The sequence below is a fragment of the Mycobacterium sp. 852002-51613_SCH5001154 genome (assembly GCF_001667425.1).
Taxonomy (GTDB): Bacteria; Actinomycetota; Actinomycetes; order Mycobacteriales; family Mycobacteriaceae; genus Mycobacterium.
In genome coordinates, this window is the sequence record NZ_LZII01000042.1 from 1 (window position 1) to 56,652 (window position 56,652).

Here is a 56,652-nt window from a genome sequence, read left to right on the forward strand (position 1 = left end):
CGTCGGAGAAGACGTTGGGGTCGGGCACCTGAGGGCTGGCCACCCGGCTGCCCGGGGGCGGGCGGCTGCGGCTGCTGTCCGGGCTGTCCGGGTGCGGGGCGGCCGGGCACCGGGCCGGGGCGTGCCGGCGCTTCCGCCGGGGCGGCCGGGGCCGCTTGGGCGGCGGCGGTCGTCGTCCCGCCTGCGGCTTCGCCGTTGGCCTCGCCATTGCCGATGGCCTTGTCGAGTGCCTGGTCAAGCGAGTTGTCCGGACCCTTGGCCGGAGCCTTGGCGGCCGCCTTGGCCGCCGTTTTCTGGGGAGCCGGCTTGCCGCCCCCGAAGGATTCGCGCAGTCGACGAGCGACCGGCGCTTCCACCGTTGACGATGCGGATTTTACGAATTCGCCCTGTTCATTCAGCCGGGCGAGAACTTCCTTGCTGGTAACACCGAGTTCCTTGGCCAACTCGTGTACGCGGGCCTTACCTGCCACTACATCTCCTGTCTAAGAGGCGACAGTCGTGGGGCCGCGCCTCGGGTTTAGCTATGACGCATGGTCATCGGGACTTCACGGTGTGCTCATGTTCTTTGCTACCTGTTCTGTTGCCGTGCTGGTTGAGCGTTTCCACGTGCTCGACCAGCGCGGATGTGTCCGGTGGACGGTCGATGCGCAGCGCTCTGGTGAGAGCCCGCCGCCGAATCGCCTGTTGCACGCACTGCGGTACGGGATGCAACCATGCACCCCGCCCCGGCCGGTTGGCCCTGGCGTCAACGATCACGGCATGTTCGCCGTTCCCGTCCGACACAGCCACCACGCGAAGCAGTTCGACGGCCAGCTCTCGCTTTCGGCACCCGACACACGTCCGGACAGGTCCGTCCACACGTCTGTGCGCCCGGGCCGAAGGCTCACGCTGGATCACGGCTCAGTCTAGCGTCACTTATCCGATGGTCAGAACCGCCCAATGGTGGGCGCGGGATCCGCTAGCGGTCGTGCGCCATCCCGTGGGTGGCGCCGTGTTCGGGGCGGCTCTCCGAATGCGACTCCGATCCCCCCGGCGTATCGCCGCGGATGTCGATCCGCCACCCGGTGAGGCGCGCGGCCAACCGCGCGTTCTGGCCCTCCTTGCCGATGGCCAGGGACAGCTGGAAGTCGGGCACCACCACGCGGGCGGCGCGGGCGTTCGGGTCGATGATCGACACGGAAACCACCTTGGCCGGCGACAGCGCGTTGGCGACGAAGCGCGACGGGTCCTCGTCGTAGTCGATGATGTCGATCTTCTCCCCGGAAAGCTCGCTCATCACGTTGCGGACCCGCTGGCCCATCGGGCCGATGCAGGCCCCTTTCGCGTTTAGCCCGGGAACGTTGGACTTCACCGCGATCTTGGAGCGGTGGCCGGCCTCCCGAGCCACCGCCACGATTTCCACCGACCCGTCGGCGATCTCGGGAACTTCCAGGGAGAACAGCTTGCGGACCAGGTTGGGATGCGTTCGGGACAGGGTGATCAGCGGCTCCCGGGACCCGCGGGTCACGCCGATGACGTAGCAGCGGACCCGGTTGCCATGTTCGTAGCTTTCGCCGGGCACCTGTTCGGCCGCCGGGATCACGCCCTCGGAGGCCTTGGTCTCGGTGCCCATCCGGACGACGACCAGGCCGCGGGCGTTGGCGCGGTTGTCCCGCTGAATGACGCCCGCGACGATCTCGCCCTCGCGGGTGGAGAACTCACCGTAGGTGCGCTCGTTCTCCGCGTCCCGAAACCGCTGCAGCATGACCTGACGGGCGGTGGTGGCGGCGATCCGGCCGAAACCCTCGGGGGTGTCGTCCCATTCGCTGATGACGTTGCCGTCCTCGTCGGTCTCTCGGGCGACGACCTTGACGACGCCGGTCTTGCGGTCGATCTCGATGCGCGCGTCGTTCTGGTGGCCCTCGGTGTGCCGGTAGGCCGTGAGCAGCGCCGACTTGATCGTCTCGAGCAGCTCGTTGACCGAGATGCCGCGATCCACCTCGATGGCGTGCAGCGCGCCCATGTCGATGTTCATCAGCGCCGCTCCTTTCCCCCGCAAGCGGGAGGTGCCCCCACATCGCTACGTCCCCCTGGCCGCTTCGCGGCTGGGGGCGCCCCCACTGCATCGTCGCCGGCGCGGTTCATGCTCCGGCCTCCGTCCTGTCGGCACGGCCCGCCAGGTCCAACTCCGCCTGGGCGGGGGGCGAAAACTCCACCTGGACAACGGCTTTGGCGATATCGGCGAGCGGCAATTCGCGCAGCCGGTAGTCCCGTCCCGCGCGGACCACCAGCGCGACGGAATCGCCGCGCGTCTCGCCGACGCGACCGGTCAGTCGCGCACCGTCCGCGAGGACGACGTCGACCTTGCGGCCGCGGGCGCGACGGAAATGTTTTGCAGTGGTCAGCGGGCGGTCCACGCCGGGCGAACTCACCTCGAGCACATAGCGGTCCGCGACGTCGTCGAGGCCGTCCAGCAAAGCCGACGCCGAGCGCGACAGCGTCGCGATGGTGTCCAGGTCGAGGGCTTTGTCACCGTCGGCGACCACCATGATCCGCGGCGGGCGCGTCCGGGCGTCGATGACCACGTCTTCGATCTCGTATCCGGCGCGCGCGAACTCGTCACCGAGTAGCTCGATCACCTGCGTCTGCGAAGGTAGCCCGGTGGTCACGGCGAGCTCCTCATCTTGAGTTGTCCGGTCAGCTGGAGGGCGTCGCCACCCTATTGCCCTGCGGGCGGCTCCAGTGTCCTGGCGGAACGCGAAGGCTGCCGTTCCGCGAGAGCAGCTATCAACGATACGCCAGGAATCGCGTCTGACGGCCGGATCGCGTCCTGGCTTCGTACCCACCCCCGAACCGATGGCAGGATGTGTTTGTGTCTAGCGCATTTCCGGTCGTCAACCGGCGGGGTGTGCTCGCCGGCGGCGCGGCTCTGGCTGCGCTCGGGGTGGTGACCTCCGCCTGCGGCGAGTCCCCGCCCAAGGCCCCGTCCGTCGAAGAGCTGCTGGGGCCGCTGGACCAGGCCCGCAAGGACAGCGCGCTGGCCGGCGCCGCCGCGGCCGCCGTCGGCAACCCACCGCAGATCGCCGCCGCGCTGACGGTCGTCGCGAGTCAGCGCGCCGCGCACGCCCGCGCCCTGTCCACGGAGATCTCGCGGGCGGCCGGCAAGATCACCGCCTCCTCGACCAGCGAGACGACGGGCCCCAGCCCGAGCCCCGCCGAGCCGGCGGGGCCGCCGCCGCCTCCCCCGCCGGTGTCCGACGTGATCAACGCCCTGCGGGCCTCGGCGGACAGCGCCAGCCGACTGGTGGCGGGCGAATCCGGCTACCGCGCGGGGTTGCTCGCCTCGATCATCGCGTCCTGCACCGCGTCGTACACCGTCGCCCTGGTGCCAGGGGGCCCGTCGATATGAGTTCCGGCAAGGACGCGGACAACGCGGCGCTCTGCGACGCGCTGGCCATCGAACACTCGACGATCTACGGCTACGGCATGGTCTCGGCGTTGTCGCCGCCCAGCGTCAACGGCCTGGTGGTGGAAGCGCTCTCCCAGCACCGCCAGCGCCGCGACGACGTGATCGCGATGCTGACCGCCCGCAAGGTCAACGCGCCGGTCGCGGCCCCCGGCTACCAGTTGCCGATCCTGGTGGGCAGCGCGGCGGACGCGGCGCGGCTGGCGGCGCGGATGGAAAACGATGGCGCGTCGGCCTGGCGCGTGGTGATCGAGCACGCCGAGACGGCCGACGACCGCGCGTTCGCCGCCACGGCACTGACGCAAAGCGCGGTGATGGCCGCCCGGTGGAACCGGGTGCTGGGTGCCTGGCCCATTACGACGAGCTTTCCCGGCGGAAATGACTAGCGGCGCGAGGGTTTTCAGCGCTACCCGGTCAGGGCGGCCACGACGTCGGTGGCCAGCGACGGCCCGGTGGCCAGCTCGCGCGTCTGTCCGCTGAAGCGGTCGCGCAGCTCCACCACGCCGTTGCCCCAGCCGCGCCCGACCACCAGGATCCATGGAACGCCCAGCAACTCGGCGTCCTTGAACTTGACCCCGGGCGACGCCTGCCGGTCGTCCAGTAGCACCTCGATGCCCAACCGGTCCAGGTCGGCGGCCAGCGCGGTGGCCCCGGTGCGGGCGTCCGCGTCTTTATTGGCGATCACCAGGTGGACGTCGAACGGCGCGACCGAAGACGGCCAGCGCAGGCCCAGCTCGTCGTGGTGCTGCTCGGCGATAACCGCCACCATCCGCGACACCCCGAGGCCGTAGGACCCCATGGTCAGCCGCACCGGCTTGCCGTCCTCACCGAGCACGTCGGCGGTGAAGGCATCGGTGTATTTGCGGCCGAGCTGGAAGATGTGCGCGACCTCGATGCCGCGGGCCGACACCAGCGGGCCGGCGCCGTCGGGCGATGGATCGCCGTCGCGCACCTCGGCGGCCTCGATGGTGCCGTCGGCGGTGAAATCCCGGCCGGCCACCAGGCCGACGGCGTGCCGGCCGGGCTCGTCCGCCCCGGTGATCCAGCTGGTGCCGTCCACCACCCGCGGGTCGACGAGGTAACGAACACCGTTGTCCCGCAGCGCCTTCGGACCGATGTAGCCCTTCACCAGGAATGGGTATTTGGCGAAGTCGGAGTCGTCGAGCAACGCGTAGTCGGCCGGTTCCAGCGCGGCGCCGAGCCTCTTGTCGTCGACGTCGCGGTCGCCCGGCAGGCCGATGGCCAGCAGCTCCCACTCCCCGCCGGGCTGTCGCACCTTGAGCAGCACGTTCTTCAGCGTGTCCGCGGCGGCGACGGTGCGACCGAGGTCGGCCGTGTTGGCCCAGTCCACCAGGGTGGCGATGGTCGGGGTGTCACCGGTGTCGTGGACCACCGCCTCGGGCAGCCCGTCGATCGGCTTGGCCTGCGGGCGGGCGGTGATGACGGCCTCGACGTTGGCCGCATACCCCGATTCCAGGCAGCGCACGAAGGTGTCTTCGCCGACCGGGCTTTCGGCCAGGAACTCCTCCGACGCACTGCCGCCCATCGCCCCCGATACCGCGGACACGATCACGTAGCGCACCTGGAGCCGGTTGAAGATGCGCTGGTAGGCCTCGCGGTGCGCGTGATAGGCGGCCTTGAGTCCGGCGTCGTCGATGTCGAACGAGTAGGAGTCCTTCATCAGGAACTCGCGCACCCGCAGGATCCCCGCGCGCGGACGCGCCTCGTCGCGGTATTTGTTCTGGATTTGATAGAGCAGCACCGGAAAGTCTTTGTACGAGCTGTATTCACCCTTGACGGTCAGGGTGAACACCTCCTCGTGCGTGGGCCCCAGCAGGTAGTCATTGCCGCGGCGGTCCTTCAGGCGGAAGACGCCGTCGCCGTATTCGGTCCACCGGTTCGTGGTCTCGTATGGCGCGCGCGGCAGCAGGGCGGGAAACAGGATCTCCTGGCCGCCGATCGCGTTCATCTCCTCGCGGACGACGGCCTCGATCTTGCGCAGCACCCGCAGGCCGAGCGGCAGCCAGCTGTAGAGCCCGGGCGCGATCGGCCGGATGTAGCCGGCGCGGATCAGAAGTTTGTGGCTGGGCACTTCGGCGTCAGCGGGGTCGTCGCGCAACGTGCGCAAGAACAGCTCGGACATCCGGGTGATCACAGCGGGCCAGCCTAGCGTGGCCGGTACCTGCGACGAGCGTCACGCCAGCGCAACGCCCGCATGCCAACGCCACTCTGTCGCGACGGTCGGCAACCCGTTGAGCTACAGCTCGCCGGCGTCGATCGCTTCCTTGACCTCTTGCGCGTGGGCCACCTGCGCGGGCGTGTAGCCGATCAACAGCGCCGCGGCGCCGACGACGACGGCCACGCCGGCCACCCACAGCAGGCCGTAGGTGTAGCCCTGGTCGAGCGCGTGCAATTGGAGGTCGTTCATGATCTTGACCGGGCCGGTGGTGCCGCCCATGTACAGCGTGCGGGAGGTGATCACGGCCTGGATGACGGCCAGCACGAGCGGACCGCCGAGGCTCTGCAGCATCAACGCGATCGCCGACACCGGGCCGATCTGGTCGAAGCCGACACCGGCGATGGCCGCCAGCGTCAGCGGGACGACGCAGATGCCGATGCCGATCCCGCCCACGATGATGGGGAGCACCAGGTTGGGGAAATAGGGCACGCCGCGGTGCATGAACGCCCAGCCGTAGAGCATCGCCCAGAACAGCAGGATTCCGCCGCCGATCGTCAACACCCGGGGCGAGAACCGCGACACCAGTTGCGAGGAGACGCCCAGGCCGATCCCCATCGCGATGACGAACGGGATGAAGCCGACGCCGGCGCGCAGCGCGCTGTAGCCGAGGATGTCCTGCACGTACAGGCCGATGCACACCGTCAGGCTGAACATGAGGCCGCCGGCCAGGAAGATCGCGGCGAACGTGACCAGCCGGTTGCGGTCGCGGAACAGATCGAATGGGACGACCGGGTTTTCGGCGGTTCGCTCGACGATGATGAAGGCGAGAGCGGCGGCCATCGCGACCACGCCCGAGCCGACGGTGGTGATCGAGACCCAACCCTTTTCCGGCCCCATCGAGAAGGCGAAGACGGCGGCGGTGCACGCCAGCGTCGCCAGCATGGCGCCGGTGGCGTCGAGCTTCATCCGCTCGCGGTTGGTCTCGCGCAGCGCGGTGCGCGCGAGGTAGATCATCACCAGGCCGATCGGCACGTTCACCAGGAACGCCAGTCGCCAGGACACCTCGGTCAGCGCCCCGCCGACGACGAGGCCCATCACCGAGCCGACGGCCGTCATCGCGGCGAACACCGCCGTCGCGAAGTTACGCGCGGGCCCCTTGGGGAAGGTGGTCGCGACCAGCGCCAGCCCCGTCGGGGAGGCGATGGCGGAACCGACCCCCTGCGAGAGCCGCGCGATGACCATGGTCACCTCGTCCCACGCGACCGCGCACAGCACCGAGGAGATGGTGAACAACGCGACGCCCACGATGAAGGTGCGCTTGCGTCCGATGGTGTCGCCGAGTCGGCCGCCCAGCAGCATCAGCCCGCCGAACGTGAGCACATATGCGGTGATCACCCAGCTACGGCCGGCGTCGGACAGGCTGAGCTCGTTCTGGATCCGGGGAAGCGCGACGATGGCGACGGTGCTGTCCATGGTCGCCAGCAACTGCATACCGCCGATGGCGATCACGGCCGCGATGAAGCGGCTGGAAGGCAGCCAGGCCGGGTAGTACTTGCTGAGGCGAGTGGAGGCGGTCTCCGCCGGGCGCGTGGAGCGCGCCGGGGCCGGACGATCGGGGCGCGCGGACGTGAAGTTCCGCACCGCGCGCTCTGTGTCGTTGAGGGCCGTCATAAAGGGTTACCTTACAGTAATCTTAAGATCCGTTTAAAGCCCGAAAGCCGCCACTGGCCCGATCACGATGATCGCGGGAGGTCGGATGCCTTCGGCTCGGATCTTTTCCGGCGTGTCGGCGAGAGTGGCCCGCAAAGTGTGCTGAGCCGCTGTCGTTCCATGTTGAACCACCAGGACCGGCGTTTCCGCAGGTCGGCCGCCCGCTATGAGTGCGTCGGCGAAAAGCTCGATGCGTTCGACGGCCATCAGCAAAACGATGGTGCCGGACAGCGCGGCCAGCGCATTCCAATTCACTAACGATTCGGGGTGACCGGGCGCCAGATGTCCGCTGACCACGACGAATTCGTGATTTATGGCCCGATGCGTGACCGGAACGCCGGCCAGGGCGGGCACTCCTATGGCGCTCGTCACACCCGGCACGACGGTGACCGGGATCCCGGCGTCGACGCACGCCTGCACTTCCTCGTAGCCGCGGGCGAAGACGAACGGGTCCCCGCCCTTGAGCCGGACGACGAACTTCCCGGACCGGGCGCGTTCGATCATGACGTCGTTGATCGCGTCCTGCGCCATCGCCCGCCCGTAGGGGATCTTGGCGGCGTCGATGACCTCCACGTGTGGCGGCAGCTCGGCCAAGAGTTCCGGCGGCGCCAGCCGGTCGGCGACCACCACGTCCGCGTGAGCCAGCAGCCGGCGCCCGCGCACGGTGATCAGTTCGGGGTCGCCGGGCCCGCCGCCGACGAGGGCCACCCCACCGCGTACGACGTCGGGGCTCACCGCGCTGTCCGGGGCGATGACCCCGGTCTGCAGCGCCTCCCGGATCGCCGAGCGGATGGCCGCGGACCGGCGGTGCTCGCCGCCCGCGAGCACCCCGACCGATAACCCTTCGTAGCTGAAGGACGCCGGGGTCACCGCGGTCCCTTCGACGGCGACGTCGGCGCGGACGCAGAAGAGGTGGCGGCGCTCGGCTTCCGCGACGATGGCCGCGTTCACCTGCGCGTCGTTGGTGGCGGCGATCGCGTACCAGGCCCCGTCGAGGTCACCGTCGCGGTATTCGCGCAGCGACAACGTGATTCCGGTCATCGCCTCGACCGACCTGGTGGCGCTGCGGGAGATGACGTGTACCTCCGCGCCGCTGGCGATGAGCAAGGGCAGCCGGCGCTGGGCAACCGAGCCACCGCCGACCACGACGACCTTCTTGCCGGCCAGGCGCAGTCCGGCGAGGTAGGCGTTCTCGGTCACCGGGCAAGCCTAGTGGCGACCGCGAGCGCGGCGGAAAACGCCGGGCGCTGCGGGTCGCCACCATCGGCCTAGTGGCGACCGCGAGCGCCTAGACGGAGGGCATGTTGGCGCCGCCCAGCCGGCGGGCGGCGTGCGCGACGAACCGCGCGACGGCTTGTGGCGCGGCAGCCGGATGGGTGTGCAGATACGAGGCGTGCACTCCGGCGTGCACGACGCCTTCGCGCACGGGATCCGCGTCGTTGCCCCGATAGGCCCAGGCCGGCTGGTAGCCGTCGCTGAATGCGATTGCGGTCCGGTGGAATTCATGCCCCACCACCCGTTGCCCGGCGGAATAGAGCGGCGAATCGGCCACTGCGACGGCGTCGCGATAGGCCAACGTCAAATTCGGCGTGAACCGCGCCGACCCGGCCAGCACTCCGCACATCGGGTAGCCGTCGAGTTCGGTGGCCAGATAAATCAGGCCCGCGCATTCGGCGTGTATCGGCGCGCCGGCGGCCGCCAGCTCGTTGATCTGCCGGCGCACGGCGTCGTTGGCCGAGAGCTCCGCAGTGAACTGTTCCGGGAAGCCGCCGGGCAGCAACACCGCGTCCGTGCCATCCGGCAACTCCTCAGCCAGCGGGTCGAATTCGACCACGTCGGCGCCGGCGGCCCGCAGCAGCTCGGCGTGCTCGGCATAGCCGAAGCTGAACGCCTTACCCGCCGCCATCGCCACTGTGGCGTGCCCTCCGGGCGTCTCCCCCACCGCGGACGCCGGGTCCCACGCCGTGCCGGTCCGGCTCGCGGCGACAGCGGCCACGGCCGCCACCGCCGCAAGGTCGACGTGACGGGCGACCAGGTCGGTCATCGCCTCGACCGCCAGCCGCGCCCGCCGCCCGTACTCCACCGCGGTGACCAGACCCAGATACCTTGTCGGGAGCTCTAATTCGGCGGTTCGTGGAATGGACCCCAGCACCGCGACACCGGCCTGCTCGCAGGCCTGCCGCAGCACGTGTTCGTGCCGGGCCGAACCGACCCGGTTGAGGATCACACCGCGGACCCGGGTCGCGGCATCGAACGTCGAAAAGCCATGCAGCAGTGCGGCGATGCTGTGGCTCTGGCCGCGCGCGTCGACCACCAGAATCACGGGCGCACCCAGCAGGCCGGCCACGTGCGCGGTGGAGCCTTCCGCGGGACCAGCCGCGGCGGGCCCGATCCGCCCGTCGAAGAGCCCCATCACCCCCTCGATCACCGCGATGTCCGCACCGCCCGAGCCGTGCGCGTACAGCGGGCCGACGAGGTTCTCGCCGACCAGAACCGGGTCCAGGTTGCGGCCGGGACGCCCGGCGGCCAGGCCGTGATAACCGGGGTCGATGAAGTCCGGGCCCACCTTGAACGGAGCGACGGCATGGCCCGCCCGTCGCAGCGCGCCGATCAAACCCGTTGCGACGGTTGTCTTTCCGCTGCCCGACGTCGGCGCGGCGACGACGACCGCGGGAACACTCACCACTCGATGCCCTTCTGCCCCTTGCGGCCCGCATCCATCGGGTGCTTGACCTTGGTCATCTCGGTGACCAGATCGGCGGCCTCGATCAACCGCCGCGGGGCATCGCGACCGGTGATGACCACGTGCTGGTGGCCCGGGCGTGCCAACAGCACGTCGACCACCTCGTCGACGTCCACCCACCCCCATTTCAGCGGGTAGGTGAACTCGTCGAGCACATAGAAGTCGTGGCGCTGATCGGCCAGCCGGCGCGAGATCTCCGCCCACCCGTCGGCCGCGGCCGCGGCGTGATCGAGTTCGCTGCCCGCCTTTCGCGACCACGACCAGCCCGCGCCCATCTTGTGCCATTCCACCGGCCCACCGATGTTGTGCTGTTGGTGCACCTGACCGAGTTGAGCGAAGGCGCTCTCCTCGCCCACCCTCCATTTGGCGCTCTTGACGAACTGGAAGACCGCTACGGAGAGCCCGACATTCCAGGCCCGCAACGCCATTCCGAATGCGGCGGTGGACTTCCCCTTGCCGGGGCCGGTGTGCACCGCCAGCACCGGGGTGTTGCGCCGGGCCCTGGTGCTGAGTCCATCCTCGGGGACCTGCAGTGGGCGGCCTTGTGGCATCGGCGGTTACCTTTCTCAGGCCGCGTTGCGCACGGCGCGCGTCAGAGAGTCCGCGTGTAGCTGCTCCAGGCGCACGGCCGGCGCGCCGAGGTGGCGGGCCAGTTGCTCGGCCAAACCCAGCCGCACATAGGAGGTTTCGCAGTCGACGACCACGGCGGCCACGCCCTCGGCCACCAACCGGGCGGCCGCGGCGCGACTGCGGCGCAACGGGTCGGTTCCGGCGGTGGCCCGGCCGTCGGTCAGCACCACCACCAGGGAACGCCGGGCCCGGTCGCGAGCCTTCTCCCGGACGATCAGTTCACGCGCGGCGAGCAGGCCCTCGGCGAGCGGAGTCTTGCCGCCGGTATCGAACCGGGCCAGCCGCCGGCCGGCGATGTGCGCCGACGATGTCGGCGGCAACAGCAGCCGTGCCTCCTGCTGGCGGAACGTGATCACGGCGACCTTGTCGCGGCGCTGGTAGGCGTCGCGCAGCAGCGACAGCGTCGCACCGCTCACCGCGGCCATCCGGTCGCGCGCGGCCATCGAGCCCGACGCGTCCACGACGAAGATGACCAGGTTGCCTTCACGCCCCTCCCGGATCGCCCGTCGCACGTCATCCGGCCCCGGGCGCAGCGGGCCCGACCCGGCGCGCTCGGCGGCCGACAGCAGGGTGGCGAACAGGTGCAGCCCGTGTGCGCCGGAACTCGTGTCGTTTCCGTCGGTCGCCGCGATCACGCTGCCGCTGGAGTTGCGGGCGCGCGATCGCCGCCCCGGCGCGCCCGCGCCGACCCCGGGCACCGTCAGCGCTCGGGCGCGGAAGGTCTTCGCTGGCGGCGCGCTGGGACGCGGTGGCCGCGGCTTCGACGGCGCCGATGAGTTCGGCTGCGTTGCAGGGTCTTCCGCGGCCCGACCGCCGCCCGGAGGGTCGGGCTCCGGCTCGCGGTCGTCATCGTCGGCTTGCGCCAGCGCCTCGTCGAGCTGGTCGCGGTCGATGCCGGGGTCGTCGAACGGGTCGCGGCGGCGCCGATGCGGCAGCGCCAGCTCGGCGGCCACCCGGACGTCTTGCCCTTCGACCGACTTGGCCCCACGCCACGCGGCGTGCGCGGCGGCGGTGCGGGCCACCACCAGATCGGCCCGCATCCCATCGACGTCGAACGCCGCGCATACCGCAGCGATGCGCCGTAACTCGTTGTCCGGCAATACCACTTCGCCGACGAGCGCACGCGCGGCGGCGATGCGCCGGGCCAGTTCGGCCTCGGCGTCGACGTAGCGCTCGGCGAATGCGTCCGGGTCGGCCTCGTAGGCCATCCGCTGTCGGACGACCTCCACCCGCACGTCGACGTCACGAGACGCGTGCACGTCGACGGTGAGGCCGAACCGGTCCAGCAGCTGCGGACGCAGTTCGCCCTCCTCGGGATTCATGGTGCCGATCAGCACGAACCGGGCCTCGTGCGAATGCGAGATGCCGTCGCGTTCGATGTGCACCCGGCCCATCGCCGCGGCGTCGAGCAGCACGTCCACCAGATGGTCGTGCAGCAGGTTGACTTCGTCGACGTACAGCACGCCGCCGTGCGCGCGCGCCAACAGTCCCGGCGAGAACGCGTGCTCGCCGTCGCGCAGCACCCGCTGTAGGTCCAGCGAGCCGATCACCCGGTCTTCGGTTGCGCCGAGCGGCATTTCGACAAGGCCGGCGCCCGCGTCACCGGTCGCCTCGGACAGCAACGCCGCCAGGCCGCGCACCGCCGTCGACTTGGCCGTGCCCTTCTCGCCTCGGATGAGCGCACCGCCGATCTCCGGCCGCACGGCGCACAGCAGCAGCGCCAGGCGCAGCTGGTCATGCCCGACGATCGCGCTGAACGGATACGGCTTCACGGTAGCTCCGTCAGGCCCGCGCCCGGCCCGCCCTGCGACGATGCGGTCGGGGTCTCCGCCTGAGGGGGCGGGCGTGGCGGCTTCAGCATCGGCACGTGCGGCACGCCGTCGTCGACGAAATCGTCACCGGCTCGGACGAACCCGTGCTGGGCGTACATGTCGGACAAGTAGGTCTGCGCGTCGATCCGGCACGGGTAGTCGCCGACCTCGGCCAGGGCGGCGCGCAGCAACCGGGTGGTGTGGCCCTGCCCGCGCGCGCTGCGTTTGGTGCACAACCGGCCGATCCGGAATGTCTTTCGGCCGCCGGCGTGCTCCTCCATCAACCGCAACGTGCAGATCACCTCGCCGTCGGGCGTCTCCAGCCAGAAGTGCCGCGTCTCGGCGAGCAGGTCGCGGCCGTCCAGCTCCGGGTACGGGCAGGCCTGCTCCACCACGAACACCTCCACCCGCAACTTGAGCAGCTCGTAAAGGGTCCGGGCGTCAAGGTCTTTCGCCCACGACCGACGCAACGCTTCACTCATGACCGAACCCCCGAATCGGACTTCAACCCCAACACCTCGGTACCCCAGGACCACACCTCGTCGTACAACGCCGGCTCACGGGACAGCTCCACCCCCAGCGACGGCACCATCTCTTTGAGCGTGGGCAGCCAGGATTGATAGCGGCCGGCGAAGCACCGCTGCAACACCTCGAGCATGGCCGACACTGCCGTCGATGCTCCCGGCGATGCTCCCAGCAGCCCGGCGATGCTGCCGTCGGCGGCGGCCAGCACGGTGGTGCTGAAGTCCAGCACGCCTCCCTTGCGCCCGTCCCGCCTGATCACCTGCACGCGCTGACCGGCCACGGTCAGCTCCCAGTCGGAACCCATTGCGCTGGGGGCGAATTCGCGCAGCGCGTGGATGCGATCCGGATCGGACAACCGCAGCTGGTGAATCAAGTAGTTGAGCAGTGTCAGCTGGGTGAGGCCAACCCCGAGCATGGACAGTGCGTTGTCCGGCTTCACCGAGCGGGGCAGGTCGCTGAGGCGGCCGTGTTTCAAGAACTTGGGTGACCAGCCGGCGTACGGCCCGAACACGAGCCAGGATTTGCCGTTGACGAATCGGAGGTCCAGATGCAGCGCGCCGAGCGGCGGGGCCCCCGGTGCCGGGACCCCGTACACCTTGGCCCGGTGCGCGGCGGTGAGCGCGGGATTGTCGGTGCGCAGAAACCGTCCGCCGATGGGGAACCCGGCGAAGCCCCTGACCTCGTGAATGCCGGCCTTCTGCAGCAACGGCAGCGCGCCGCCGCCGGCCCCGACGAAGACGAATTTGGCATTCAGCCGGCGTTTTTCACCGGTGCGCCGATTGCGGATCAGCAGCGTCCAGCTGCCGTCCGATTGCCGGGTCAGGTCGCGGACCTCGTGGCCGAACAACGCGGTGGCACCGCCCTGCACGCAGTGGCCGATGAGCTGTCTGGCCAGCGCACCGAAGTCGACGTCGGTGCCGTGGGGGGCCCAGTTGAGCGCGGTCGGTTCGGAGAAGTCGCGCCTGGCGCCCATGAACGGCAGCCGGCGGGCGAACTCCTGCGGGTCGTCGATGAATTCGGTGCCGGCGAACAGCGGGTTGGGAGCCAGGGCCCGCTGCCGTCGGCGCAAGAACTCGACGCGCTGCGCCCCGCGCACAAAGCTCACGTGCGGGAGCGGGTTGAGGAAACCGGTGTCGGTCAGGATCCCGTTCTCGGCGGCGTAGGCCCAGAATTGGCGGGTCACCTGGAACTGCTCGTTGATGCGCACCGCTTTGGTGATGTCGATCGAGCCGTCCGGATTCTGCGGGGTGTAGTTGAGCTCGCACAGCGCGGAGTGCCCGGTGCCGGCGTTGTTCCACGGACTGCTGCTTTCGGCGGCGACGGCGTCCAGGCGTTCGACGATGGTCATGGACCAGTCGGGTTGCAGCCGCCGCAGCAACGCACCCAGGGTTGCGCTCATGATGCCCGCGCCCACCAGCACGACGTCCGTCCGTGCGGTTCGGGCTAGCGATGACACCTGCTCCTGGTCCTTCCGTCGACTGTGCCGGTTCCCAGGCTATCCCGAGGCAAACCCGGCCCGGACGGCGTGCGCCTCCCTGTGGCCAGCAAAACCTCTAAGCTTGCCTCGTGACTGGCTGGGTGCCCGATGTCCTGCCCGGTTATTGGCAGCGCACCATCCCCCTTGGGCCCGACCCGGTCGGCGAGGGCGAGATTGTCGCGACGCTGATCCGGCGCGGTGAGCCCGCCGGACCCTCCGGTGCGGGTCACGCGGTGCTGGCCGTGCATGGCTACACCGACTACTTCTTCAACACGGCGCTGGCCGAGCACTTCGCCGACCGCGGCTTTGCCTTCTACGCGCTGGACCTGCAGAAATGCGGCCGGTCGCGCCGCGACGGCCAGACACCGCACTTCATCACCAACCTCGACGATTACGACGCCGAACTCGACTACGCCCTGGCGGTGATCCGCGAGCACCACCGACCCGCCAAGGTTTTGGTGTACGGCCATTCCTCCGGTGGGCTCATCGTGTCGTTATGGCTGGACCGGCTCCGCGGTCGCGACGCCGCAGCCCACGCCGGCATCGGCGGTTTAGTGCTCAACAGCCCGTTTTTGGACCTGCACGGCCCCGCGGTGCTGCGTCATTCGGTGACCTCGGCGCTGATCGCCGGCCTGTCCCGGGTGCGCTCCAGGAGGGTGGTCCGGACGCCCACCGAGGGCGGCTACGGCACCACCCTGCACCGCGACTACCACGGCGAGTTCGACTACAACCTGCAGTGGAAACCGGTGGGCGGCTTCCCGATCACGGTCGGATGGCTGCACGCCATCCGCCGCGGCCACGCCCGGCTGCACCGCGGGCTCGACGTCGGGGTGCCGAACCTCATCCTGCGCTCGGACCACACCGTGCGGGAAACCAGCGATGCGGCGTCCATGCAGTGCGGCGACGCGGTTCTCGACGTCACCCAAATTGCCAGGCGGGCCGGCTGCATCGGGAATCACAGCACCATCGTGCCGATCGGCGACGCCAAACACGACGTCTTCCTCTCGCTGCCGCAGCCTCGGCGGGCGGCCTACCGCCAGCTCGACCTCTGGCTGGACCGCTACCTCCACACCGACCGCACCGAGCCCTCTTCGAGGATGGGGTGAGGAGTTGGAGACCTATGACATCGCCATCATCGGAACCGGTTCGGGCAATACCCTTCTCGACGATCGGTTCGCCGGCAAGCGTGCGGCGCTGTGCGAGCACGGCACGTTCGGCGGCACCTGCCTGAACGTCGGATGCATCCCGACCAAGATGTTCGTCTACGCCGCCGAGGTCGCCACGACGATCCGGGACGCGGCACGCTTCGGTGTCGACGCGCACGTCGACCGGATCCGCTGGGACGACATCGTCTCGCGGATCTTCGGACGAATCGATCCGATCTCGATGAGCGGCGAGGACTACCGCCGCGCGTCACCCAGCGTCGACTTGTACGACCAGCACACCCGGTTCGGACCGGTTCAACCCGACGGGCGCTACCTGTTGCGCACGGACGGCGGTGACGAATTCACCGCCGATCAGGTGGTGATCGCGGCGGGGTCCCGCCCGGTCATCCCTCCCGCGATCCTCGACTGCGGCGTCGCCTATCACACCAGCGACACGATCATGCGGATCCCGGAATTGCCCGAGCACCTGGTGATCGTCGGGAGTGGCTTCGTGGCAGCGGAATTCGCCCATATCTTTTCCGCCCTCGGCGTCCGGGTGACATTGGTCATCCGCGGCAGCTCGATGCTGCGGCACTGTGACGACACCATCTGTAAACGCTTCACCCGCATCGTCGCGGCCAAATGGGAACTGCGCACGCACCGAAACGTCGTGGGCGGCACCAACAACGGCTCTGGCGTCGCGCTGCGGCTCGACGACGGGTCGACATTGGACGCCGACCTGCTGCTGGTCGCGACCGGGCGGGTGTCCAACGCCGACCTGCTGGACGCCGAACAGGCCGGTGTCGAGGTCGAGAGCGGCCGGGTGGTGGTCGACGAATACCAACGGACCTCGGCGCGTGGTGTTTTCGCCCTCGGCGACGTTTCGTCGCCATACCAGCTCAAGCACGTCGCCAACCACGAGGCCCGCGTCGTACAGCACAACCTGCACTGCAACTGGGACGACACCGAGTCGATGCTGATGACCAACCACCGCCATGTGCCGTCGGCGGTGTTCACCGACCCTCAGCTGGCATCCGTCGGCCTGACCGAAAACCAGGCCATCGCACAGGGATTCGAGGTCTCGGTCGCGATACACGACTACGGCGACGTCGCCTACGGCTGGGCCATGGAGGACACCACCGGGATAGTCAAGCTGATCGCCGAGCGCAGCAGCGGCCGCCTGCTGGGCGCGCACATCATGGGCCACCAGGCGTCGTCGATCATCCAACCGCTGATCCAGGCGATGAGCTTCGGGCTAACCGCCCACGAGATGGCCCGCGGCCAGTACTGGATTCATCCGGCGCTGCCCGAGGTGGTCGAGAACGCGCTACTCGACCTGGACTAGTGGCGATCGCAAGCGCGGCGAAGCCGGGCGAAGCGGATCGCCACCATTGGCGGAAGCTCAGCGCTTTTGACACTGCGGGCACAGGCCGCGCAGCGTCAGACCCGCCGCCTCGGACAGCGCGAACGAACTGCCCGCCATCGCGTGTTCGAGCGCCGAACTGAGCTGCCGGGCGGGCACCTCGATGATCGAGCCGCATTCGGTACATACGGCGTGGTGGTGTGGCGCGGTGGCCATCCCGTAGGTGGTGACGCCGCCGTCGAGGGTCAACGGGTGCAGCACTCCCTGGCCGACCAGGGTGGTCACCGTGCGATAGATGGTCGCCACGTCGGGAGCGTGTGATCCGTGCGGCAGGCACGCCCGCACCCGCTTGTGGATCTCCGCCACCGGCAGGTGGCCGTCGACCGGCTCGAGCACCGCCAGCACCTGGATCCGCGAGGACATCCGCCGCAGCCCCCGGGCGCGCAGGAGATCGCCGATCCGTGCGGTGGCGGACGGGTCCAGTGCCGGCGGCTTGGGCGTCACCCGTTCAGTGTCGCGCCGCCGCGGTGGGCGCGCCAGTCTTCTGCCGAATTCGCCCCGCACCGGCCCCGGGATTCCTGCAACCCACTTGCATCTGCCTGACGACGGCACATACAGTCGTGCCGGTTGTTGCGTTCCATGCCCGATGCTCGAAGGACCCTGGAGGAACCCAGTGGTCAGTACTGAGTTCGGCCGGCGCCCGTCATGGACGACCAGGCTGCGCAGCGCCCTGACACCGGCGGAGTGGGGGCGGCTGGCATCGATGTCGGCGATCATCGTCGCGCTGCACGTGGTCGGCTGGTTCACCCTGGTGGCTTTCGTGGCCCCGACGCAATTCAGCCTGGGGGGCAAGGCATTCGGGGTCGGCGTCGGGTTGACCGCCTACACCCTGGGAATGCGGCACGCCTTCGACGCCGACCACATCGCCGCCATCGACAACACCACCCGCAAGCTGATGAACGACGGGCAGCGGCCGCTCGCGGTCGGATTCTTCTTCTCGCTGGGGCATTCCACGGTGGTCTTCGCGCTGGCGGTGCTGCTGGCGTCCGGGGTCAAGACGATCGTGGGACCGGTCCGCGACGACTCCTCGAAGCTGCATCACTACACGGGACTGATCGGGACGGGCGTCTCCGGTGTATTCCTCTATTCGATCGCCGTCCTCAACGTCGTCGTGCTGGTGGGTATCCTGCGGGTGTTCGCGCGGGTGCGCCGCGGCGGATTCGACCCGGACACGGACGGGGCCGAACTGGAACGGCAGTTGGACAACCGGGGGCTGATGAATCGAGTCCTCGGCCGCTTCACCAAGTCGGTCACCAAGTCGTGGCACTCCTACCCCGTCGGGCTGCTGTTCGGTCTCGGCTTCGATACCGCCACCGAGATCGCACTTCTGGTTCTGTCGGGCACCAGCGCGGCGGCCGGGTTGCCGTGGTACGCCATCCTGTGTCTGCCCGTGCTGTTCACCGCCGGCATGTGCCTCCTGGACACGATCGACGGCTCGTTCATGAACTTCGCCTACGGCTGGGCATTTTCGAATCCGGTGCGCAAGATCTACTACAACATCACCATCACCGCGCTGTCGGTGGTCGTCGCGTTGCTGATCGGCAGCGTCGAGCTGCTCACGTTGTTCGCCGAGCAGTTCGGCTGGCGGGGCACGTTCTGGAGCTGGATCGGCGGGCTGGACCTGGGCGCCGTCGGCTATTTCATCGTCGGCGCGTTCGTCATCACCTGGGCGGTGGCGCTGCTCGTCCGGCGCTACGGGCGCCTCGAACAGAAGTGGACGCCGTCGTAACGCGAGCCCGGAGAGCGGCTGCGCATCCGGGGCCTTCGGTGTAGAACAGTGCTCATGAGCCTCGCTGCGGCCGGAGTGATCGGCGGTGCATGAACTGTCGCTGTGCGAAGCGATCGCCGGTGTGGTCAAGACGCATGCCGACGGTCGGCACGTCGATGTGGTGCGCGTGCGGATCGGGGCGCTGCGTCAGGTGGTGCCCGAATCGCTCTCGTTCTGCTGGACGCTGGTGCGCGACGCCGAGAACATGCCGGAGGCCGAGCTGGAACTCGAGTGCGTCGGCGCCGAGGTGAGCTGTCGCGCCTGCGGCCGGCGATCGGAGATCACGTCGGCCTGGTCGATCTGGTGCCCGCGGTGCGACAGTTCCGACGTCGAGGTGCTGCACGGCAACGAATTCCTGGTGACGTCGCTGGACGTCTCGTGAAACGCGCTATCCCCGAACGGATTTGACCATGGGAAGATTTCATCGGCATGACGACGGAACGGTGCACACCCACGAGCACGACGATCCGGATCACGAGCACGGCGACCACGGCCAGTACCGGACCGGTAAGCAACGGGTCGACGTGTTGGAGGCGATCTTCGCCGAGAACGATCTGCTCGCCGAAGCCAACCGGGCGGCGTTCGAGGGCAACGGGGTGCGCACGCTGAACCTGATGAGCTCACCCGGATCGGGCAAGACGACCATCCTGCAGGCCACGCTCGACGAGCTCGCCGGCGAGCTTGCCATCGGGGTGATCGAAGGTGACATCGCCACCGATCTCGACGCGGCCAAGCTTCGTGGCCGCGGCGCCCAGATCTCACTCCTCAACACCAGCAACGGTTTTGGCGGCGAATGCCATCTCGACGCGCCGATGGTGAACCGCGCGCTGCCCGGGCTCGACCTGCCCGTGCTGGACCTGGTGATCATCGAGAACGTGGGCAATCTGGTCTGCCCGGCCGAGTTCGACGTCGGCGAGCACGCCAAGGCCATGGTCTACTCCGTAACCGAGGGCGAGGACAAGCCGCTGAAGTACCCGGTGATGTTCCGATCGGTGGATGTGGTGTTACTCAACAAGATTGACTTGGTTCCACACCTGGACGTCGACGTCGACGAGTACATCGCCCACGTGCGCAAGGTCAATGCGACGGCGACCATCCTGCCGCTCAGTGCGCGCACCGGCGCCGGGATGGGCGCCTGGTTCGGCTGGTTGCGACGATTCGCCGCGGAACCGGCGGCCTGACGGGTCCCTTCTTGCAAGGGATTTGCATGATGGCGGCGCCATCGGCCGGGCCGCCGATCGCCGCTCGCTTCGCGAAGAGACTATGCAACGGTTGTCTAATTACTTGGTACCGCAGAATCGTTGACACACCCGGCGGTGAGGAGTAGACCCAAAATCAGCGCTGCGCAAGTGGGCCGACGGTCGACTCCGGCGGCGCAGGAGCCTCAGCCCGGCTCCGGAAAGCTGCAGCATGCCAACAGAAGCAGCAGTCAAAGCAGAAGAAACATTGATCCACGTTCTATGGATCAACGCGGGGCTCAGTTGTGATGGCGATTCGGTGGCGTTGACTGCCGCCACCCAACCCTCTGTCGAAGAGATCGCCCTGGGGGCACTGCCGGGGCTTCCGCAGGTCGCCGTGCACTGGCCGCTCATCGATTTCGAATGTGGGCCCAACGGAGGGGCGGACGACTTCCTCTCGTGGTTCTTCAAAGCCGACCGCGGCGAGCTGGAACCGTTCGTGCTCGTCGTCGAAGGGTCCATCCCCAACGAGAAGATCAAGGACGAGGGCTATTGGTGCGGGTTCGGCAACAACCCCGCCACCAACCAGCCGATGACCACCAGCGAGTGGCTCGACCGGCTGGCGCCCAAGGCCACCGCGATCGTCGCGGTCGGGACCTGCGCCACCTACGGCGGCATCCACGCCATGGCCGGCAATCCGACGGGGGCGATGGGGGTTCCCGACTACCTGGGGTGGGAATGGAAGAGCAAGGCCGGCATTCCGATCGTGTGCGTGCCCGGTTGCCCGATCCATCCCGACAACCTGTCGGAGACGCTGACCTACCTGCTCTACATGGCGACGGGTCAGGCGCCGATGATTCCGCTCGACGATGCGCTGCGCCCTAAATGGTTGTTCGGCAACACTGTCCACGAAGGTTGTGACCGGGCCGGATACTACGAGCAGGGCGACTTCGCCACCGAATACGGATCGCCGAAATGCATTGTCAAACTTGGGTGTTGGGGCCCGGTCGTCAAGTGCAACGTGCCCAAGCGGGGATGGATCAACGGCATCGGTGGCTGCCCCAATGTGGGCGGGATCTGCATCGGATGCACGATGCCGGGCTTCCCCGACAAGTTCATGCCATTCATGGACGAACCGCCGGGCGGCAAGGTCTCCACCACCGCTTCGGGTCTTTACGGCACCGTGATTCGCAATTTGAGGGGTATCACGGCGCGCACCGTCGACAAGGAACCGCGGTGGCGCCACAACGGCAACCAACTCACCACCGGAGCGCGCCGGACCTGGTAGCTCGCTACCGGGTGGGCGCGCTTCGTCTCAAATCTGAGCCTTCGAGCTCAAGAGCCCACAGCGGGAAGAAGAAGTGCGATGACAACCATCATTCCGGAGCCCACCCACGCCAAGCGGGAACCCGGCCAACTGGTCGACATGGCCTGGGACCCCATCACCAGGATCGTGGGCAGCTTGGGCATCTACACCAAGATCGACTTCGAGAACCGCGAAGTCGTCGAGTGCCACAGCACGTCGTCGATCTTCCGCGGCTACTCGATCTTCATGAAAGGCAAGGATCCCCGCGACGCCCACTTCATCACCAGCCGCATTTGCGGCATCTGCGGCGACAACCACGCCACCTGTTCGTGCTACACGCAGAACATGGCGTACGGGGTCAAGCCGCCGCACCTCGGCGAGTGGATCGTCAACCTAGGTGAGGCCGCGGAATACATGTTCGACCACAACATCTTCCAGGAAAACCTGGTCGGGGTGGACTTCTGCGAAAAGATGGTCTCCGAGACGAACCCGAGCGTGCTTTCGCTGGCGGAGAAGACCCCGGCGCCGCACGCCGACGCGCACGGTTACAAGACGATCGCCGACATCATGCGTTCGCTCAACCCCTTCAGCGGCGAGTTCTACCGCGAGGCACTGGTGGTCAGCCGCTGGACGCGAGAGATGTTCTGCCTCATGGAAGGTCGCCACGTGCATCCGTCCACGCTGTACCCCGGCGGGGTCGGCACCGTTGCGACCATCCAGCTGATGACCGACTACATGACGCGGTTGATGCGGTATGTGGAGTTCATGAAGAAGGTCGTGCCGATGCACGACGACCTGTTCGACTTCTTCTACGAGGCACTGCCGGGTTACGAGAAGGTCGGGCTGCGCCGCACCCTGCTCGGCTGCTGGGGCTCCTTCCAGGACCCCGAGGTGTGCAACTTCGCGTACAAGGACATGGAGCGCTGGGGTAACGCCATGTTCGTGACCCCGGGCGTGGTGGTCGACGGCAAGCTGGTCACCCACTCCCTGGTGGACATCAACCTCGGCATCCGGATCCTGTTGGGCAGTTCGTATTACGACGACTGGACCGAGCAGGAGATGTTCGTCAAGACCGACCCACTGGGCAACGCCGTGGACCGGCGCCACCCGTGGAATCAGCACACCAACCCGCACCCGCAGAAGCGGGACTTGGACGGCGGCAAGTACAGCTGGGTGATGTCGCCGCGCTGGTTCGACGGCAAGGACCACCTGGCGCTGGACACCGGCGGCGGCCCGCTGGCCCGGTTGTGGGCCACCGCGCTGGCCGGCCTGGTCGACATCGGCTACGTCAAGGCGACCGGCAACAGCGTCAAGATCAACCTGCCCAAGACCGCGCTCAAGGGTCCGGTCGAGTTCGAGTGGAAGATCCCGAAATACGGCAGCAACACGATCGAGCGCGACCGGGCGCGCACCTACTTCCAGGCCTACGCGGCAGCGTGCGCGCTGCACTTCGCCGAGAAGGCGCTCGGGGAAATCCGGGCCGGACGCACCAAGACCTGGGAGAAGTTCGAGGTGCCCGACGAAGCCATCGGTTGCGGCTTCACCGAGGCGGTCCGCGGCGTGCTCAGTCACCACATGGTGATCCGCGACGGCAAGATCGCCAACTATCACCCGTACCCGCCCACCCCCTGGAACGCCAACCCGCGTGACAGCTACGGCACGCCCGGGCCGTACGAGGACGCGGTGCAGGGTCAGCCGATCTTCGAGGAGAACAGCCGGGAGAACTTCAAGGGGATCGACGTCATGCGCACGGTGCGCAGCTTCGATCCGTGCCTGCCCTGCGGCGTGCACATGTACCTGGGTAAGGGCAAGACCCTGGAGAGATTGCACACACCAACGCAGTCACCCGTCGGGGAGTGATGATCGCGGATCGCCCGGAGGAACCCCTGATGACCTCAGACACAGACGCGCAGTGGCGCACGGCGGGCGATCGAATCCAGACCCTGCTGGATTCCTGCGCGGCGGGCGGGGCGGCCGCGCAGGAGCGCGCCCAGCAGTTGGTCCGGGAAGTGGTCGGGCTCTACGGGGCCGGGCTGGAACGGATCATGCTGCTGGCTCGGGACGGCCAAGGCACTGGCCTGGCCGAGCGGCTGGCCACCGACGACCTGGTGGCCAGCCTGCTCCTTGTCCACGGTCTGCACCCGCACGACGTGCACCGCCGGGTGTCCGACGCACTCGACCGGGTGCGACCGTACCTGGGCTCGCACGGCGGGGATGTCGATCTCATCGAAGTCGACGGCGATACCGTGCGGCTGGCGTTCACCGGCAGTTGCAAGAGCTGTCCGTCGTCGGCGGTGACGCTGGAATTGGCGGTCGAGGACGCGGTGCGCGCCGCCGCACCCGAGGTCGGCTCGATCGAGGTGGTGACCGCCGAAGCCGCGCCCGGGCCGGCCGTGATACCCGCCGATTCGCTGATGTCCCATCTGCATTCGAGTGGCTCGACCTGGTATCCGGTACCCGAGCTGGCCGAGCTGGAGCTCGGCGAGGTGGCAGGGTTCCTGGTCTCGGACACCACGCTGCTGGTGTGCAGGATCGGCGACCTGCCACTGGCCTATCGTGACCACTGTCCGGTGTGTGATGACTCGTTGGCGGGTGCGCGACTGCGCGAGACCCTGCTGGCCTGCCCGCGCTGCGGCACGCAGTTCGACATTGTGCATGCGGGTGCCGGCCCCAACGGGGCCCATCTCGAGCCGCTCCCCGTGCTGCTTCGCGACGGGGTGCCATCGGTAGCGCTGGCCGAACCGATGGGCGCCGGCGCATGACGACCCCGTACGAGGTTCTGACCCGCATCCGCAGCGAGCGGCCGGCCCCCGAACCGGCCGGCGAGCGGTGCGAGATGTGCTCGGAATCGATCGCGGACGCACACCAGCACGTGGTCAATGTGGCTGACCGCCAGCTCATGTGCGTGTGCCGCGCCTGCTATCTGCTGTTCACCGACTCCCGGGCGGAACTCCGCTACCGCGCGGTGCCCGATCGGTATCTGTCATTCCCGGACTTCGCGCTGGATCGCCGCGCCTGGGACGCGCTGCAGATACCGGTGGGCGTCGCCTTCTTCTTCAGAAACTCCGCGCTCGGGCGCACCGTCGCCTTCTACCCCGGGCCGGCGGGCGCATGCGAATCCGAGCTCGCGCTGGACGTCTGGGACGCGCTCAGCGGCGCCGACGCCCGGGTGGGCCTGCTGACCGACGACGTGGAGGCGCTGTTGGTCCGCGTCCCCGAATCCGGTGCGCCGCAGAGCTATCTCGTACCGATCGACGCCTGCTACGAATTCGTCGGTCGGCTGCGCATGCTGTGGCGTGGGTTCGACGGAGGGCAGGAGGCGCGCGAGTTCATCGACGGGTTCTTCTCCCACCTCGAAGCGCGCGCCGTGAGGACGCCGCCGCCATGATGGACGTCGACTTCTCGGTCCTCGACGTGGTTCCCGAGCCGTACACCGTCAGCCCCGTGCTGACCGCACGAGTCGCCATCGACACCGGCGGTAGTGCGGGCGACCCGGTGCACGCGATCGCGTTGCGTTGCCAGGTCCGCATCGAGCCGTTGCGGCGGTCCTACTCCGACGCCGAAGCAGAGGGGTTGCTCGACCTGTTCGGGCCGCGCGAACGCTGGGCGAGCACCCAACGCACCTTTCTCTGGCAGCATTGCACGGCGATGGTGCAGGGCTTCACCGGCAACACGACGGTGGCGCTGCCGCTGGACTGCACCTACGACTTCGAGGTCACCGCGGCCAAATACCTGCATGCCCTGCGCGATGGCGCGCTGCCGCTCCAATTCCTCTTCAGCGGAACTATTTTCGTCAAATCCGAAAGCGGGTTCTCCGTCCAGCAAGTCCCGTGGGACTGTGAAGGCCGCTACGACATGCCGGTCACGGTCTGGCGGCAGCTGATGGCCCAGCACTACCCGAACGCCGGCTGGCTGCGGCTCAGCCACGAAACCATCACCGCCCTGGCCGCCTACAAGTCGGCGCACGGGCTGCTCGACCTCGACCACGCGATCATCGCGCTGCTGGACACGGACCGGGAGACGGCGCGGTGAACGAGGATCGGGCCCGGGCCCGGGCCGTCGCAGACGCGGTGCTTTACGAGGGCTACCTGCTCTACCCCTATCGCGGCACCTCGAGCAAGAATCAGTCACGCTGGCAATTCGGCGTTCTGGGCCCGCCCGGGGCCGCGGAGGCCGGCCTGGGCGAGGACGACACCCTGGCGGCACAGTTCCTGGTCGACGGGGCCGGGGAGCTGACCCTGATGGTGCGATTCCTGCAGCTGCAGCATCGCCGGGCCGAGCGCGAAGTCACCCGAGGGGAATACGAGCCGGTCGACGAGCTCGCCACCCCGGGCGGATCGTGGCTGACCTGGGACGAAGCGGTCGAATGCGAAAGGTCCTTCGGCCCTGTCGCCCTCGACGGCCGGCCGTGGACACTGGCGGTGACGGCGGACGCGGGCACCGATATCGAATTCCTCGATGGCGGGCGGCTCGTGCGGCAACGACGGGAGGTTCGCGGCGTGCTCACGGTCGCCAGCGAGGCGGACGGCGATCTGCGCCGGGTGTCGGTGCGGGTCAGCAACATCGGCGACGGTGCAGCGGACAAGAACGACTCGATCGCGCGATCCATGATCGGAACGCACCTCATCGCCGAACTCGAGGGCGGCCAGTTCGTTTCGCTGCTCGAGCCGCCGCCCGCGGCGGTCGACGCGGCATCCCGGTGCAGCCAGCACCGCTGCTTTCCGGTGCTGGCCGGCCCGCCCGGCACCCGGGACCTGCTGTTGGTCTCGCCGATCATCCTCTACGACCACCCGGACGTCGCCGAGCAGAGCGACACCGCCCTCTATGACTGCACCGAGATCGACGAGATCCTCACCCTGCGCGTGATGACCATGACGGACGAGGAGAAGGCGCAGGCCCGGGCCACCGATCCACGGGCGGCGCGGATCATCGACCAATGTGACGCCATGTCTCCCGACGCGATGGCTCGCCTGCACGGCGTGCTGCGCGATCCCCACGCGATCTCGGGCCTGGTCCCGGAGATCCCCGAGGGGGTCGATTGGTGGGATCCGCTGGCCGACAACGCGGTACGCCCGGAAATCGATGCGGTGCTGGTGAACGGGGTCCGGGTAGCGCGCGGCAGCCGGGTCCGATTGCGGCCGAGGCGCAACGCCGACGCGCAGGACATTTTCGTCGCCGGCAAGACGGCACGCGTCACCTCGGTGCACGAGGACGTCGAGGGCACCAAGCACGTCGCGGTCGTCGTCGAGGACGACCCGGCCGCCGACCTGCATGACTGGTACGGCCGTTACCTGTACTTCTCCCCCGACGAAATCGAGCCTCTGGAAGCTCAACGCAGCCCGGCAAACTCGTGAAAGGAGTCCGAGATGGAGATCCTGGGTTGGATATTCCTCGCGATCATCGCGTTGGTGGTCGCGGTCGGATTGGCGCTAGGGGTGACATCCCTGCCCGATGCCCGCCGCTACCTGAAACTGAGGCGGATGTAACCGGCCCGGACATGACAGCGCGCATTCTGGTAGCGGGCATCGGCAACATCTTCCTGGGCGACGACGGATTCGGATCCGAAGTGATCCGAACCGCCGAGATCCCGCAGGACGGCGCGAGCGTGCGCGTCACCGACTACGGCATCAGCGGGATGCACCTCGCCTACGACCTGCTCGAGGACTGGGACACCTTGGTGCTCGTCGACGCGGTCCCCAGCCGTGGCAACCCCGGCACATTGCATGTGTTCCAGGCCGATCATGAATCAGATCCCACCGCAATGGGTTTCGACGGCCACAGCATGGATCCGGCCGCGGTGTTCGCCGGCCTCCGGGCGCTGGGCGGCAATCCGCCCTACACGGTCGTCGTCGGGTGCGAGGCGGGCAGCGTCGAGGAGGGCATCGGCCTCAGCGAGCCGGTGGCCCAGGCGGTTCCCCGCGCCGCGCGGGCCGTCGAGGAGATCGTCGCGGCGTTGCAGACGCACTCGGTGGCAACCAGCCGAGGGGGTACTGAGCCATGTGCCTAGGGATCCCCGGCCAAGTGATCCGGATGCTCGACGGCTTCGAAGGGCAGCTGGCCCTGGTCGACGTCACAGGCGAACCGCGCAGGGTCAACGTCGGCATGCTGCCGGAGGAGACATTCGCCCCGGGCGACTGGATAATCATTCACATGGGCTTCGCCGTCGAGAAGACGGACCGCGCGGGCGCGGAACAAGCGCTGGCGGGCCTGGAGCTGATGGGCCGGGGCCGCACGGACCCAACGGACTTTCCGGAGGTCGGCTGAGATGACCTCGTCCCCCCTGCTGCTGCGACACCGCGACGTTCGGCAGCGCTTCACCGTGACCGGTGTCGTGCAGGGGGTTGGCTTCCGGCCCTTCGTCCACCGCATCGCGACCGAACTCGGCCTGTCCGGCTTTGTCGGCAACGATTCGGGCGCCGTCTTCCTCGAGGTCCAGGGCGAGCGCACCCGCATCGCCGAATTCGGCCGGCGTCTCCGCACCGAGGCGCCGCCGCTGGCCCGGATCCGCGACGTCACGGTCAGCGAGCTTGCCGCCGACGCCGGCGGCGGCCGCGGGTTCCGGATCGTGGCCAGCCGGGACGTCCCGGGCGAGACGACGCCGATTCCGCCCGACATCGCGGCGTGCGACGACTGCGTCGCCGAACTCTTCGACCCACGCGACCGGCGCTACCGCCACCCCTTCGTGACCTGCACCAACTGCGGGCCGCGATTCACCATCATCCGCGAGCTGCCCTACGACCGCCCGTCCACCACCATGTCCGGGTTCCCCATGTGTGCGCGCTGCGCCGCCGAATATCACGACCCGGCGGATCGGCGCTTCCACGCGCAGCCGATCGCCTGCCCCGAATGCGGGCCGTCCCTGTGGTTCCGGTCGGCGAGCGGACGCCTCGACGGAGCGGACGCGGCGCTGGCGGCCACCCAACGCGCGCTGGCCGCCGGCGCGGTGGTGGCCGTCAAGGGCGTCGGCGGTTACCACTTGGCCTGCTCCGTCAGCGACGGCGCGGCCGTCGCCGCGCTGCGGGCGCGAAAGGCGCGTGGCGCCAAGCCGTTTGCCATGCTGGTCCGTGATCTGGACGTCGCGCGCCGCTACGCCTACGTCGACGACGACGAGGCCGCCGTGCTGCTGGGCCCCGCCCGGCCGATCGTGTTGCTGGGACGCCGACCGGACGCACCCGTTGCCGACGCCGTCGCGCCCGGCAGCCCGCTGCTGGGCCTGATGCTGCCGTACTCCCCCATTCATCATCTGCTGCTGGCGCCCGTACCCGCCTCTGCCGCGCTTGTGCCCGACGCGCTGGTGCTCACCAGCGCCAACCGGTCCGACGAGCCCATCTGTTTCACCGATGACGATGCGGCACAGCGCCTTCCGGCGCTGTGCGATGCAGTGCTCGACCACGACCGCCCGATCCACGTCCCGTGCGACGACTCGGTGGTGCGGGTGTTGAAGGACGAGGGGGCCGCATGCGAACTGCCGATCCGGCGGTCCCGCGGGTATGCGCCGCTGCCGGTCGACTTGAACTTCGCGGGCCCGGCAGTGCTGGCCGTTGGCGGGGAATTGAAGAACACCTTCTGCCTCACCGACGGCGCGCGCGCCTACCTGTCCGGGCACATCGGCGACATGGGCACCTGGGAGACGCTGCGCGCGTTCGAGCGGGCGGTGCACCAACTCAGCGAAATGCGCGGTGAGCCGGCCCGGTTGGCCGCCGACCTGCACCCCGGTTATCACACCCGAAGCTGGGCGGAGCGCCGCGCGGACGGTCGACCGCTGGACCTCGTCCAGCACCACCACGCGCACGTGGTGTCGCTGCTGGCCGAGCACGGGCGAATCGGCGAACCCGTCGTCGGGGTCTCCTTCGACGGCACGGGTTACGGATGCGACCAGACCATCTGGGGCGGGGAGATTCTCCGGCTCGGCCGCGACAGCCAGCGATTCGTCCGGGCCGGCCACCTGTTACCGGTACCACTGCCCGGCGGTGATGCGGCTGTCCGCAACCCGTGGCGGATGGCGCTCTCGCAGCTGTGGTCGGCCGGCATCGACTGGACCCCCGACCTGGCCCCCGTCGCGGCCGCGACACCCGACGAATTGCGCCTGACCCGTTCGCAATTGGAGACGGGAACCGGATGCGTGCCCTGCTCGAGCATGGGCCGCCTGTTCGACGCGGTCGCCTCGTTGCTCGGCGTGCGGCACCGCATCGACTACGAAGGCCAGGCCGCCATCGAACTGGAGGCGCTGGCGCAGTCGGCGGGCACGAACGCCGGGCCGTCGCTACCGCTCATGGTGGGCGCCGACGGGGTGATCGATCCCGCCCCGATGGTGCAGACGTTGGTGTCGGCGCTCTACACCGGCACGCGACCCGCGCTGCTGGCCGCGGCTTTTCACGAGGCCGTCGCGGACGCCGTCGCCAAGGTGGTCGGTCAGGTGGCCGGTACCACCCGATTGGTGGGCCTCACCGGTGGGGTATTCCAGAATGTGTTGTTGCTGAGAGCGTGTCGTCAGCGGTTGCGGCTGGCGGGATTCGAGGTGCTGACCCACCACGTCGTTCCGCCCAACGACGGCGGGCTCGCCCTGGGGCAGGCCGCGATCTCCATGCTGACCGCGCGGGAGGAGGGCTGACCCATGACCACCACAGCCATCGATCGCGGGCTCGGCGCCGAATTGGCCGAAGACCTCGCCGCCACTGCTTTCACGCTCGCCAAGCGCTTCGCGGCGGGCGCGACCATGTGGTCCATCGCGCCGTCGTGGGAACCGCACGCCCTGCACATCGCGGTCGAGTTCGTGCACCCGGTGATCATGGGCAAACGGGCCCTGCCCGCGGTGGCGCTGACCGGACCCGACCTGGTTGACCTGGTGCGAGTGTCGGTGCGGCCGGGCGACATCGTGGTCGCGGTTTCTGGAGCCGACGACCCGCAGGTCCGCTCGGTCATGCGGCGGGCCCCCGCATGGGGCGCCACCACCATCTGGATCGGCAGCGGCGACCGCCCCGGCGCGGGCATGGCGGACCACGTGCTGTGGCTCGACGACCCCGATCCGCGCGTGCCCGCGACGGGTGGCTTCGTGCTGTTCTATCACGTGCTGTGGGAACTGACCCACGTGTGCTTCGAGCACCCCGGCCTGCTCAAACCCGAATGCGCCGAGTCGGTTTGCGTCACCTGCAGCGACGAGGGGCGACCCGCCGAGGCGGTGACGGCGTCGGCCGACGGGCACGCCACGGTGCGCACCGCGCGCGGCATCGAAAACGTGGTGACCACCCTGATCGACCCGGTCGAAGCCGGGGAGCTGATGTTGGTGCACGCGGGCATGGCGATCGGCAGACTGGAAGACGAGGAGGGCCGATGAGCACCGCCGACGAACCCACCAACTTCCTGTATCCGTTCATCGACGCCCAGGAAGACGACCCCGCCTCGCTGCTGGCCGACCTGGCCGCGTCGGCGCAGGCGAAGGCGGCCGAAAGTCTGGCGCTGCGGCGCTCGACACTGGAAGCCAACGCCGCGCTGCTCGGTGCGGCCGCCGCCGAGCTGGCGCGCCGTTTCGCGGCGGGCGGCCGCATGTTCACCTTTGGAAACGGCGGCAGCTGCACCGATTCCACCACCTTGGCGAGGCTGTTCGCCCGGCCGCCGGTCGGCATGCCGCTGCCCGCGTGGCCCTTGACCACCGATCAGGCGATCCTGACCGCGCTGGGCAACGACGTCGGATTCGAGTTGGTGTTCGCCCGGCAGTTGATCGCCCGCGCCAGGACCGGTGACATCGCGATCGCCATGTCGACCAGCGGCGGTTCGCCCAACCTGCTCGCCGCGCTGGCCGAGGCGCGTCAACGCGGCCTGTACACCATCGGATTCGCCGGCTACGACGGCGGCGCGTTCGCGAACAATCCGAATGTGGACGCCTGCTTCGTCGTTCGCTCGCAGAGCGTGCACCGGATCCAGGAATCGCAAGCGCTGCTGGGCTACCAGCTGTGGCTGAGTGTGCACCAACAGCTCGGTGGCAAGCAAGGCATGGGGGCGGCATGAATAAGTCGGCGGGTGAATACCTTTCCTCGGGGCCACGATTCGCCGAGGGTGAAGTGATCGAGCGGATCGAATCGTTCCGCAGGCGCCGGCCCCGGTTGCTCGACGACCATGTGACGCTGGCGCACGGCGCGGGCGGCAAGGCCTCGGCGGCGCTGGTGGACGCGGTGTTCGTGGAGGCGTTCCGCAACCCGCTGCTGGAGTCACTCGGAGACAGCGCGGTCCTGACTCTGCCGAGCGGCGAACGCCTGGCGATGTCCACGGATTCATTCGTGGTGCAGCCCAGGCGCTTCCCGGGCGGCTCCATCGGCGCGCTCGCGGTGCACGGCACCTGCAACGACCTCGCGATGGCCGGTGCCGTGCCGTCGTGGATCTCGGCGGCGTTCGTGCTCGAAGAGGGTTTCCCCATCACCGAATTGAAAGAGGTCGTCGCCGACATGGCGGCGGCGGCCGCGGAGGCGGGCGTGCAGATCATCACCGGCGACACCAAGGTGGTGCCCAAGGGCGCCGCCGACGGCATGTTCGTCACGACCGCCGGGACCGGTGTCATTCCCACGGGACGCGAGCTGTCCGCGGCGTCGGTGCGGCCCGGTGACAAGCTGCTGCTGTCGGGAACGATGGGCGACCACGGCATGGCGGTCATGCTGGCGCGGGGCGACCTGGCCATCGAGGCCGACATCCACTCCGACACCGCGTGCCTCAGCCCGCTGGTGGAGCTGCTGATGGCGGCCGCGCCGTCCACCCGCTGGCTGCGTGATGCGACCAGGGGCGGAGTGGGCACCGTCTGCAACGAACTGGCCCAGGCCTGCGGTCTGGGGGTGCTGCTCGAAGAGGAACGACTTCCCGTGGCGCCCATGGTGAACGGCGCCTGTGAGCTGCTCGGCATCGATCCGCTGTACGTCGCCAACGAGGGCAAGTTCGTCGCGGTCGTCGCGCCGGACGAGGCGGCGGCCGGGCTCGATGCCCTGCGCTCGCATCCGTTGGGTGCCGACGCCGCCGAGGTCGGGGAGATCGTCACCGAACCAGCCGAAAGCGTGGTGCTGCGAACCGGATTCGGCGGAACAAGGATCGTCGACATGCTCGTCGGCGACCCGCTGCCGCGGATCTGCTAGGGCGTAGCGCGTCGCCACCAGAAAGGAAGGGAGGCCGCACATGTGTTTGGGAATTCCGGGCCGGATCGTCGAGATCACCGATCCCGCCGACTATTTGGCGAAGGTCGACGTCAGCGGCGTGCAGCGCACCATCAGCGTGCGGCTGCTCGCCGACGACATGCCCGAACCCGACGACTGGGTCCTGGTTCATGTCGGGTTCGCGATGGCCAAGATCGACGAGACGGAGGCGCTGCTCACCCTGGCCGCCGTCAAGAAGCTCGGCGACGCCTACGACACCGAAATCCAAGCCTTCGACTCCTCATCGATCATCTGAGAAGGAAAGGACCGTCATGAAATTCGTTGACGAGTTCCGTGATCCGGCCGCGGCCCGCAAGCTGCTGGGCGCCATCGAACGCTTGGCCGGCGCCGACGGCGAACTGTTCAAATTCATGGAAGTGTGTGGCGGGCACACGCACACGATCTACCGGCACGGCATCGAGCACCTGCTGCCCGACAACGTAGAGCTGGTGCACGGCCCCGGCTGCCCGGTCTGCGTGATCCCGATGGGCCGCATCGACGACGCCATGTGGCTGGCCGGCCAACCCGACGTGATCTTCACCTGCTTCGGCGACATGATGCGCGTGCCCGGATCGCACGGCAGCCTGCTGGACGCCAAGGCGCGCGGCGCCGACGTGCGGTTCGTCTACTCCCCGCTGGACGCGCTGAAGATCGCGCTCGACAATCCCGACAAACACGTCGTGTTCTTCGCCATCGGTTTCGAAACCACCGCGCCGTCGACGGCGGTCACCCTGGTCCGGGCGCGCGACCTGAAGCTGAGCAACTTCAGCGTGTTCTGCAACCACGTCATGATCGTCCCGCCGATCAAGGCCATCCTGGAGTCGCCGGACCTGCGCCTGTCGGGTTTCATCGGCCCCGGGCACGTGTCCACGGTGGTCGGCAACCGCCCCTACCGGTTCGTGCCCGAGGTGTACCGAAAGCCATTGGTGGTGGCCGGTTTTGAGCCCTTGGATATTCTGGCCGCGGTCGCGATGCTGTTGACCCAGATCCGCGAGGGCCGTTGCGAGGTGGAAAACCAGTACACGCGCGTGGTGCCCGAGCGGGGCAATCCCGCCGCTTTGGCGTTGATGGGCAAGGTTTTTGCGCTGCGCCCGCACTTCGAGTGGCGCGGGCTTGGTTTCATCTCGCAAAGCGCACTGCGGCTGCACGACGACTTTTCGGGATTCGACGCCGAGCTGCGGTTCGCGATGCCGGGCGTGCGGGTCGCCGATCCCAAGGCGTGCCAGTGCGGCGAGGTGCTCAAGGGTGTGCTCAAGCCATGGGAGTGCAAGGTTTTCGGCACGGCGTGCACCCCGGAGACACCGATCGGCACGTGCATGGTGTCCCCCGAGGGGGCGTGCGCCGCCTACTACAACTTCGGCCGGATGCACCGCGACGCGGTCAAGCTGGTGGGGCGCGCTTGACCGGTAAAACCGACGGCCCAGACATGTTCGCGCGCTACGCCTACGCGCCCAACGCGCTGGGCTATTGCGGTCCCCCGCTGGGGGCGACCCTGCGCGACGGTTCGGTCGACGAGGTACGCCGGGCGGCGACGAAGTTCTCCGGGGCGTGGCCGTACCTGCGGGTGCTGTCGACGCTGACCGGGATCGCCGACCCCCTGGACTACCGGCTCGTGGAGTCGTACTGGCTGGGCGGCGGCGTCGGCGCCGACCTGGACCCCCTGGACTTCTTCAAGGCGTTGCTGGCGATCATCGGCCCGCAGGCGGGCCGCTACTGGTCGCACCTGACGCCGGACCTTTCCGGCGAGGCCGCCGCCAACCACTGTTTCCACGTGTTCGGCGTGTACCCGTGGACCCGGTTCCTGGGGCGGGGTATGGACGAACATCCCCTGAACGTGCTCGACAACTGCCGCATCACCTGGGGAACCGTGCTGTCCCGCGACCGCGACCGGATCGAGGTGCTGCGCCGAAGGCTGGTGCTCGACGGTGAGGGGCTGGCGCTGTCCGAACCGTCGTCCGCTGTGTTCGACGTCTGGATCGACGGGTACAGCGCGGTGCCGGATGCCGCCGCGGGCGACGAGGTCGCGCTGCACTGGGGGCGGCTGTGCGGCCGCCTGTCGCCGCCGCAGGTCCGCACCCTCGCCGACGGAACCGAGCGTCAACTGCGGGTGACGAGCCACCGCCTGGCGCGCGTCTAGCGGCGAAGTGGATCGCCGCCATCGGGGGTCGGCTCGTGCCAGACTGGCCCCCGTGCCCGGTTCCCTTTGCGACGTGCTGCCCGCGGCCGCCGCTCTGCTCGGCGCGCCGGGCGCCGTCGACGAGCTGGGTTTGGCCGACCGGGTCGGCGGGGCGGACCAGGTCGATCGCGTCGCGGTGGTGCTGGTGGACGGACTGGGCTGGCACCTGCTTGCGGAGCTGGCCGGCAGCGCCCCGCTACTGGCCTCCGTGCTCGCCGGGCAGACCGGCCACCTCACGGAGCTCACCTGCACCTTCCCGTCGACCACCCCGACCAGTTTGGTCTCGCTGGGTACGGGGGCACAGCCCGGCGAGCACGGGATCCTGGGCTTCACGCTGAACGTGCCGGGCACCGATCGGGTGCTCAACCACATCCTGTGGCGTGACGACCCACCGCACGCCGAGTGGCAGCCCTTGCCCACCTGGTTCGGGCGGCTCAACGAAGCCGGCGTGAGCGCACGCGCCGTCTTGCCGGCCGCGTTCATGGGTAGCGGGCTGACCGAGGCGGCATACCGCGGCGCCGAGTTTCGCCCGATCCAGCCGACGGACGACAACGCGCAGGCGGTGGCCGACGAGCTGCGCGCGGCGCCGGGCCTCGTCTACGGCTACACCGCGGCCCTCGACACCGCGGCCCACGTATTCGGCGTCGGATCGTCCCGTTGGCACGAAGCGGCCGCCCAGGTGGACACGCTGCTCAGCCGGTTGGTCGAGGCGCTGCCGCCGAACGCGGCGCTGCTGGTGACCGCCGACCACGGCGGTTTCAACGTTCCACCGGACGCGCGGGTCGACCTCGACACCGACCCGCGGCTCGCCGCGGGAGTCCGCGTGGTCGCCGGCGAACCGAGGGTTCGCTACCTGCACACCGAGCCCGGCGCCGCGGCTGACGTGCAGGCGGCCTGGAGCGAGGTACTCGGCGGCAGGGCGCACGTCTACAGCCGCGAGCAGGCGGTAGCCACCGGGATGTTCGGACCGGTCAGCCCGGCGCACCTGACGCGGATCGGTGACGTCGTCGCCGTCTGCACCGGCGATGCGGCCGTGCTGGCAACCGGGCACGAGCCGCCGGAAACGGCTCGACTCATAGGCTTTCACGGCGCGGCGACGGCCGCCGAGATGGCCATCCCGCTGATCGCCTTCAAATCCCCTGCCGCGGCTCACTAGTCGCCGCGGCGCCGCCTCGCAGCTTCTTCCGCGAATCGCTCACAGCCCAAATTGCGCTACCTCTAAGCCTTTTCAAAGCGGACTGGCAGGGCCGGCACTCACCCGCGCTGCTACGGTGGCAGCACTGTGAGTTTCCGTGGTGCGGGCAGACCTTCACGACGGCCACGCCCCTCGGCTCTGGCCGTAGTTGCTGCACTGTCCCTTTTCGCCGCTGCCTTCGGATTCTGGGCGTTGCAGGTCGAGGCGGCGGCCGGCCCACCGCAGCACGTGGCGGCGTCGGTGGCGACCACCACCCGCACCGGGACCCTTGAGTTCCGGGACGGCTCCGCACCGCGCAGCCATCCCGACTTCGGCTCCACCCTCAACGACGACAAGGCATTCAAGAGCGCCGGATTGAAGCGCGACCGGCCGACGACCTTCTCGCTGTCCGTGCCGCGCTGGTCGTGGACGCTGTCCTCACTTGCCTCGGCCACTGGGGCACAGCGGCCCCTCGACGTAGGGCCGTCACGCGCACCCTCGACTGTCCTCGCAGGACAAGACCTCTTGACCAAGCTTTGCGTGTCCAGGCGCTGATCGGCATTCCGAGCCACTCGTAGCCATGTCTGGCCGGCGCCGCGCGCCGGCCGACAGCCGACCGCGTTAGCCCGAAAGCGGCCAACCCCGTCGGCATGCCCGCAACTCCCGACCCGACGCTGAACGTCGGTCGCTACCCACCCAAGGAAGTCATGTTTGCAGCCAACTCCCGCACGCCCGCTGGATCCGCGGCCACCCACCCCGCCCCCGCCGGGGGCAGATAGCGGTGGACTTCGGCGCGTTACCCCCAGAAATCAACACCGCGCGAATGTATTGCGGCCCCGGCCCCGCATCACTGCTGAGCGCGGCCACAACATGGCAGCGGCTGGCCGACCAGCTCCGCGAGGCCGCGACGAAGTACCTCGTTTCCGCGGGGCTGCTGGACGGCTTGCGCGGCCCCGCGGCGGTGCAGATGGGCGAAACGACGGCGCCGTACATAGCGTGGCTGCAGGCGACCGCCGCATTAGCGGAGCAAACCGCCGCCCGCGCCGGCGCGGCGGCCGACGCGTACGAGTGGGCGTTGGCCGCGACCGCGCCGCCGCAGACCATCCTCGCCAACCGGGCATTGCGAATGTCGCTGGCGGCGACGAACCAGCTGCGCCAAAACACCCCGGCCATTGCGTCCGCGGAGTGCCACTACGACCAGCTGTGGGCGCAGAACGCCGCCGCCATGTACGCCTACGCCACTGCCGCTGCGGCCGCCTCGACCGTGACGCCCTTTACGTCCCCGCCCGCCGCCGAGGACGGCGACGATGTGATATCGGCTGGCGCGGAACTGATTTCGATGCTGCCCGCAGCGCTCGACGGGTTATCGTCGGCATCTTGCCGGCGATTCCGTACGGCGGTGCTGTCGATGTCGTCGCCGCTGTCCAAGCTGAGTTCCCTGCGCACCGGGTTTGCCCGGCAGGCCAGCATCCCGCTCGCCGTGGCCATCGGTGCTGCGGCGGCGAAGGCGGGCAGGGGTAATCGCGCTGCGGTGCTGGTGGATTTCGGACGCGCGATCTCAATTGGCGGGTTGTCGGTCCCGCGGGCGTGGCTGCCCGCGGCGAAATCGAATGGGGTGGGCAAGCAGCCAACCGAACCCCGGCGCCGCCTGGGCGGGCAGCCGCGAACCCACACCGGACTTTGATCGTTTTCACAGCTCGCTGGGCTTGTCGGCCAAGCCTCGTGTTGTAGGTTCGGGCCACTGTGACAGTCGGCGACACCCGTGGAACTCGACGATGGCGGTCGGTCATCGCAATCGTCGCGGTGCTCGGCGTGTCCTGTGCGGTCACCGCGGGTTGGGCATCGCGTGGGGGCGCGGTCTCCGGACTCGCCCGCGTGAATGCCACACACGTGCAAGCGCATAACGCGAGCGCTGCCGCGCCGGGCTTTTCCGCCGGCTCCTCGCCGACACATCACAAGACCACCAAGACCGCGTGGATGACGCGGGATCGGCCGCCGACGTGGGCCCGCTCGTCGCCGCCATCGATCGGGTCGGCATTACCGACTTCGTTTGCGGCCACGGTATTTCGGCTGCCCCGCGCACCATCCCGTGCGCCCGGGGCGGTTCCGTCAGACCGGGATCTGTTGACGCTGCTCTGCGTCGCCCGCTGCTGAGGGCTCCTTGGCAGGTAGGCCTGTAACCCCCTGGCCTACGTCCCAACAGAAGAGTCCCGTTCGAACCGCGGCCCCACCGCCGTCGTTAGGCAGAGATAGCGATGAATTTCACGATGCTCCCGCCCGAAATCATTTCCGGACAACTGCATGCCGGCCCCGGCTCTGGCTCGATGGCCGAAGCCGCGACGGCGTGGGCCCGCCTGGCCACTCGGCTGCACACCGCGGTCGCGGACTACCGGGCGGTGACCTCGAAGCTGGCCGACTGGGAGGACCCCGCCCCCGGGCACGATGCCGCGGCGTCCTACATCGCCTGGCTCGACGCCACCGCGATACGCGCCGAGCAAGCGGCCACCCAGGCCGCCGCTGCGGCGAGCGCACACGAAAGGGCGTTAGCGGCAACGGTGCCACCGTCGTCGATCGCCACCAACCGGGTGCAGCGCAGGTCGCTGACCATGGCGAACTCCCTGGGTCTGGCGAGCCCGGCGATCGCCGCCACCGAGGCCGACTACGAACGGATGTGGGCGCAGGACGCCGCGGCCATGCACGCCTACGCCGCGGCGTCGGCGGATGCCGCGGCCATCGTGCCGTTCACGTTGCCGCCCGGCAGCGCAAGCCGGGGCACGTGGGCACTGGAGTCGGGGCCGGAGGTCGTGTCGGCGGGCCGGCAGCTGCTCGCAGCCGCGCCCGGCGCGCTGCGGGCGCTGTCCCTGTCGCCGCTGGCCACGTTCGACGTCTCCCTCGCGCCGGCGACCTGCGCCCTGTCAAAGCTGAGCTCGCTCACCGCGCCGTCGGGTATCGCGATCGACTACCTGAATTCGCTCAACAAGGCGGCGGCGTTGCGCTGCCTGGCGCCCGACCATCGTGCTGTTCGCGGCGCGGCAATCACCGCGCGGGTCGGCCGCGCAACGTCGGCCGGGGCGTTGTCGGTGCCACGGGTCTGGGCGACGGCCGCGGCGCCGATGGCCGTCTACCGTGGAACGGTTGCGTAGCGCGCGGGTCAGCCCGCGCGCCCGGCGTACGACCGCGCGGCGTCCACGATCGCGGCGAAGAGGCGCAAGTCGTCCAGGGACTGTTCCGGATGCCATTGCACCGCAAGCACAAAACGGTCCCCGGGCAACTCCAGCGCCTCGATGACGCCGTCGGCGTCCCAGGCGCTGACCATCAGCCCTTCACCGACCTTGTCGATCGCCTGATGGTGGTAGCACGGCGCATCGGTGGACTCCCCGACCAGCGCGGCCAGCCGGCTGCCGGCGGCGGTGCGCACCGTCAACCTGTTGAACACCGCGTTGCCCGCCCGATGTCCGTCGTGCCCGAGAACCTCCGGCAGGTGCTGATGCAGGGTGCCGCCCAGCGCCACATTGAGCACCTGCGCACCGCGACAGATGCCCAGCACCGGCAGTCCCCGGTCCAGCGCGCCGCGCAACAGCGCGAATTCCCATTCGTCGCGGGCGGCGCGCGGCCGATCGGTGGTCGGATGCGGCTGTTGGCCATACGCGGCGGGATCCACGTCGTAGCCGCCCGTGATCACCAGCGCGTGCAGACTGTCGAGCACCGACCCGACCGCCTCCGGTTCCGCCGGCTGCGGCGGTAGCAACACCGCGGCCCCGCCGGCCATCACGACACCCTGGAAGTAATCGGCAGGCAGATAACCCGCCGGCACGTCCCAGATCCCGGTCCGCACCCGCTCCAGGTACGAAGTCAGGCCCACTACCGGGCGCTCAGAGGCGTTCACAACCGCGTATCCTTTCCCCGACCGACACGGTACCGCCCGCCATCCACGAGGTCGCGGCAAACCGCTTGTGCGAGTTAGTGTTCGGCGTGCCCGCCGGGATTACCAGGTACTGGTGCGCAACACGATCTCGGCGGCCAACTGTGCCGTCGACTCCTGCACCGTCCGCCGGCCCAAATGCACCACGCGGTACTCGGCGTAGACATACTGCTGGCTGGCGCGCGCCACCGCCCGCGCGGCCGGGGAGCTGACCAGGACCGTGGTGCCGATCTCCACCGGCGGGCAATGCCCGTCGCGAACCGCGCCGTCGCGATCGGCCGCCCGCGGATGGCCGCGATCGATCACCACCAGGCCGACGAACCGGCCCAGCTTCGTCGCGGCGAGTTCCCAGGCCAGTTCGCCGCCGGCACGGTCGCCGACCACCACGGCCCACCCGATTCCCAGCACGTCGAGGATGCCGACGACCGACTTGGGGGTCAGGCGCGGATCGAGACCGATGACGACCGTCCGAAGCGACGCGGTGTGCAGCCGTTCGCAGACCGCGTCGTACGCGGCGGGGATGCGCTCCTCGTCGCCCAGAATGACGACCACGACGCCCTGTTCCGGACCGGCCACCGCTACCGGGACGGGGAACCCGTCGAGCGTGGTCATCATTGAGGGCATCTACGCACGCTACAACCGACCGGCCCACGCGCGCGACGATTTCTCCACATCCCCGCGTTCAGCGGCTATCCCGGCGGGCTCGCGCGACGCGTTTTGCGTCGCCGTCAATTCGGTCGGCATACCGCCGGGCCTCGGCGAATGCCCTACGGCCACAACCGAGTTGCCAGGTGCGGGCGGCGGGGCGGCGGACCGTCCAGCAGGCCGAGGACAGCGTCGGTGTCGAGGTGGGCAGCCAGCAGATCGGCGATCACATCGAGCTGGGCATCGCGCCGCGCGGCCACGTTGGTGTCGGCGACGACGAACCCGTCACGGCCTGCCGCGGCCGCGACGCCGGTGAGCCACGCGCGGCGGAAGTCGTCGTTGTCGAGCAGGCCGTGCCAATGGGTGCCGAAGACCGCGCCGCGAACCAGGCCGTGCGGTTGGCAGTCGCGCCCGCCCTGCGCGCCGAACCAGATGTCCTCCGCGCAGCGCGACACCCGGCCGTGATGGATCTCGTATCCGGCGAGCGGCGGCGGCCACCGGCGCAGGATCTTGGTTTCGCCGAAGGCGATGTCCGCGTCCAGCAGCCCCAGCCCGGCGACTTCGCCGAGTCCCGATTCCACCGGGTCGTCGAGGCGCCGGCACAGCATTTGAAAACCGCCGCAGATCCCGAGCACCGGCTTGCCGGCCGCGGCGTGCGCGGTGATCGCCTCGGCCAGGCCGTGATCGCGTAGCCAGGTCAGGTCGGCGACGGTGGATTTGCTGCCGGGAATCACGATCAGGTCGGTGTCGGCCAGGTCGGCGGGGTCGGCGCTCCAGCGGACCGCGACGCCAGGCTCGCACGCCAGCGCCTCCACGTCGGTGGAGTTGGAGATCCGGGGCAACCGGATCGCGGCCACCCGCAGCCACTCGCTCCCGCGCGGCGGTTCCGGGGTGCCGACGAGGCGGCGCGCGACCACCGACAGCGAGTCCTCGGCGTCCAGCCAGAGTTCGTCGGCGTAGGGCAGCACGCCGTAGGTCGGACGGCCGGTCATCGCGTGCAATTGCCGCAATCCGGGTTCCAGCAGTGCGGGGTCGCCGCGGAATTTGTTGACCACGAACCCGGCAATCAGTGCCTGGTCGTCGGGCTCGAGCACCGCGACCGTTCCGAATAGATGGGCGAGCAGGCCGCCCCGGTCGATGTCTCCGACCAGGATCACCGGCAGGTTCGCGGCCCGGGCCAGGCCCATGTTCGCCAAATCCGTGGCACGCAGGTTGATTTCGGCCGGCGAGCCGGCCCCCTCGCAGATGACGGCATCGAAATCATTGCGCAGGCAAGACAATTCGTCGGCGACGATCCCCGCCAGGCGCTCGCGATGCCGCACATAGCTTGCCGCCGTGACCGAATCCGCGACCTGGCCGCGAATCACCAATTGCGACGTCCGGTCACTGCCGGGTTTGAGCAGGATCGGATTGAACCGCACGCTGGGCTGCAGCCCCGCCGCCCGCGCCTGGAGGGCCTGGGCCCGGCCGATCTCGCCGCCTTCCACGGTGACCACGGAATTGTTGGACATGTTCTGCGCCTTGAACGGCGCCACCCGAACGCCGCGGCGTGCCAGCAATCGACACAGGCCGGCGACTACCACCGATTTCCCGGCGTCGGAGCTGGTGCCGGCGACCAGCAGCGCCCCGCTCAAGGATTCACGGCTTGTTATATCGAGGTGAGGATTTCAACGCCGGTGTCGGTCACCAGCAACGTGTGCTCGAACTGCGCGGTCCACTTGCGGTCCTTGGTGACCACCGTCCAGCCGTCGTCCCAGATCTCGTAGTCCAGGCCGCCGAGGTTGATCATCGGTTCGATGGTGAACGTCATCCCCGGCTGCATGACCGTCGTCACCGAGGGCTGGTCGTAGTGCAACACGACCAGCCCGTTGTGAAACGTCGTGCCGATGCCGTGACCGGTGAAGTCACGAACCACGTTGTACCCGAACCGATTCGCGTACGCCTCGATGACGCGGCCGACGACCGACAGCGCCCGCCCCGGCTTGACGGCGTTGATCGCGCGCATCGTCGCCTCGTGGGTGCGCTCCACGAGCAGCCGGTGCTCCTGCGCGACGTCGCCGGCCAGGAAAGTCGCGTTGGTGTCGCCGTGCACCCCGTCGATGTAGGCCGTGACGTCGATGTTGACGATGTCGCCGTCCTCGACCACCGTCGAGTCCGGGATCCCGTGGCAGATGACCTCGTTGAGCGACGTGCAGCACGACTTCGGGAAGCCCTTGTAGCCCAGGGTCGACGGGTAGGCGCCGTGGTCGATCATGTACTCGTGGGCGATCCGGTCCAATTCGTCGGTCGTCACCCCGGGCGCCACCGCTTTGCCCGCCTCCTGCAGCGCGCCGGCCGCGATCCGGCCGGCGACCCGCATCTTCTCGATCACCTCGGGGGTCTGTACCCACGGCTCGCTGCCCTCCCGCACGGTGGGCTGCCAGGCATACTCCGGACGGGGAATGCGGCCGGGCACCGGCAGAGTCGGGGACAACTCTCCGGGGGAAAGCGCAGTGCGAGCAGGCATGGCGACCAGCTTAATCGCGCCGCGCGGCGGCTCCGCCGAAGCGGCCGCGGATCAACGAGCGCCGCGGCCCGCGGATGATCACCGAGCCGCACACCACCCGTCCCGTCAGCACGACGTGCGGCCGGCCTTCGCCCGGCGCGTCCTTGCGGCGGTCGCTGGCGCTGCCCACGTAGACCTCCACGTCGTCGATCGACGCGCTGGCGCCGTCCGGCAACCGGATCTCCACCGAGCCGAACCGCATGTCGAGTTCGACGACCACGACCGGGCCCGCGAACCGGGCCTTGGTGAGGTCGAGCTCGATGGAGCCCAGCCGGCGGACCAACGCCAGCCGGGTGGGCACCGTCCATTCGCCCTGGCGCTTGAGCGAGCCGGCCCAGCCGCGCAGCTCGACCCGGTCGGCCGCGGAGGTGACGATCGCGCCAGGACCGGGCAGGTCGCCGACCAGCCCGTCGAGCTCTCCCCGGGTGCGCGCGTAGGACACCTGCGACGAGCGCTGCTCGAACTCGTCGATATCGATCAGCCCGAGCGCGACGGCGTTGTGCAGTCGCCGCATCGTGCCGTTGCGGTCGGCGTCGGAGACCCGTAATGCCACCATGTCGCCGCCGGTATCCGTCATGTTCGCAATTTACCGCCGAAGCGGCCCCACGGATCGCGCGCTAGGCCAGGAAGTCCGGCGGCAGCGATTCGAACATGAACTTCGTCATCCGCACGGCCCACTCTGAGCTACCGCCCCCGACGATCAGCGAGGCGAACGCCAGGTCGCCGCGATATCCGGCGAACCATGAGTGCGATCCGCCCGGGAACTCGGCCTCACCCGTCTTCCCGTAGACCGCGCCGCAGCCGGCGATCTCCTTGGCGGTCCCGTTGGTTACCACCAGCCGCATCATGGGCCGCAGCGCGTCCACCATCTTCGGGCTGATCGGCGTGGTATCGCCCTGGACCGCGGTCGGCCGACCGGCGATGAGCTGCGGCGTCGGGGTCTTGCCGGCGGCAATGGTCGCCGCCACCAGGGCCATGCCGAACGGGGTGGCCAGCACCTTGCCCTGGCCGAAGCCGTCCTCCGTGCGCTCGGCCAGATCCACCGTGGGTGGCACCGACCCGGTCACCGTGGTGATGCCGTCCACCGCGTAGTCGAGCCCGATCCCGTATTGGGCGGCCGTCTGGGTCAGACCCCGAGGCGGCAGCCGGCTGCTCAACTCCGCGAATGTCGTGTTGCACGAGCTGGCGAAAGCGCGCGCCATCGGCACCACGCCCAGGTCGAAGCCACCGTAGTTGGGGATGGTGCGGTGCCCGATGTCGAGATGGCCCGGGCAGCCCAGCATCGAGTTGGGCGTGGCCATGTCGCGATCGACGGCGGCGCCGGCGGTGACCATCTTGAACGTCGACCCGGGCGGAAACAGGCCGGTGGTCGCCAGCAGGCCGTCAGCATCGGCGCCCCCGTTCTGCGCGATGGCAAGGATCTCCCCGGTCGACGGCTTGATCACGACGATCATCGCCTTGCCGCCCTTGTTGTCGACCGCGCGCTGGGCGGCGTTCTGCACCACCCGGTCCAGCGTGATGGAGATCGACGGCGCCGGTGATCCCTGCACCTCGTGCAGGACTTCGACTTCGACCCCGTTCTGGTTGACGCTGACCACCCGCCAGCCCGCCTCGCCGTCGAGTTGGTCGACCACGGCCTTCTTCACCTCGGACATGACCGCCGACGCGAAATGCGGGTCCGTCGGCAGCATCTCGGGCTGGGGCGTGACCACCACCCCGGGCAGCCGGCCGATCGCCGGGAAGACCTTGTCGTTGTCGTCGGGATGCAGCGTCACCAGGTCCACCGGCTGGGTCGCCGAGCTGGCCTGCTCGGCCAGCAACTGCGGGTCGTTCAGCGTGCCGTTGAAGGGGTGCAGGACGTCCACGATCGCGTGCGCCGTCCCGCTCAGGGCTGCTCCGGATCCGGCCTGGGTGGCGTCCAGCGTGTAGTGGTACAGGTAGCCGGGCACCAAGACGTCGCTGCCGCCGAGTTCGTTGACCGAGGCGCGCCGCGGTCGATCCGCGCGCAATGCGAACGTCTGGTGCTCGCCCAGCTTGGGGTGCAGGTCGGTGGGGGTCCACCGGACCTCCCAGCGCCCCTCGTCGCGGGCCATTTTCAGCTGGCCGTCGTAGGTCCAGGTCCGGTTCTTGGGCAGGTGCCAGGTGAAGCGGTAGCCGATCGTGCCGGTGTCCTCGGCGTACTTGGCGTTGAGAATCTGCGTGTCCAGGTGGGTCGCCTGCAGGCCCGCCCAGGCCGCGTTCAACGCTTCGCGGGCCTCGTTGGGGTTGTCGCTGAGTTGGGCGGCCGTGGCGGTGTCACCGATCGCCAGGGCGCCGAAGAACTTTTCGGCCGCGGGACCGGGGCCGTCGGGCCGCGGTGTGCATCCGGACAGGGCGACGACGCCGACGAGCAGCAGGCCGGAAGCGGTTGATACCAATGAGGCTTTTGTGACCATCGGTACAGATGTTATGAACTGCGGGGCCAACACCTGCGCAGACACTCCGAGACCGAGCCGTTACGTGCACAGGGCGCCCCGAGCGGGGGGCGCCTTACCCCTAGTCCAGCAGCACCGTCGCGAAGGTGCCGACCTCGGCGAAGCCGACTCGGGCGTATGCGGCGCGGGCCACGGTGTTGAAGCTGTTCACGTACAGGCTGGCGGTGCGCCCGCTCCCGACGATGACGGCGGCAACGGTCGCGGTGCCGGCGGTACCGAGCCCCAGGCCGCGCCACTCGGGATGCACCCACACCCCTTGGATCTGGCCGACGCCCGGCGACTGCGAGCCGACTTCGGCCTTGAAGACGACCTGGCCGTGCTCGAAGCGGGCCCAGGCGCGACCGGCCGCGATGAGGCTGGCCACCCGGCGCCGGTAACCCCGACCGCCGTCGCCGATCCGCGGGTCGACGCCCACCTCGCCGATGAACATGTCCACGGCGGCCACCAAATAGGCGTCCAGCTCGTCCGGCCGAACCTGGCGCACCCCGGGGTCGATCTCGCAGTTGGGGTGCCTCGACAGCGACAGCAACGGCTGGTGGTCGCGCACGTCCCGGGCCGGGCCCCACGCCGACTCGAGCCGCTCCCACATCCGCATCACCAGATCGGACCGGCCGACCAGCGACGAACAGCGGCGCGTCCCACTCATCGCCTCGTCGGCGAAGGCGTCCATGTCCTGCGGTGCGCCGCGCAGTGGGATCAGGTTGGCGCCGGCGAAGCACAGCGACTCTTCCGCGCCGCGCAGGGTCCACAGTTCCCCGCCGATGGAATTGGGGTCGATGCCGTGGTCCGCCACCCGGGCCGCGACCATGCAGGATCCGACGGGATCCTCGTCGAAAACCCGCCAAACGGCCGCGGCGTCGCGCACCACAGAAACCCGTCGCTCACCGACAAGGCGGAAGAGGGGCGGAGCCGACATCTGGCGAACTCTCTGTGATGCGATTAACGGACTTGCAAGCGGGAAACGGCCCCCATCAGCTTACGGTCACGATCGGCGAACCGCTTGATGTTGTGTCAGGACCGTGATCGGTCCCCATCTCCGAGGCGAGACGCATGGCCTCCTCGATGAGCGTCTCGACGATCTGGGCTTCCGGCACGGTCTTGATGACTTCGCCGCGAACGAAGATCTGCCCCTTGCCATTTCCCGACGCGACGCCCAGGTCGGCCTCTCGCGCCTCGCCCGGACCGTTCACCACGCAGCCCATCACGGCAACCCGCAGCGGAACGTCCAGACCGTCCAGGCCAGCGGTGACCTCGTTGGCCAGGGTGTAGACGTCGACCTGCGCGCGGCCACACGACGGGCAGGACACGATCTCCAGCCCGCGTGGCCGCAGGTTCAGCGACTCGAGGATCTGGGTGCCGACCTTGACCTCCTCGACGGGCGGGGCCGACAGCGACACCCGGATGGTGTCGCCGATGCCGCGCGAGAGCAACGCACCGAAGGCGACCGCGGACTTGATGGTGCCCTGGAAGGCCGGACCGGCCTCGGTGACGCCGAGGTGCAGCGGGTAGTCGCACTGGGCGGCCAGCTGCTCGTAGGCGGCGACCATCACGACGGGATCGTTGTGCTTGACGCTGATCTTGATGTCGCCGAAGCCGTGCTCCTCGAACAGCGAGGCCTCCCACAGCGCCGACTCGACCAGCGCCTCGGGCGTGGCCTTGCCGTACTTCTCCATGAACCGCTTGTCCAGCGAGCCGGCGTTGACGCCGATGCGGATCGGGATGCCCGCGGCGGCGGCGGCCTTGGCCACCTCGCCGACCCGGCCGTCAAATTCCTTGATGTTGCCCGGGTTTACCCGCACCGCAGCGCACCCGGCGTCGATCGCGGCGAAGATGTACTTCGGCTGGAAGTGGATGTCGGCGATCACCGGGATCTGGCTGTGCCGGGCGATCTCGGCCAGCGCGTCGGCATCCTCTTGACGGGGACAGGCCACCCGCACGATGTCGCAGCCGGCGGCGGTCAGTTCCGCGATCTGTTGCAGCGTCGTGTTGACGTCGTGGGTTTTGGTGGTGCACATCGACTGCACCGAAATCCGATAGTCGCTGCCCACCCCGACGTCGCGGACCATCAGTTGGCGCGTCTTACGCCGGGGGGCGAGCGTGGGCACCGGTGCGTCCGGCATGCCCAGGCCAATGGTCACTGTTCTAATTCCTTACTTGCTATTGGAAGAGCCTGATCGGATTGACCAGATCGGCGGTCACGGTCAGCAACATGTACCCGACCACGAACACCAACACCACGTAGGTGGCGGGCATCAACTTGAGGTAGTTCACCGGTGCGGCCGCGACCTTGCCGCGGGCCGACCGGACCAGGTTGCGGATCTTCTCGAACACCGCGATGGCGATGTGGCCGCCGTCGAAGGGCAGCAGCGGCACCAGGTTGATGGCACCCAGAATGAGGTTCAGCTGGGCCAGGAAGAACCAGAACGCCACCCAGAGCCCGTGGTCGACGGTGTCGCCGCCGATGATGCTGGCGCCCACCACGCTCATCGGGGTCTGGGGATCACGCTGTCCGCCCCCGATGGCGTGCACCAGCGCACCCACCTTGGTCGGGATAGTGACCAGCGCCTTGCCCACCTCACGGGTCAGGTCACCGGTGAACGCGAAGGTGGCCGGCACCGCGGAGAGCACCCCGTAGTGCGCGGGTGCGAGTTTGACCGCCGCGACGCCGATGGCACCGACCGTCGACGGCGCCGGCTGGCCGCCCTGCCCGTTGGCGCCGGTGCTCAGGAAGCGCTGGGTGGGCGTGACGTCGACGTAGGTGGTGATCGCGTTGCCGCCACGCTCGACGACGACCGGGACGGTGCCGTGCACCTTGCGAACCGCGGCGGCCATGTCCTCGAAGGTGGACACCGGGGTGTCGCCGACCTTGACCACGACGTCGCCGGCGCGGATGCCGGCCGCCGCAGCGGGACCGGGGCCGGTGCAGTCCGCGACCTTACCCGGAGCCACTTCCGGTGCGACACAGGCAGTTTCGCCGATCACCGCCCTGGTCGGGGGGTGCAGGTTGGGCAACCCCCACACCAGCGCGATCACATAGATCAGCACCAGGCAGATGACGAAGTTCATGGCCGGACCGGCGAACAACACCGCGACCCGCCTCCAGACGGCCTGCTTGTACATCGCACGGTCGGTCTCGTCGGGAGCCAGCTCCTCGACCGAGGTCATCCCGGCGATGTCGCAGAAACCGCCCAGCGGCACGGCCTTGAGGCCGTATTCGGTCTCACCACGCCGCGTCGACCACAGCGTGGGCCCGAACCCGACGAAATAGCGACGGACCTTCATGCCGGTGGCGCGGGCGACCCACATGTGGCCGCACTCGTGCAGGGCCACCGAGATCAGGATGGCAACGGCGAACAGCACAATGCCGATAACGAACATCATCTCCGCTGCAGGACCTTTCTCACACCATTCCGGAGGCGTTGACGGAGGCCCCGGTGGGCCGCGCGTGTGCGACGGCGCGTCGCGCTCGCTCCCGCGCCCAGCGCTGCGCGTCTAGTACCTCATCCACGTTAGCGGGTGAAACCGCCCATTGGTCTGCGGCGTGCAGCACGTCGGCGATGGTTTTCACGATGACGGGGAATCCCACCTGGCCCGCGAGGAACGCCGCCGCGGCTTCTTCGTTTGCCGCGTTGTAGACCGCGGTCATGCAACCGCCGGTCTGGCCGGCATACCGGGCCAGTTCCACGGCGGGAAAAACGTCGCCGTCCAGCGGCTCGAATTCCCAGCTAGACGCGGTGCTGAAGTCGCAGGGGGCGGCCACCCCGGGAACCCGGTCCGGCCAGCCCAGCGCCAGGGAGATCGGCAGCTTCATGTCCGGGGGGCTCGCTTGGGCGATGGTCGAGCCGTCAACGAACGTGACCATCGAATGAACAATCGACTGCGGGTGCACGACGACCTCGATGCGGTCGTACGGGACGCCGAACAGCAGGTGCGTCTCGATGAGTTCGAGCCCCTTGTTGACCAGCGAGGCCGAGTTCAGCGTGTTCATCGGGCCCATCGACCAGGTCGGATGGGCGCCGGCCTGTTCCGGGGTGACACCCTCGAGCTGGGCGGCGGTCCAGCCGCGAAACGGCCCGCCGGAGGCGGTCAACACCAGCTTGGCGACTTCCTCGGGGGAGCCCCCGCGCAGGCACTGGGCCAGCGCGGAGTGTTCGGAGTCGACGGGCACGATCTGACCCGGCCGCGCCGCCCGCAAGACCAGCGGACCACCGGCGACCAGGGATTCCTTGTTGGCCAGCGCCAGCCGGGCGCCCGATTCCAGAGCGGCCAGCGTCGGGCGCAGGCCCAGCGCGCCCACCAGCGCGTTGAGGACGACGTCGGCCTCGGTGTCCTCGACCAGGCGGGTCACCGCGTCGGGACCCCGGTAGGGGACGTCGGCGGCCTGCGCCGCGCGTTCGTCGGCGACGGCGATGTTAGTGACCCCGGTCTCGGCGCGCTGGCGCTGCAGGGTGTCCAGGTTCGCACCCCCCGCGGCCAGGCCGACCACCTCGAAGCGGTCCGGATGGGCCGCGATCACCTCCAGGGCCTGGGTGCCGATCGAGCCGGTACTGCCCAGCACCAGCACGCGCAGGCGGCCCTCGGGTGTCGCGATTGTCACTCACTCATTGTGCCCGCTCGGTCTCGCGAGGGGGTGTGCCAGAATCTCCGTACCAGCCGATCACGAAAGGGATTCACCGTGGCCAGTACCGAGGTGGAACAGTTCACCGGCGTCGACACCGTTGAGGTGCCGTCCGCGGCGTGGGGCTGGAGCAGGATCAATCACCGCACCTGGCACATCACCGGCCTGGTCATCATCGTGTTCCTGCTGGCGATGCTGCGCGGTAACCACGTCGGCCACATCGAGAACTGGTTCCTGATCGGGTTCGCCGCGCTGGTGCTCGTCGCCCTGGTCCGCGACCTGTGGGGCCGCCGGCGCGGCTGGATCAGGTAGCCACTACTTCTTCGCGGCGGCCAGCTGTCCGCAGGCCCCCGCTGATTCGCCCGCGCTCCAGCTACCCGCCTTCGGCGGCCAGCTGTCCGCAGGCGGCGCTGATCTCGCGGCCGCGCGTGTCGCGGACCGTGCAGGAAACCCCCTGCGCCCGAACCCGCCGGACGAACTCCCGCTCCACCGGCTTGGGGCTGGCGTCCCATTCGCTGCCCGGCGTCGGGTTGAGCGGGATCAGGTTGACGTGCACCAGCGGGCCGAGCGCCCGATGCAGGCGTTTGCCGAGCAGATCGGCCCGCCACGGCTGGTCGTTGACGCCGCGGATCAGCGCGTACTCCACCGATACGCGGCGACCGGTGACGTCGGCGTAGTAGCGGGCGGCGTCGAGCGCCTCGGCGATCTTCCACCGGTTGTTGACCGGCACGAGCGTGTCGCGCAGTTCGTCGTCGGGTGCGTGCAACGACAGCGCCAGCGTCACCCCGAGCCGTTCGTCGGCCAGGTTGCGAATGGCCGGAGCCAGGCCGACGGTCGAGACCGTGACCGAGCGGGCCGAGATGCCGAAGCCGTGCGGCGGCGCTTCGGTGATGCGGCGCACCGCGGCAACCACCCTGGCGTAGTTGGCCAGCGGCTCGCCCATGCCCATGAACACGATGTTGGAGAGCCGATCGCCGAACTCGTCGCGCAGGGCGACGGCGGCGGAACGGACCTGCTCCAGAATCTCCGCGGTCGACAGGTTACGGGTCAATCCGCCCTGCCCGGTCGCACAGAACGGGCAGGCCATGCCGCAGCCGGCCTGCGACGAGATGCACACGGTGTTGCGCTGCGGGTAGCGCATCAGCACCGACTCGAAGGTCGTCCCATCGGTGCCGCGCCACAACGTCTTTCGGGTCTGCCCGGCGTCGCAGGTGACGTCGGCGGCCGAGGTGAGCAGGGGCGGGAACAACGCCTCGGCGACCCGGTCGCGCACGGCCGCCGGCAGGTCGGTCATGTCGCGGGGGTCGGCGATCAGGCGACCGTAGTACTGATGGGCGAGCTGCTTGGCGCGGAACGCCGGCAGCCCCAGCTCGGCGACGGCCGACGCGCGGCCTTCCGCGTCGAGGTCGGCCAGGTGCCGCGGCGGCTTGCTCGGGCGGGGTTCGGTGAAAACCAGTTCTTGGACCATGACCAGTCCAGTATCGGCCCCCTCAGGGGACGAGTGTCAGCACCGTCCACGCGGCGACCGCCGACGGGAGCACCCCGTCGAGCCGGTCCATCAGACCGCCGTGGCCGGGCAGCAAGCGGCCCATGTCTTTGATGCCGAGGTCACGCTTGATCTGGGACTCGACCAGATCGCCAAGGGTACCGGTGAGCACCAGGACCACACCCAGCAGCGCTCCGATCCACGGCGGTTTGCCGGCCAGGAACGTCGCCGTCAGGATGGCCGCGGTGATCCCGAAGAAGAGCGAACCCGCGAAGCCCTCCCACGACTTCTTCGGGCTGATGGCGGGAACCATCGGGTGCTTGCCGAGCAGCACGCCCACCGCGTACCCGCCCACGTCGGAGGCGACGACGGTGACCATCAGACAGAACACCCGGCCCGCGCCGTCCTTCGGGTAGACGAGCAACGCGCCGAAGGAGGCGAACAGCGGCACCCACGCGGCCAGGAACACCGTCGCCGAGGCGTCGCGCAGGTAGTTGGCCGACGGAGACCCGGCGAACGGCTCGGGCCGCTTGCTGTTGTCCTGCATGAACAGCCGCCAGACGTTGCACACCACCACGGTGGCGCCGAAGCCGGCCAGGGCGCCGGCGGCGTGGAACGGCCACGTCAGCCAGACGGTGGCCTGACCGCCGAGGAGCAAGGGGATCAGCGGGATGACGTATCCGGCCTCGCGCAGCCGCCGTACCACCTCATGGGTAGCGACGGGGATGGCGATCGCGACGATGGCAACCCAGAAGCGGGGCGCGAAAATCAGCGTCACGATGAGCACGCCGCCGATGCCCGCGCCCACCGCGATGGCGGCCCGCAGGTCGCGTCCCGCGCGGGACGTCGTCTTGGCCGGCTGCTGCACGATGTTCTCGGCGTCACGCGCCGGTTCGTCGGGCGTGCTGGCTGCGCCGGTGGTTGCCACGGACCTGGGTGAACTCAGCTGCTGGGCGGCCGCTAGACCTCCAGCAGCTCGCCTTCTTTGTGCTTGACCAGCTCTTCGATCTGGGTGACGTACTGGTGCGTGGCCTTGTCCAGGTCTTTTTCGGCCCGACCGACCTCGTCCTCGCCGGCCTCGCCGTCCTTGCGGATGCGGTGCAGCTCTTCCATCGCCTTGCGGCGGATGTTGCGCACCGAAACCTTGGCGTCCTCCCCTTTGCCCTTGGCCTGCTTGACCAGCTCGCGGCGCCGCTCCTCGGTCAGTTGCGGCACCGCCACCCGGATCAGGGTGCCGTCATTGGTCGGGTTGACACCCAGGTCGGAGTTGCGGATCGCCGTCTCGATCGCGCCGAGCTGACTGGATTCGTAGGGCTTGATGACGACGAGCCGCGCCTCGGGCACGTTGATGCTGGCCAACTGCGTGATGGGGGTGGTGGCACCGTAGTAGTCGATGACGATCCGGGAGAACATGCCGGGATTGGCGCGGCCGGTCCGGATGGTTGACAAGTCGTCGCGGGCCACCGCTACGGCCTTCTCCATTTTCTCTTCCGCGTCGAAGAGAGCCTCGTCAATCATTGCGCCGCTCCTCTCCCCCGCAAGCGGGAGGTACCCCCACATCACTGCGTTCTGCATCGTCGCCAGCGCGAATCATCGTTCGCTCTTCCCCTCAGGTGGTGACCAGTGTCCCGATTTTCTCACCGGCGACCGCGCGGGCGATATTGCCATTGGTCAGCAGGTTGAACACCAGGATCGGCATGCCATTGTCCATGCAGAGGCTGAACGCCGTGGCATCGGCCACTCGGAGCCCCCGGTCGATGACCTCGCGATGGCTGATCGCGGCGATCAGCTCGGCGTGCGGATTCTGCCGCGGGTCCGCTGAGAACACCCCGTCGACCGCCTTCGCCATCAAGACCACCTCCGCCCCGATCTCCAGTGCCCGCTGCGCGGCCGTGGTGTCGGTGGAGAAGTACGGCAGCCCCATGCCGGCCCCGAAGATGACCACCCGGCCCTTCTCGAGGTGGCGGACGGCGCGCAATGGCAGATACGGCTCGGCGACCTGTCCCATGGTGATCGCCGTCTGGACGCGCGTGACGATGCCTTCCTTTTCCAGGAAGTCTTGCAGCGCCAGGCTGTTCATCACCGTGCCGAGCATGCCCATGTAGTCCGAGCGGGTGCGTTCCATGCCGCGCTGCTGCAGTTGCGCGCCACGGAAGAAGTTGCCGCCGCCGATCACGACCGCGACTTGGACACCGTCGCGAACCACCTCGGCGATTTGGCGGGCCACCCGCGCCACGACATCGGGGTCCAGCCCGACCTGGCCACCGCCGAACATCTCGCCGCCAAGCTTGAGCAACACCCTGGAGTACTTGGGCCGCGTCCGCGGCTGCCCGGCAGCTGATCCATTCTCCGGTGCCGTGGGCTCCCTGGACTCCGTCATCACGCTCCTCGCATGAGAGTGCCATCCCGGGGGTTAACTCCTCCGGAACGGCATTTCACATCCTGCCTCATCGCAGCACACGCCGGCGTCGGTGGGGTGCGTTATGCGCCGAGTTGGCGATGCGGACGATCTTTCGCGGCGATCGACCCATGTGTCCAGCGGCGGCGCTACGCCTCGTCGGCTTGTCGCTACGCATGTTTGAGGCATGACCGTAGTGGGGAATCCGCACCAACGCGGCGGGAATTCACGGTCTTGAGAAAGAAGGGCCCATTGTCGCCGTATGACCGGATCGATCGCGTTGGCGATCGGTGGTGAGCGCGAATCGCTCAGGTACGCCTACGAGGAGGAATTGAATCCATGGCGGACAACAACTCGGGACCTGCAGAAGCCGTCAAGGGCGTCGTCGAGGACGTCAAAGGCAGGGCGAAGGAGGCCGTTGGTGCGGTGACGGGTCAAGACGACCTCACCCGCGAGGGCCAGGCCCAGCAGGACAAGGCGGAAGCGCAGCGCGACGCGGCGAAGAAGGAAGCCGAGGCCGAGGCGGCCCGCGGCGGCGCCGAAGCCGCTGAACAGCGCCAGAAGGACAATCAGTAGCTTGCTGGGAGGATGGGTCCGGTCTGTGGAAACGGACCGGGCCCATCGACTTTTCCGGGTCAAGACGATCCCGTCCGGCTAGCAGGGCCGGCGCGGTCCGCGAGCCGCACAAAAATCGTTTGCATACTTTCGCCGCGAGTGGGTAATCACCGCTGCGCTGGCTGACATCTCCCCAGGAGATGCCTACGGGCCGAGGCCGAAAACGGACCCATGTTCTTCGGGAGATGTCGTTGGACGTTCTGCTGCTGACCGACGCGGAGGACTTCGAGCGCGCCCTGCCGCCCCTGACTTCGTTCGGGCGGATCATGCGGCGCGCGCCCCTGATAGCCGACGGCCAGGGGCCGGGCGAAGCCGGCGACGTCGCCATCGTCGATGCTCGCGGCAACCTCGCGGCCGCGGCGGCGGCCTGCCGGCGCCTGACAACCAATGCCCCCGCCACCGCAGTGGTGGCGTTGGTGGCGCCGGCCGACGGCGTACCGGCAGACGTGGACTGGAATGTCGACGACGTCATACCACCGGGAACCGACTTCGACGAGCTGCAGGAGCGGCTGCAGCGGGCGATTGCGTTGCGGCGCAGGGCAATCAACGGCAGTCTGCGGTTCGGCGCCCTGCTCTTGCACCCGACCAGCCTCACCGGATCACTGGAAGGCAAGGACCTGGGTTTGACGCTGACCGAGTTCAAACTGCTGACTTTCCTTGTGCAGCATGCCGGTCGGGCATTTACCCGGACCCGCCTGATGCATGAGGCGTGGGGCTATGACAGCAACGGCCGAGTCCGTTCGGTCGACGTCCATGTCCGGCGCCTGCGCGCCAAGCTCGGACCCCGACATCAGTCGATGGTGGACACCGTCCGCGGTGTCGGCTACATGGCCGCGACCCCACCGCATCCGGAATGGATCATCAGCGAGCCGACGCTGACATCGGCGCCGACGGATTCCGCCTGGGACCCGGTCGCGCAGTGACGCACTGAGCCCGAATCGCACTGTCCGAGAGGGACTTCGGGGATTGATCAGCCGAAGAGCGGGAAGGCGCGCTTTCGCGCGAGCGCGTCCATGCCGTCTTGGATCGCGTCCTGGATCTCGCGGTACTTGCGATCGATGTACGCTTCGTCCTCCGCGCGTGCGGGATCGTGGTCGAGCTCCACGGCGGGCATGAACCGGGTCCTGATCTTGGCCGGTAGCGGCAGCTGCGGAAGCGCCGCCGGCGCGATCCCCCACGGCAGCGAGATCGCCAAGGGAAACACTTTGAGGCGCAGCAGGCGGTCCAGCTGCAAGGCCTTCGACAGCTTGTCGCCGCGGATGAGCACAGGCATGGCGTCGGCGCCGCCGACCGTCGCGATCGGCACGACGGGCACCCCGGCCCGAATCGCCATCTTCACGAAGCCTTTTCGGCCCGCCAGGTTGGCCTGGTCGCGCTCGGTCCACGGGCGCAGCGAGTCCACTTCCCCGCCGGGCCACAGCGCAACGTCGCGTCCTTCGGCCAGGGCCGTGGCGATCGCGTCCGGGGCCGCCGGAAGCACACCCATCGACCGGAAGTACCGGCCGATCACCGGAATCGCCATCAACGCGTCATGGGCCGTGCCGTGCAGGGGGCGTTCCTGCCCGAAGCGCCGCCACCATTGCAGGCCGACGGTCCAGGCATCCCAGACGAAGGGAGCGCCGGAGTGGATCCCCACCAGCAGAACCGGCGGCTCCGGGACGTTCTCCCAGCCGTCGATCTCCATGCGAAACCAATAGTCCACCAGCACATTCCACAGATACTTCTGCCGCTGTAGGCTGGCCTCTTCCTGGCCGCGGAGGTCCCACCGACCGGCGCGCTCGGCGACCCAGCCGCTCAGTCCCCCGCCCTGACCGCTGCGCCGATCCTCCATCGCCGCCCGCGCCCGCTCGGCGTTCAGCTGCGCTTGTTCGCGTACTTCGGCTGGCCTGTGATCCGGGTTACCCATGGGTACGGTGTACCCGATTCATCCCCGCACGACGCACCACCGAAGGGCCGAAAACGCACCTCCCCGGGGGGGGGGGGGGGGGGGGGGGGGGGGGGGGGCGGGGGGGGCGCGGGGGGGGGGGGGGGGGGGGGGGGGCGGGGGGCGGGCGGGGGGGGGGGGGGGGGGGGGGCGGGGGGGGGGGG

General features: G+C 69.0%; 57 protein-coding genes. 29 read left to right on the plus strand and 28 right to left on the minus strand.

Features of this window, described 5'->3' with window-relative positions; translation table 11 throughout:
* The 4 genes from A5750_RS26305 to rimP form a co-directional block, all read right to left on the minus strand.
* On the minus strand, positions 1-470 hold a 470-nt coding region (locus A5750_RS26305; protein ID WP_231989168.1), incomplete at its 3' end, for a translation initiation factor IF-2 N-terminal domain-containing protein.
* 64 nt (positions 471-534) lie between these two features.
* Positions 535-897 carry a YlxR family protein gene (locus A5750_RS25285; RefSeq protein ID WP_082948082.1) on the minus strand — a complete coding sequence of 121 codons (363 nt, stop codon included), beginning with the start codon at positions 895-897 and terminating at the stop codon, positions 535-537.
* A gap of 61 nt (positions 898-958) precedes the next feature.
* Positions 959-2,014 (minus strand): transcription termination factor NusA, encoded by a 1,056-nt coding sequence (gene nusA, locus A5750_RS10555; protein ID WP_066946445.1) that lies wholly within the window; start codon positions 2,012-2,014, stop codon positions 959-961.
* Between the two features lie 106 nt (positions 2,015-2,120).
* Complete coding sequence (gene rimP / locus A5750_RS10560; RefSeq protein WP_066946442.1) at positions 2,121-2,648, minus strand: ribosome maturation factor RimP; 528 nt, start codon at positions 2,646-2,648, stop codon at positions 2,121-2,123.
* Positions 2,649-2,851: 203 nt separating this feature from the next.
* On the opposite strand from rimP, the gene A5750_RS10565 reads away from it, so the two are divergent.
* Entirely contained in the window at positions 2,852-3,388 is a 537-nt protein-coding gene (locus tag A5750_RS10565) for a hypothetical protein (RefSeq protein WP_066946440.1), read from the plus strand.
* On the plus strand, positions 3,385-3,831 hold the full coding sequence (locus A5750_RS10570) for a ferritin-like domain-containing protein (RefSeq protein WP_066946437.1): 447 nt from the start codon (positions 3,385-3,387) through the stop codon (positions 3,829-3,831). Before A5750_RS10565 ends, A5750_RS10570 begins: the two co-directional genes overlap by 4 nt.
* A 20-nt stretch (positions 3,832-3,851) precedes the next feature.
* Here A5750_RS10570 and A5750_RS10575 read toward each other — a convergent pair whose 3' ends face one another.
* The 8 genes from A5750_RS10575 to mqo form a co-directional block, all read right to left on the minus strand.
* Positions 3,852-5,600, minus strand: a complete 1,749-nt coding sequence (locus A5750_RS10575) for a proline--tRNA ligase (RefSeq protein WP_066946431.1) — start codon at positions 5,598-5,600, stop codon at positions 3,852-3,854.
* 102 nt (positions 5,601-5,702) lie between these two features.
* Positions 5,703-7,295 carry an MFS transporter gene (locus tag A5750_RS10580; protein ID WP_066946428.1) on the minus strand — a complete coding sequence of 531 codons (1,593 nt, stop codon included), beginning with the start codon at positions 7,293-7,295 and terminating at the stop codon, positions 5,703-5,705.
* A 33-nt stretch (positions 7,296-7,328) separates the two neighbouring features.
* On the minus strand, positions 7,329-8,534 hold the full coding sequence (gene cobA, locus A5750_RS10585) for a uroporphyrinogen-III C-methyltransferase (protein WP_066946425.1): 1,206 nt from the start codon (positions 8,532-8,534) through the stop codon (positions 7,329-7,331).
* 88 nt (positions 8,535-8,622) lie between these two features.
* Positions 8,623-10,017 carry a cobyrinate a,c-diamide synthase gene (locus A5750_RS10590; RefSeq protein WP_066946422.1) on the minus strand — a complete coding sequence of 465 codons (1,395 nt, stop codon included), beginning with the start codon at positions 10,015-10,017 and terminating at the stop codon, positions 8,623-8,625.
* Positions 10,014-10,628, minus strand: a complete 615-nt coding sequence (cobO, locus tag A5750_RS10595) for a cob(I)yrinic acid a,c-diamide adenosyltransferase (protein WP_066946419.1) — start codon at positions 10,626-10,628, stop codon at positions 10,014-10,016. Before cobO ends, A5750_RS10590 begins: the two co-directional genes overlap by 4 nt.
* A gap of 15 nt (positions 10,629-10,643) precedes the next feature.
* Positions 10,644-12,479: a VWA domain-containing protein gene (locus tag A5750_RS10600; protein WP_066946416.1), complete on the minus strand. Its 1,836-nt coding sequence runs from the start codon at positions 12,477-12,479 to the stop codon at positions 10,644-10,646.
* Positions 12,476-13,000 carry a GNAT family N-acetyltransferase gene (locus A5750_RS10605; RefSeq protein WP_066946413.1) on the minus strand — a complete coding sequence of 175 codons (525 nt, stop codon included), beginning with the start codon at positions 12,998-13,000 and terminating at the stop codon, positions 12,476-12,478. The genes A5750_RS10600 and A5750_RS10605 overlap by 4 nt, the downstream gene beginning before the upstream one ends.
* Complete coding sequence (mqo, locus tag A5750_RS10610; protein WP_082959085.1) at positions 12,997-14,499, minus strand: malate dehydrogenase (quinone); 1,503 nt, start codon at positions 14,497-14,499, stop codon at positions 12,997-12,999. Before mqo ends, A5750_RS10605 begins: the two co-directional genes overlap by 4 nt.
* A 110-nt stretch (positions 14,500-14,609) precedes the next feature.
* Here mqo and A5750_RS10615 point away from each other — a divergent pair, with 110 nt between their 5' ends.
* Positions 14,610-15,626 carry an alpha/beta hydrolase gene (locus A5750_RS10615; RefSeq protein ID WP_067262636.1) on the plus strand — a complete coding sequence of 339 codons (1,017 nt, stop codon included), beginning with the start codon at positions 14,610-14,612 and terminating at the stop codon, positions 15,624-15,626.
* A gap of 4 nt (positions 15,627-15,630) precedes the next feature.
* A complete protein-coding gene (mtr, locus tag A5750_RS10620) occupies positions 15,631-17,010 on the plus strand; it encodes a mycothione reductase (protein WP_066946407.1) in 1,380 nt (459 codons plus the stop codon).
* 57 nt (positions 17,011-17,067) lie between these two features.
* Here mtr and A5750_RS10625 read toward each other — a convergent pair whose 3' ends face one another.
* Positions 17,068-17,532 carry a Fur family transcriptional regulator gene (locus A5750_RS10625; RefSeq protein ID WP_066946404.1) on the minus strand — a complete coding sequence of 155 codons (465 nt, stop codon included), beginning with the start codon at positions 17,530-17,532 and terminating at the stop codon, positions 17,068-17,070.
* A gap of 169 nt (positions 17,533-17,701) precedes the next feature.
* On the opposite strand from A5750_RS10625, the gene A5750_RS10630 reads away from it, so the two are divergent.
* From A5750_RS10630 to A5750_RS10735, 22 genes are all read left to right on the plus strand, one after another.
* On the plus strand, positions 17,702-18,817 hold the full coding sequence (locus A5750_RS10630) for a HoxN/HupN/NixA family nickel/cobalt transporter (RefSeq protein WP_067262640.1): 1,116 nt from the start codon (positions 17,702-17,704) through the stop codon (positions 18,815-18,817).
* Positions 18,818-18,902: 85 nt separating this feature from the next.
* On the plus strand, positions 18,903-19,238 hold the full coding sequence (locus A5750_RS10635; protein WP_066946399.1) for a hydrogenase maturation nickel metallochaperone HypA: 336 nt from the start codon (positions 18,903-18,905) through the stop codon (positions 19,236-19,238).
* A gap of 28 nt (positions 19,239-19,266) precedes the next feature.
* Positions 19,267-20,037, plus strand: coding sequence for a hydrogenase nickel incorporation protein HypB (hypB, locus tag A5750_RS10640; protein ID WP_066946396.1), 771 nt, complete (start codon positions 19,267-19,269; stop codon positions 20,035-20,037).
* Between the two features lie 229 nt (positions 20,038-20,266).
* Positions 20,267-21,322, plus strand: a complete 1,056-nt coding sequence (locus tag A5750_RS10645) for a hydrogenase expression protein HypE (RefSeq protein WP_066946394.1) — start codon at positions 20,267-20,269, stop codon at positions 21,320-21,322.
* 78 nt (positions 21,323-21,400) lie between these two features.
* Positions 21,401-23,200: a nickel-dependent hydrogenase large subunit gene (locus A5750_RS10650; RefSeq protein WP_066946391.1), complete on the plus strand. Its 1,800-nt coding sequence runs from the start codon at positions 21,401-21,403 to the stop codon at positions 23,198-23,200.
* A gap of 2 nt (positions 23,201-23,202) precedes the next feature.
* Positions 23,203-24,102 (plus strand): NifU family protein, encoded by a 900-nt coding sequence (locus A5750_RS10655; protein ID WP_082959086.1) that lies wholly within the window; start codon positions 23,203-23,205, stop codon positions 24,100-24,102.
* The gene (locus A5750_RS10660) at positions 24,099-24,728 is read left to right on the plus strand and encodes a DUF5947 family protein (RefSeq protein ID WP_067262646.1); all 630 of its coding nucleotides are present in this window, start codon (positions 24,099-24,101) and stop codon (positions 24,726-24,728) included. The genes A5750_RS10655 and A5750_RS10660 overlap by 4 nt, the downstream gene beginning before the upstream one ends.
* Positions 24,725-25,372, plus strand: a complete 648-nt coding sequence (locus tag A5750_RS10665) for a DUF6084 family protein (RefSeq protein WP_066946381.1) — start codon at positions 24,725-24,727, stop codon at positions 25,370-25,372. The genes A5750_RS10660 and A5750_RS10665 overlap by 4 nt, the downstream gene beginning before the upstream one ends.
* Positions 25,369-26,694: a hypothetical protein gene (locus tag A5750_RS10670; protein ID WP_066946378.1), complete on the plus strand. Its 1,326-nt coding sequence runs from the start codon at positions 25,369-25,371 to the stop codon at positions 26,692-26,694. Before A5750_RS10665 ends, A5750_RS10670 begins: the two co-directional genes overlap by 4 nt.
* A 143-nt stretch (positions 26,695-26,837) precedes the next feature.
* On the plus strand, positions 26,838-27,347 hold the full coding sequence (locus tag A5750_RS10675; protein WP_067262649.1) for a hydrogenase maturation protease: 510 nt from the start codon (positions 26,838-26,840) through the stop codon (positions 27,345-27,347).
* Positions 27,338-27,604, plus strand: coding sequence for a HypC/HybG/HupF family hydrogenase formation chaperone (locus A5750_RS10680; RefSeq protein WP_067262653.1), 267 nt, complete (start codon positions 27,338-27,340; stop codon positions 27,602-27,604). The genes A5750_RS10675 and A5750_RS10680 overlap by 10 nt, the downstream gene beginning before the upstream one ends.
* A gap of 1 nt (position 27,605) precedes the next feature.
* Entirely contained in the window at positions 27,606-29,951 is a 2,346-nt protein-coding gene (hypF, locus tag A5750_RS10685) for a carbamoyltransferase HypF (RefSeq protein WP_067262655.1), read from the plus strand.
* A gap of 3 nt (positions 29,952-29,954) precedes the next feature.
* Positions 29,955-30,674 (plus strand): hydrogenase assembly protein HupF, encoded by a 720-nt coding sequence (locus A5750_RS10690; protein WP_067262659.1) that lies wholly within the window; start codon positions 29,955-29,957, stop codon positions 30,672-30,674.
* On the plus strand, positions 30,671-31,345 hold the full coding sequence (locus A5750_RS10695) for an SIS domain-containing protein (RefSeq protein WP_066946363.1): 675 nt from the start codon (positions 30,671-30,673) through the stop codon (positions 31,343-31,345). The genes A5750_RS10690 and A5750_RS10695 overlap by 4 nt, the downstream gene beginning before the upstream one ends.
* On the plus strand, positions 31,342-32,454 hold the full coding sequence (hypE, locus tag A5750_RS10700) for a hydrogenase expression/formation protein HypE (RefSeq protein ID WP_067262662.1): 1,113 nt from the start codon (positions 31,342-31,344) through the stop codon (positions 32,452-32,454). Before A5750_RS10695 ends, hypE begins: the two co-directional genes overlap by 4 nt.
* 40 nt (positions 32,455-32,494) lie before the next feature.
* A complete protein-coding gene (locus A5750_RS10705; protein ID WP_067262665.1) occupies positions 32,495-32,767 on the plus strand; it encodes a HypC/HybG/HupF family hydrogenase formation chaperone in 273 nt (90 codons plus the stop codon).
* 16 nt (positions 32,768-32,783) lie between these two features.
* Complete coding sequence (gene hypD / locus A5750_RS10710) at positions 32,784-33,914, plus strand: hydrogenase formation protein HypD (RefSeq protein WP_067262668.1); 1,131 nt, start codon at positions 32,784-32,786, stop codon at positions 33,912-33,914.
* On the plus strand, positions 33,911-34,648 hold the full coding sequence (locus A5750_RS10715; RefSeq protein WP_255377455.1) for a DUF6390 family protein: 738 nt from the start codon (positions 33,911-33,913) through the stop codon (positions 34,646-34,648). The genes hypD and A5750_RS10715 overlap by 4 nt, the downstream gene beginning before the upstream one ends.
* 52 nt (positions 34,649-34,700) lie before the next feature.
* The gene (locus A5750_RS10720; protein WP_067262674.1) at positions 34,701-35,843 is read left to right on the plus strand and encodes an alkaline phosphatase family protein; all 1,143 of its coding nucleotides are present in this window, start codon (positions 34,701-34,703) and stop codon (positions 35,841-35,843) included.
* 231 nt (positions 35,844-36,074) lie between these two features.
* Complete coding sequence (locus tag A5750_RS10725) at positions 36,075-36,416, plus strand: hypothetical protein (RefSeq protein ID WP_082948080.1); 342 nt, start codon at positions 36,075-36,077, stop codon at positions 36,414-36,416.
* A 226-nt stretch (positions 36,417-36,642) separates the two neighbouring features.
* The gene (locus tag A5750_RS10730) at positions 36,643-37,545 is read left to right on the plus strand and encodes a PPE family protein (protein WP_156664309.1); all 903 of its coding nucleotides are present in this window, start codon (positions 36,643-36,645) and stop codon (positions 37,543-37,545) included.
* 571 nt (positions 37,546-38,116) lie between these two features.
* On the plus strand, positions 38,117-39,004 hold the full coding sequence (locus A5750_RS10735; RefSeq protein ID WP_067262678.1) for a PPE family protein: 888 nt from the start codon (positions 38,117-38,119) through the stop codon (positions 39,002-39,004).
* 8 nt (positions 39,005-39,012) lie between these two features.
* Here the strand turns inward: A5750_RS10735 and A5750_RS10740 are convergent, their stop codons facing one another.
* From A5750_RS10740 to dxr, 10 genes are all read right to left on the minus strand, one after another.
* Positions 39,013-39,747 (minus strand): gamma-glutamyl-gamma-aminobutyrate hydrolase family protein, encoded by a 735-nt coding sequence (locus A5750_RS10740; protein WP_231989170.1) that lies wholly within the window; start codon positions 39,745-39,747, stop codon positions 39,013-39,015.
* Between the two features lie 99 nt (positions 39,748-39,846).
* Positions 39,847-40,407, minus strand: a complete 561-nt coding sequence (locus tag A5750_RS10745; RefSeq protein ID WP_197505407.1) for an alpha/beta hydrolase — start codon at positions 40,405-40,407, stop codon at positions 39,847-39,849.
* A 143-nt stretch (positions 40,408-40,550) separates the two neighbouring features.
* Positions 40,551-42,062, minus strand: coding sequence for a cobyric acid synthase (locus tag A5750_RS10750; RefSeq protein ID WP_066946331.1), 1,512 nt, complete (start codon positions 42,060-42,062; stop codon positions 40,551-40,553).
* 14 nt (positions 42,063-42,076) lie between these two features.
* Positions 42,077-42,934 (minus strand): type I methionyl aminopeptidase, encoded by an 858-nt coding sequence (gene map, locus A5750_RS10755; protein ID WP_066946328.1) that lies wholly within the window; start codon positions 42,932-42,934, stop codon positions 42,077-42,079.
* 10 nt (positions 42,935-42,944) lie between these two features.
* Positions 42,945-43,550 (minus strand): DUF1707 domain-containing protein, encoded by a 606-nt coding sequence (locus A5750_RS10760; RefSeq protein ID WP_066946325.1) that lies wholly within the window; start codon positions 43,548-43,550, stop codon positions 42,945-42,947.
* 40 nt (positions 43,551-43,590) lie between these two features.
* Positions 43,591-45,408: a penicillin-binding transpeptidase domain-containing protein gene (locus A5750_RS10765; RefSeq protein ID WP_066946322.1), complete on the minus strand. Its 1,818-nt coding sequence runs from the start codon at positions 45,406-45,408 to the stop codon at positions 43,591-43,593.
* Positions 45,409-45,508: 100 nt separating this feature from the next.
* Positions 45,509-46,363: a GNAT family N-acetyltransferase gene (locus tag A5750_RS10770; protein WP_066946318.1), complete on the minus strand. Its 855-nt coding sequence runs from the start codon at positions 46,361-46,363 to the stop codon at positions 45,509-45,511.
* Between the two features lie 55 nt (positions 46,364-46,418).
* The gene (ispG, locus tag A5750_RS10775; protein ID WP_067262680.1) at positions 46,419-47,585 is read right to left on the minus strand and encodes a flavodoxin-dependent (E)-4-hydroxy-3-methylbut-2-enyl-diphosphate synthase; all 1,167 of its coding nucleotides are present in this window, start codon (positions 47,583-47,585) and stop codon (positions 46,419-46,421) included.
* A gap of 19 nt (positions 47,586-47,604) precedes the next feature.
* Complete coding sequence (locus A5750_RS10780; protein WP_067262683.1) at positions 47,605-48,828, minus strand: RIP metalloprotease; 1,224 nt, start codon at positions 48,826-48,828, stop codon at positions 47,605-47,607.
* 19 nt (positions 48,829-48,847) lie between these two features.
* Positions 48,848-50,044: a 1-deoxy-D-xylulose-5-phosphate reductoisomerase gene (gene dxr, locus A5750_RS10785; RefSeq protein ID WP_067262688.1), complete on the minus strand. Its 1,197-nt coding sequence runs from the start codon at positions 50,042-50,044 to the stop codon at positions 48,848-48,850.
* A 78-nt stretch (positions 50,045-50,122) separates the two neighbouring features.
* On the opposite strand from dxr, the gene A5750_RS26080 reads away from it, so the two are divergent.
* Positions 50,123-50,377, plus strand: a complete 255-nt coding sequence (locus tag A5750_RS26080) for a DUF2631 domain-containing protein (protein WP_066946307.1) — start codon at positions 50,123-50,125, stop codon at positions 50,375-50,377.
* Between the two features lie 61 nt (positions 50,378-50,438).
* Here A5750_RS26080 and rlmN read toward each other — a convergent pair whose 3' ends face one another.
* The 4 genes from rlmN to pyrH form a co-directional block, all read right to left on the minus strand.
* Positions 50,439-51,533, minus strand: a complete 1,095-nt coding sequence (gene rlmN / locus A5750_RS10795; protein WP_067262691.1) for a 23S rRNA (adenine(2503)-C(2))-methyltransferase RlmN — start codon at positions 51,531-51,533, stop codon at positions 50,439-50,441.
* 22 nt (positions 51,534-51,555) lie between these two features.
* Entirely contained in the window at positions 51,556-52,479 is a 924-nt protein-coding gene (locus A5750_RS10800; RefSeq protein ID WP_066946301.1) for a phosphatidate cytidylyltransferase, read from the minus strand.
* Between the two features lie 32 nt (positions 52,480-52,511).
* The gene (frr, locus tag A5750_RS10805) at positions 52,512-53,069 is read right to left on the minus strand and encodes a ribosome recycling factor (protein ID WP_066946298.1); all 558 of its coding nucleotides are present in this window, start codon (positions 53,067-53,069) and stop codon (positions 52,512-52,514) included.
* A gap of 91 nt (positions 53,070-53,160) precedes the next feature.
* Positions 53,161-53,931, minus strand: a complete 771-nt coding sequence (gene pyrH / locus A5750_RS10810) for a UMP kinase (RefSeq protein WP_082939483.1) — start codon at positions 53,929-53,931, stop codon at positions 53,161-53,163.
* Between the two features lie 357 nt (positions 53,932-54,288).
* Between pyrH and A5750_RS10815 the strand changes: the two genes are divergently transcribed.
* On the plus strand, positions 54,289-54,525 hold the full coding sequence (locus tag A5750_RS10815) for a CsbD family protein (protein ID WP_066946288.1): 237 nt from the start codon (positions 54,289-54,291) through the stop codon (positions 54,523-54,525).
* A 224-nt stretch (positions 54,526-54,749) separates the two neighbouring features.
* Positions 54,750-55,487 carry a response regulator transcription factor gene (locus A5750_RS10820; protein ID WP_066946285.1) on the plus strand — a complete coding sequence of 246 codons (738 nt, stop codon included), beginning with the start codon at positions 54,750-54,752 and terminating at the stop codon, positions 55,485-55,487.
* 47 nt (positions 55,488-55,534) lie between these two features.
* On the opposite strand, the gene A5750_RS10825 is transcribed toward A5750_RS10820, so the two are convergent.
* Positions 55,535-56,470 (minus strand): lysophospholipid acyltransferase family protein, encoded by a 936-nt coding sequence (locus A5750_RS10825; RefSeq protein WP_066946282.1) that lies wholly within the window; start codon positions 56,468-56,470, stop codon positions 55,535-55,537.
* Between the last annotated feature and the right edge of the window lie 182 nt (positions 56,471-56,652).

Bases quoted from the DNA above. Each gene is read 5' to 3' on its own strand.
- nusA (WP_066946445.1), bottom strand. From the start codon at position 2,014: ATGAACATCGACATGGGCGCGCTGCACGCCATCGAGGTGGATCGCGGC.
- A5750_RS10570 (WP_066946437.1), top strand. From the start codon at position 3,385: ATGAGTTCCGGCAAGGACGCGGACAACGCGGCGCTCTGCGACGCGCTG.
- A5750_RS10580 (WP_066946428.1), bottom strand. From the start codon at position 7,295: ATGACGGCCCTCAACGACACAGAGCGCGCGGTGCGGAACTTCACGTCC.
- cobO (WP_066946419.1), bottom strand. From the start codon at position 10,628: ATGCCACAAGGCCGCCCACTGCAGGTCCCCGAGGATGGACTCAGCACC.
- A5750_RS10605 (WP_066946413.1), bottom strand. From the start codon at position 13,000: ATGAGTGAAGCGTTGCGTCGGTCGTGGGCGAAAGACCTTGACGCCCGG.
- hypB (WP_066946396.1), top strand. From the start codon at position 19,267: ATGGGAAGATTTCATCGGCATGACGACGGAACGGTGCACACCCACGAG.
- A5750_RS10645 (WP_066946394.1), top strand. From the start codon at position 20,267: ATGCCAACAGAAGCAGCAGTCAAAGCAGAAGAAACATTGATCCACGTT.
- A5750_RS10650 (WP_066946391.1), top strand. From the start codon at position 21,401: ATGACAACCATCATTCCGGAGCCCACCCACGCCAAGCGGGAACCCGGC.
- A5750_RS10660 (WP_067262646.1), top strand. From the start codon at position 24,099: ATGACGACCCCGTACGAGGTTCTGACCCGCATCCGCAGCGAGCGGCCG.
- A5750_RS10665 (WP_066946381.1), top strand. From the start codon at position 24,725: ATGATGGACGTCGACTTCTCGGTCCTCGACGTGGTTCCCGAGCCGTAC.
- A5750_RS10675 (WP_067262649.1), top strand. From the start codon at position 26,838: ATGACAGCGCGCATTCTGGTAGCGGGCATCGGCAACATCTTCCTGGGC.
- A5750_RS10680 (WP_067262653.1), top strand. From the start codon at position 27,338: ATGTGCCTAGGGATCCCCGGCCAAGTGATCCGGATGCTCGACGGCTTC.
- hypF (WP_067262655.1), top strand. From the start codon at position 27,606: ATGACCTCGTCCCCCCTGCTGCTGCGACACCGCGACGTTCGGCAGCGC.
- A5750_RS10690 (WP_067262659.1), top strand. From the start codon at position 29,955: ATGACCACCACAGCCATCGATCGCGGGCTCGGCGCCGAATTGGCCGAA.
- A5750_RS10695 (WP_066946363.1), top strand. From the start codon at position 30,671: ATGAGCACCGCCGACGAACCCACCAACTTCCTGTATCCGTTCATCGAC.
- hypE (WP_067262662.1), top strand. From the start codon at position 31,342: ATGAATAAGTCGGCGGGTGAATACCTTTCCTCGGGGCCACGATTCGCC.
- A5750_RS10705 (WP_067262665.1), top strand. From the start codon at position 32,495: ATGTGTTTGGGAATTCCGGGCCGGATCGTCGAGATCACCGATCCCGCC.
- hypD (WP_067262668.1), top strand. From the start codon at position 32,784: ATGAAATTCGTTGACGAGTTCCGTGATCCGGCCGCGGCCCGCAAGCTG.
- A5750_RS10735 (WP_067262678.1), top strand. From the start codon at position 38,117: ATGAATTTCACGATGCTCCCGCCCGAAATCATTTCCGGACAACTGCAT.
- A5750_RS10745 (WP_197505407.1), bottom strand. From the start codon at position 40,407: ATGCCCTCAATGATGACCACGCTCGACGGGTTCCCCGTCCCGGTAGCG.
- map (WP_066946328.1), bottom strand. From the start codon at position 42,934: ATGCCTGCTCGCACTGCGCTTTCCCCCGGAGAGTTGTCCCCGACTCTG.
- A5750_RS10760 (WP_066946325.1), bottom strand. From the start codon at position 43,550: ATGACGGATACCGGCGGCGACATGGTGGCATTACGGGTCTCCGACGCC.
- A5750_RS10765 (WP_066946322.1), bottom strand. From the start codon at position 45,408: ATGGTCACAAAAGCCTCATTGGTATCAACCGCTTCCGGCCTGCTGCTC.
- A5750_RS10770 (WP_066946318.1), bottom strand. From the start codon at position 46,363: ATGTCGGCTCCGCCCCTCTTCCGCCTTGTCGGTGAGCGACGGGTTTCT.
- A5750_RS10780 (WP_067262683.1), bottom strand. From the start codon at position 48,828: ATGATGTTCGTTATCGGCATTGTGCTGTTCGCCGTTGCCATCCTGATC.
- rlmN (WP_067262691.1), bottom strand. From the start codon at position 51,533: ATGGTCCAAGAACTGGTTTTCACCGAACCCCGCCCGAGCAAGCCGCCG.
- frr (WP_066946298.1), bottom strand. From the start codon at position 53,069: ATGATTGACGAGGCTCTCTTCGACGCGGAAGAGAAAATGGAGAAGGCC.
- pyrH (WP_082939483.1), bottom strand. From the start codon at position 53,931: ATGACGGAGTCCAGGGAGCCCACGGCACCGGAGAATGGATCAGCTGCC.
- A5750_RS10815 (WP_066946288.1), top strand. From the start codon at position 54,289: ATGGCGGACAACAACTCGGGACCTGCAGAAGCCGTCAAGGGCGTCGTC.
- A5750_RS10820 (WP_066946285.1), top strand. From the start codon at position 54,750: ATGTCGTTGGACGTTCTGCTGCTGACCGACGCGGAGGACTTCGAGCGC.
- A5750_RS10825 (WP_066946282.1), bottom strand. From the start codon at position 56,470: ATGGGTAACCCGGATCACAGGCCAGCCGAAGTACGCGAACAAGCGCAG.